This is a genomic window from Pseudomonas sp. UBA3149 (assembly GCF_002364655.1).
GTDB classification, from domain to species: Bacteria; Pseudomonadota; Gammaproteobacteria; order Pseudomonadales; family Pseudomonadaceae; genus Chryseomonas; species Chryseomonas luteola.
Window position 1 is genome coordinate 75,640 of record NZ_DEYV01000001.1, and the last position, 57,671, is coordinate 133,310.

General features: G+C 54.4%; 40 protein-coding genes. 19 read left to right on the forward strand and 21 right to left on the reverse strand.

Annotated elements, in window-relative coordinates; translation table 11 throughout:
• Positions 1–303: 303 nt before the first annotated feature.
• Genes glgX through B3729_RS00325 form a run of 4 tightly spaced genes read left to right on the forward strand, consistent with a single transcriptional unit; the run spans position 304 to position 5,541 of the window.
• Complete coding sequence (gene glgX / locus B3729_RS00310) at positions 304–2,502, forward strand: glycogen debranching protein GlgX (RefSeq protein ID WP_010798370.1); 2,199 nt, start codon at positions 304–306, stop codon at positions 2,500–2,502.
• Positions 2,499–3,260, forward strand: coding sequence for an endonuclease/exonuclease/phosphatase family protein (locus tag B3729_RS00315; protein ID WP_019365610.1), 762 nt, complete (start codon positions 2,499–2,501; stop codon positions 3,258–3,260). The genes glgX and B3729_RS00315 overlap by 4 nt, the downstream gene beginning before the upstream one ends.
• Complete coding sequence (gene clsB / locus B3729_RS00320; protein ID WP_286786704.1) at positions 3,257–4,501, forward strand: cardiolipin synthase ClsB; 1,245 nt, start codon at positions 3,257–3,259, stop codon at positions 4,499–4,501. The genes B3729_RS00315 and clsB overlap by 4 nt, the downstream gene beginning before the upstream one ends.
• A 32-nt stretch (positions 4,502–4,533) precedes the next feature.
• Positions 4,534–5,541, forward strand: coding sequence for a lysylphosphatidylglycerol synthase transmembrane domain-containing protein (locus B3729_RS00325; protein ID WP_019365608.1), 1,008 nt, complete (start codon positions 4,534–4,536; stop codon positions 5,539–5,541).
• A gap of 15 nt (positions 5,542–5,556) precedes the next feature.
• On the opposite strand, the gene B3729_RS00330 is transcribed toward B3729_RS00325, so the two are convergent.
• From B3729_RS00330 to B3729_RS00350, 5 genes are all read right to left on the reverse strand, one after another.
• A complete protein-coding gene (locus B3729_RS00330) occupies positions 5,557–6,282 on the reverse strand; it encodes a polysaccharide lyase family 7 protein (RefSeq protein WP_010798374.1) in 726 nt (241 codons plus the stop codon).
• 200 nt (positions 6,283–6,482) lie between these two features.
• A complete protein-coding gene (gene glgB, locus B3729_RS00335) occupies positions 6,483–8,714 on the reverse strand; it encodes a 1,4-alpha-glucan branching protein GlgB (protein ID WP_074826583.1) in 2,232 nt (743 codons plus the stop codon).
• Positions 8,711–12,043, reverse strand: coding sequence for a maltose alpha-D-glucosyltransferase (gene treS, locus B3729_RS00340; protein ID WP_286786705.1), 3,333 nt, complete (start codon positions 12,041–12,043; stop codon positions 8,711–8,713). The genes glgB and treS overlap by 4 nt, the downstream gene beginning before the upstream one ends.
• Before the next feature lie 18 nt (positions 12,044–12,061).
• A complete protein-coding gene (locus B3729_RS00345; RefSeq protein WP_286786706.1) occupies positions 12,062–14,065 on the reverse strand; it encodes an alpha-1,4-glucan--maltose-1-phosphate maltosyltransferase in 2,004 nt (667 codons plus the stop codon).
• Between the two features lie 280 nt (positions 14,066–14,345).
• On the reverse strand, positions 14,346–15,362 hold the full coding sequence (locus B3729_RS00350) for a zinc-dependent alcohol dehydrogenase family protein (protein WP_219652680.1): 1,017 nt from the start codon (positions 15,360–15,362) through the stop codon (positions 14,346–14,348).
• 179 nt (positions 15,363–15,541) lie between these two features.
• Here B3729_RS00350 and B3729_RS00355 point away from each other — a divergent pair, with 179 nt between their 5' ends.
• The 4 genes from B3729_RS00355 to B3729_RS00370 all read left to right on the forward strand — a co-directional run bounded on the left by B3729_RS00355 (position 15,542) and on the right by B3729_RS00370 (position 22,511).
• Positions 15,542–16,456 carry a LysR family transcriptional regulator gene (locus tag B3729_RS00355; protein ID WP_010798379.1) on the forward strand — a complete coding sequence of 305 codons (915 nt, stop codon included), beginning with the start codon at positions 15,542–15,544 and terminating at the stop codon, positions 16,454–16,456.
• 169 nt (positions 16,457–16,625) lie between these two features.
• The gene (mexE, locus tag B3729_RS00360) at positions 16,626–17,858 is read left to right on the forward strand and encodes a multidrug efflux RND transporter periplasmic adaptor subunit MexE (protein ID WP_286786707.1); all 1,233 of its coding nucleotides are present in this window, start codon (positions 16,626–16,628) and stop codon (positions 17,856–17,858) included.
• A 94-nt stretch (positions 17,859–17,952) separates the two neighbouring features.
• Positions 17,953–21,123, forward strand: coding sequence for an efflux RND transporter permease subunit (locus B3729_RS00365; protein WP_286786708.1), 3,171 nt, complete (start codon positions 17,953–17,955; stop codon positions 21,121–21,123).
• The gene (locus tag B3729_RS00370; protein ID WP_286786709.1) at positions 21,120–22,511 is read left to right on the forward strand and encodes an efflux transporter outer membrane subunit; all 1,392 of its coding nucleotides are present in this window, start codon (positions 21,120–21,122) and stop codon (positions 22,509–22,511) included. The genes B3729_RS00365 and B3729_RS00370 overlap by 4 nt, the downstream gene beginning before the upstream one ends.
• A gap of 74 nt (positions 22,512–22,585) precedes the next feature.
• On the opposite strand, the gene B3729_RS00375 is transcribed toward B3729_RS00370, so the two are convergent.
• From B3729_RS00375 to B3729_RS00405, 7 genes are all read right to left on the reverse strand, one after another.
• The gene (locus B3729_RS00375; protein ID WP_409438633.1) at positions 22,586–24,085 is read right to left on the reverse strand and encodes an efflux transporter outer membrane subunit; all 1,500 of its coding nucleotides are present in this window, start codon (positions 24,083–24,085) and stop codon (positions 22,586–22,588) included.
• Positions 24,082–27,210: a multidrug efflux RND transporter permease subunit gene (locus B3729_RS00380; RefSeq protein WP_286786710.1), complete on the reverse strand. Its 3,129-nt coding sequence runs from the start codon at positions 27,208–27,210 to the stop codon at positions 24,082–24,084. Before B3729_RS00380 ends, B3729_RS00375 begins: the two co-directional genes overlap by 4 nt.
• Complete coding sequence (locus B3729_RS00385) at positions 27,207–30,350, reverse strand: MdtB/MuxB family multidrug efflux RND transporter permease subunit (RefSeq protein WP_286786711.1); 3,144 nt, start codon at positions 30,348–30,350, stop codon at positions 27,207–27,209. Before B3729_RS00385 ends, B3729_RS00380 begins: the two co-directional genes overlap by 4 nt.
• The gene (locus B3729_RS00390; protein ID WP_286786712.1) at positions 30,347–31,627 is read right to left on the reverse strand and encodes an MdtA/MuxA family multidrug efflux RND transporter periplasmic adaptor subunit; all 1,281 of its coding nucleotides are present in this window, start codon (positions 31,625–31,627) and stop codon (positions 30,347–30,349) included. The genes B3729_RS00385 and B3729_RS00390 overlap by 4 nt, the downstream gene beginning before the upstream one ends.
• Positions 31,628–31,875: 248 nt before the next feature.
• Complete coding sequence (tpx, locus tag B3729_RS00395) at positions 31,876–32,376, reverse strand: thiol peroxidase (protein ID WP_010798387.1); 501 nt, start codon at positions 32,374–32,376, stop codon at positions 31,876–31,878.
• A 165-nt stretch (positions 32,377–32,541) separates the two neighbouring features.
• Positions 32,542–36,225 carry a translocation/assembly module TamB domain-containing protein gene (locus B3729_RS00400; RefSeq protein WP_286786713.1) on the reverse strand — a complete coding sequence of 1,228 codons (3,684 nt, stop codon included), beginning with the start codon at positions 36,223–36,225 and terminating at the stop codon, positions 32,542–32,544.
• Positions 36,225–37,958 carry an autotransporter assembly complex protein TamA gene (locus tag B3729_RS00405; RefSeq protein ID WP_286786714.1) on the reverse strand — a complete coding sequence of 578 codons (1,734 nt, stop codon included), beginning with the start codon at positions 37,956–37,958 and terminating at the stop codon, positions 36,225–36,227. Before B3729_RS00405 ends, B3729_RS00400 begins: the two co-directional genes overlap by 1 nt.
• A gap of 137 nt (positions 37,959–38,095) precedes the next feature.
• On the opposite strand from B3729_RS00405, the gene xthA reads away from it, so the two are divergent.
• The 3 genes from xthA to B3729_RS00420 all read left to right on the forward strand — a co-directional run bounded on the left by xthA (position 38,096) and on the right by B3729_RS00420 (position 41,573).
• Complete coding sequence (xthA, locus tag B3729_RS00410) at positions 38,096–38,908, forward strand: exodeoxyribonuclease III (RefSeq protein ID WP_219652771.1); 813 nt, start codon at positions 38,096–38,098, stop codon at positions 38,906–38,908.
• A gap of 130 nt (positions 38,909–39,038) precedes the next feature.
• Entirely contained in the window at positions 39,039–40,415 is a 1,377-nt protein-coding gene (locus tag B3729_RS00415) for a phosphate ABC transporter substrate-binding/OmpA family protein (protein WP_286786715.1), read from the forward strand.
• A 123-nt stretch (positions 40,416–40,538) separates the two neighbouring features.
• On the forward strand, positions 40,539–41,573 hold the full coding sequence (locus B3729_RS00420) for a TerC family protein (protein ID WP_286786716.1): 1,035 nt from the start codon (positions 40,539–40,541) through the stop codon (positions 41,571–41,573).
• Here the strand turns inward: B3729_RS00420 and B3729_RS00425 are convergent.
• The 5 genes from B3729_RS00425 to B3729_RS00445 are packed head-to-tail and all read right to left on the reverse strand — an operon-like array spanning position 41,564 to position 45,731.
• Positions 41,564–43,696 carry a hypothetical protein gene (locus B3729_RS00425; RefSeq protein ID WP_286786717.1) on the reverse strand — a complete coding sequence of 711 codons (2,133 nt, stop codon included), beginning with the start codon at positions 43,694–43,696 and terminating at the stop codon, positions 41,564–41,566. The genes B3729_RS00420 and B3729_RS00425 overlap by 10 nt on opposite strands.
• On the reverse strand, positions 43,693–44,415 hold the full coding sequence (locus tag B3729_RS00430) for a PilW family protein (protein ID WP_286786718.1): 723 nt from the start codon (positions 44,413–44,415) through the stop codon (positions 43,693–43,695). Before B3729_RS00430 ends, B3729_RS00425 begins: the two co-directional genes overlap by 4 nt.
• Positions 44,412–44,750 carry a hypothetical protein gene (locus B3729_RS00435; protein WP_139272271.1) on the reverse strand — a complete coding sequence of 113 codons (339 nt, stop codon included), beginning with the start codon at positions 44,748–44,750 and terminating at the stop codon, positions 44,412–44,414. Before B3729_RS00435 ends, B3729_RS00430 begins: the two co-directional genes overlap by 4 nt.
• A gap of 58 nt (positions 44,751–44,808) precedes the next feature.
• A complete protein-coding gene (locus tag B3729_RS00440; RefSeq protein ID WP_010798396.1) occupies positions 44,809–45,303 on the reverse strand; it encodes a pilus assembly FimT family protein in 495 nt (164 codons plus the stop codon).
• Positions 45,297–45,731: a type IV pilin protein gene (locus tag B3729_RS00445; RefSeq protein WP_286786719.1), complete on the reverse strand. Its 435-nt coding sequence runs from the start codon at positions 45,729–45,731 to the stop codon at positions 45,297–45,299. Before B3729_RS00445 ends, B3729_RS00440 begins: the two co-directional genes overlap by 7 nt.
• Before the next feature lie 606 nt (positions 45,732–46,337).
• Between B3729_RS00445 and B3729_RS00450 the strand changes: the two genes are divergently transcribed.
• The 4 genes from B3729_RS00450 to B3729_RS00465 all read left to right on the forward strand — a co-directional run bounded on the left by B3729_RS00450 (position 46,338) and on the right by B3729_RS00465 (position 51,282).
• On the forward strand, positions 46,338–47,528 hold the full coding sequence (locus B3729_RS00450; protein WP_286786720.1) for an MFS transporter: 1,191 nt from the start codon (positions 46,338–46,340) through the stop codon (positions 47,526–47,528).
• A 21-nt stretch (positions 47,529–47,549) separates the two neighbouring features.
• Entirely contained in the window at positions 47,550–48,761 is a 1,212-nt protein-coding gene (locus tag B3729_RS00455) for an MFS transporter (protein ID WP_286786721.1), read from the forward strand.
• 1,227 nt (positions 48,762–49,988) lie between these two features.
• Positions 49,989–50,468: a single-stranded DNA-binding protein gene (ssb, locus tag B3729_RS00460; RefSeq protein ID WP_286786722.1), complete on the forward strand. Its 480-nt coding sequence runs from the start codon at positions 49,989–49,991 to the stop codon at positions 50,466–50,468.
• Positions 50,469–51,057: 589 nt separating this feature from the next.
• The gene (locus B3729_RS00465) at positions 51,058–51,282 is read left to right on the forward strand and encodes a hypothetical protein (protein WP_074826650.1); all 225 of its coding nucleotides are present in this window, start codon (positions 51,058–51,060) and stop codon (positions 51,280–51,282) included.
• Positions 51,283–51,349: 67 nt separating this feature from the next.
• On the opposite strand, the gene B3729_RS00470 is transcribed toward B3729_RS00465, so the two are convergent.
• Complete coding sequence (locus tag B3729_RS00470; protein WP_286786723.1) at positions 51,350–51,694, reverse strand: hypothetical protein; 345 nt, start codon at positions 51,692–51,694, stop codon at positions 51,350–51,352.
• 142 nt (positions 51,695–51,836) lie between these two features.
• Positions 51,837–52,031, reverse strand: coding sequence for a hypothetical protein (locus B3729_RS00475; RefSeq protein WP_037030278.1), 195 nt, complete (start codon positions 52,029–52,031; stop codon positions 51,837–51,839).
• 638 nt (positions 52,032–52,669) lie between these two features.
• On the opposite strand from B3729_RS00475, the gene B3729_RS00480 reads away from it, so the two are divergent.
• Positions 52,670–52,873 carry a tripartite tricarboxylate transporter substrate-binding protein gene (locus B3729_RS00480; protein ID WP_286786724.1) on the forward strand — a complete coding sequence of 68 codons (204 nt, stop codon included), beginning with the start codon at positions 52,670–52,672 and terminating at the stop codon, positions 52,871–52,873.
• Positions 52,874–52,902: 29 nt separating this feature from the next.
• Positions 52,903–53,403 (forward strand): tripartite tricarboxylate transporter substrate-binding protein, encoded by a 501-nt coding sequence (locus B3729_RS00485; protein ID WP_286786725.1) that lies wholly within the window; start codon positions 52,903–52,905, stop codon positions 53,401–53,403.
• 335 nt (positions 53,404–53,738) lie between these two features.
• Here B3729_RS00485 and B3729_RS00490 read toward each other — a convergent pair whose 3' ends face one another.
• Positions 53,739–53,954 carry a hypothetical protein gene (locus B3729_RS00490; protein WP_125888442.1) on the reverse strand — a complete coding sequence of 72 codons (216 nt, stop codon included), beginning with the start codon at positions 53,952–53,954 and terminating at the stop codon, positions 53,739–53,741.
• Between the two features lie 162 nt (positions 53,955–54,116).
• On the opposite strand from B3729_RS00490, the gene B3729_RS00495 reads away from it, so the two are divergent.
• Positions 54,117–55,199: an IS630 family transposase gene (locus B3729_RS00495; protein WP_286786726.1), complete on the forward strand. Its 1,083-nt coding sequence runs from the start codon at positions 54,117–54,119 to the stop codon at positions 55,197–55,199.
• Between the two features lie 25 nt (positions 55,200–55,224).
• Here B3729_RS00495 and B3729_RS00500 read toward each other — a convergent pair whose 3' ends face one another.
• The gene (locus B3729_RS00500; protein WP_286786727.1) at positions 55,225–55,464 is read right to left on the reverse strand and encodes a hypothetical protein; all 240 of its coding nucleotides are present in this window, start codon (positions 55,462–55,464) and stop codon (positions 55,225–55,227) included.
• A gap of 338 nt (positions 55,465–55,802) precedes the next feature.
• Here B3729_RS00500 and B3729_RS00505 point away from each other — a divergent pair, with 338 nt between their 5' ends.
• Positions 55,803–57,461, forward strand: a complete 1,659-nt coding sequence (locus B3729_RS00505) for a glycoside hydrolase family 5 protein (RefSeq protein ID WP_286786728.1) — start codon at positions 55,803–55,805, stop codon at positions 57,459–57,461.
• Positions 57,462–57,671 lie beyond the last annotated feature (210 nt).

Below are 57,671 nucleotides of genomic sequence, written 5' to 3' on the forward strand. Positions count from 1 at the left end.
ATTCTTTTCCGCCTTTTTAATTCAATCTGAAATTTATAACTCGACAAATCTTATACACGAAACCTTATAAAAATAACTATTTATTTATTGAAACTTGCGCTGCTTCGCTCTAACCGGCATGACACACGTCCTTTCGGAACTGCCAGCATCCGGAAGCCTCTATACCTATGACGTACAAGAAGGTCCGGAAACATCACGTTACCGGATGGTTGAAAGTACCTCGCTCCAGACAGAGCCGGTACCGTTACCTCAATACAGGCAGCACCTGGTTGAGCTCTAAGACATAGACCTGAGTCGATTACTATGAGCGCTAACAAGCCTAGCGATAGTTCTGAGAAGACCCAAAACGCTTTCGTCAACCGCACGACATCCCGCATTCGCGAAGGACTGCCCTATCCCCTGGGAGCCACCTGGGACGGCTCCGGCGTCAACTTTGCCCTGTTTTCGGCTCATGCTACCAAGGTTGAGCTTTGCCTGTTTGACCAGGATACCCTTGAAGAGATCGAGCGCATCGAGCTGCCCGAGTACACCAATGAGATCTGGCACGGCTACTTGCCTGACGCACGTCCGGGGACGTTGTACGGTTATCGTGTACACGGCCCCTATGAACCAGAGGCAGGCCATCGCTTCAACCACAACAAGCTACTGATCGATCCCTATGCCAAGCAGATCGTAGGCGAGCTTGAGTGGAACGATGCGTTGTTTGGTTACACCATTGGCCATCCTGACGGTGATCTTTCGTTCGATGAACGCGACAGTGCACCTTATATGCCTCGCTGCCGCGTGATCGATCCGGCCTTTACCTGGGGTACTACAGAGAAGCCCAAGGTACCGTGGGACCGTACTGTCTTTTACGAGACCCATGTCCGTGGTTTCACCATGCAGCATCCTTCAGTGCCGGAAAACACCCGCGGCACATTCTCCGCGTTCCACGAAAGCGATGTTGTAGATTACATCCGTTCGCTGGGTGTGACGTCCGTCGAGCTGATGCCCATCCACTACTTCCTGGATGACAACCACCTGCTTGAGAAAGGGCTGCGTAATTTCTGGGGCTATAACACCCTGGCCTTTTTTGCCCCTCATGCCCGCTACATGGCCAGCCAATCCATCGGCGAGTTCAAGATCATGGTTGCGCGGATGCACAAGGCCGGCCTTGAAGTCATTCTCGACGTGGTCTACAACCATACAGCCGAAGGCAATGAGATGGGCCCGACCCTCTCGCTCAAGGGGATCGATAACGCCAGTTACTATCGTCTGATGCCGGATAACCCCCGGTATTACATCAACGATACCGGTACGGGTAATACACTCAACATGAGTCACCCTTGCGTATTGCAGATGGTGACTGACTCCTTGCGCTATTGGGCAACCGAGATGCGTGTGGATGGTTTCCGCTTTGACCTTGCTACCATCCTGGGCCGTGAACCCCATGGTTTCGACGAAGGCGGCGGTTTCCTCGATGCCTGCCGCCAAGACCCAGTCTTGAATCAGCTCAAGCTTGTTGCCGAACCTTGGGACTGCGGTCCAGGCGGCTATCAGGTGGGTAATTTCCCACCCGGCTGGATGGAGTGGAACGATAAATTCCGCGATACGGCACGGTCCTTCTGGAAAGGCGATGACGACAAACTTGGCGACTTTGCCAAGATTGTTCTCGGCTCGGGTGATCAATTCAACCAGCGTGGCCGCAAGCCGGCGTCGTCAGTCAACTTTGTCACTGCTCACGACGGCTTTACCCTCAACGATGTAGTGTCCTACAACGACAAGCACAACGAAGCCAATGGCGAGGGCAATAACGACGGCCATTCAAATAACCTGTCCTGGAATTGTGGCGTAGAAGGTGAAACGGACGATCCGGAAATCATCGACCTGCGCTACCGCCAGATGCGTAACTTCCTGGCAACCCTGTTCTTCTCCCAAGGCACACCGATGCTGTTGGCGGGTGATGAGTTCGCGCGGACGCAAGGCGGCAATAACAACGCCTATTGTCAGGACAGCGAAATCGGCTGGATAAACTGGGACATCAAGGAGCGCAGTGCTGAGCTTCAGGACTTCACGCGCCGACTCATCGAGCTTCGCATGAAGTATCCGTTACTACGTCGTAGCCGCTTCTTTACTGGCGTATACAACGAAGCGCTGGATATCAAGGACGTGACTTGGTTAATGCCCAGTGGTGAAGAAATGGGCATGGAACAGTGGCAGGACGGCAGCAATCGCTGCATGGGCATCCTGCTTGACGGTCGTGCGCAACCTACGGGGATTCGCCGTGCCGGCTCTGATACGTCGCTTCTGATGATCGTAAATGCCCATTACGACATGGTGGACTTCACACTGCCCCAAGTGCCTCAAGGTGAGCACTGGGTTTTGCAGGTTGATACTAATCAACCTGATTTGTTGGAAACCGGCGACACCTTTGCGTTTGGCGATGTCTATCAAGTAACAGGACGGTCATTTCTGTTGTTCGAATTGACCAAGCAAACCAAACGGAGGAAGCGTCAAGCATGACGAACGCAACAAAGGGTTTCTCGTTCAAGATCCTCACTATCAACACGCATAAGGGCTTTACGTCCTTCAACCGCAAGTTCATCTTGCCGGAGCTGCGTGACGCAGTGCGCACGACATCGGCTGATCTCGTGTTTCTGCAAGAAGTGTTGGGTACGCACGAGAAGCACCCGTTGCGCTTCGAGAACTGGCCAGCGGCGCCGCAGTATGAGTTTCTGGCTGATTCCATGTGGACCGATTTCGCCTACGGGCGAAATGCGGTCTACCCGGATGGCCACCATGGCAACGCCGTACTGTCCAAGTTTCCGATCGTGACGTACCAGAACCTTGACGTGTCCATTACCGGCCCGGAAAAGCGCGGCTTGCTGCATTGTGTGCTGCGCGTTCCGGATCATGACGTTGATATCCATGCGATCTGTTGCCATTTGGGGCTTAGGGAAAACCACCGTCTGCAACAGCTGAAACTGATGTGCAAGCTGATTGAAAATCTGCCGGAAGATGCGCCGCTGGTTGTTGCAGGCGACTTCAATGATTGGCGCCAACGCGCCAGTGATGTGCTCAAGGCAGGTGCAGGGCTTGAGGAAGCATTTCTGAACGCCAACGGGCAACACGCCAAGACATTCCCGGCGCGTATGCCCATGCTGCGTTTGGATCGGATCTACACACGCAACCTCACGGTGCGTACCCCTGAAGTCTTATCCAACCGCCCTTGGTCTCACCTGTCCGACCATGCCCCGCTGGCTGTGGAGTTGTGTGTATGAACCCGCAATGGCGAGACGGTAATCGAATTCAGCTACTGGAGAATGGTGAAGAATACTTTCCCCGGGTGTTTGAAGCCATCTCCCAGGCCAAGCGGGAAATCCTGCTGGAAACCTTCATTCTGTTTGAAGACAAGGTAGGCAATGAGCTACACCGTGTATTGATAGAAGCAGCCCGGCGTGGCGTACGCGTCGAGGTCACGGTGGATGGCTACGGTTCGGCGGAATTGACCAAGGACTTCCTTGATAAACTCGTGCTTGCCGGTGTTCGCTTCCGCTTTTACGATCCGCGCCCCCTCTTCATGGGGCGTAGGACCAACCTCTTCCGCCGTCTTCATCGCAAGATCGTTGTCATTGATGCTGAAATCGCTTTTGTTGGAGGCATCAATTTTTCCGCTGATCATCTGGATGACTTTGGTCCTACGGCCAAGCAGGACTACGCAGTAGAAGTTGAAGGACCCATCGTAGCCGATATTCATCGCTTTAGCCTTGAGGCGCTGGGCAACAGCGAAGAGCCTCGTCGCTGGTGGGGCCGACGGCGCAATGAACCTGCTCGCAACGATTTTCCCGGTGATGCACAGGCACTGTTCGTCTACCGAGACAACGAAGAGCATCGTACAGATATCGAGCAGCACTATATCGAAATGATGCGAAGCGCCAAGCGTGAAATCATCATTGCCAATGCCTATTTCTTTCCCGGTTACCGCCTGTTGCGTGAACTGCGAGACGCGGCTCGGCGTGGCGTGAAGGTCAGACTGATCGTCCAGGGCGAACCGGATATGCCGATCGTGAAGGTCGGTGCACGGATGCTTTACAACTACCTTGTACCTGAGGGCGTCGAAGTCTACGAATATTGCCGCCGCCCTCTGCATGGCAAGGTGGCGCTGATGGACGATTACTGGGCTACGGTAGGCTCCAGCAACCTGGACCCTTTAAGTCTTTCTCTTAACCTCGAATCCAATCTCATCTTCCATGACCGAGCCTTTAATCAGGTCTTGCGTGGTCGGCTCGAACAACTCATGGCGCAGCATTGTCAGCATGTGGACATGACCAAGGTGCCGCGCAAGACCATCTGGCACCTGGCCAAAACCATGCTGGTGTTTCACTTCCTTCGGCACTTCCCTGCTTGGGTAGGCTGGTTACCGGCACACACCCCTAAAATAGCGTTGGTCGAACCGCCCGCTCAATCGCATCTTGAACGATCCGATATAGCAGATCCGGAACGTGCGAGGACTCATACATGACCGCCACTCTAAGGCACTCTCAGGATGCCTCCGTGAAGTCGAAACCTTCTCCCAAAGGTAAAGTGTGGCCGATCGCCAAGAGGCTTCTGACCTACGCTTTTTTCATTGCCGTTACTGTTCTGCTCGTGATGTATGCCCGGCAGGTGAACTGGGTGCAGGTCTGGCATTCCATTCGCCAGTATGGCTGGACCGCTATCCTCATGGCCGTGGGCCTGGTTGTGGTCAGTTATATCATGTATGGCTTTTATGACCTGATCGGGCGAGCCTACTGCAGGCACAAGCTGGGCAAACGGCAGGTGATGATCGTGTCGTTTATCTGTTATGCCTTTACTCTTACGCTCAGCACATGGGTAGGCGGCATTGGCTTGCGGTACAGACTTTATTCTCGCCTGGGTCTGGAAAGCGGCACCATTACCCGTATCTTCAGCCTAAGCCTGGCGACTAACTGGCTGGGCTACATCCTGCTGGCAGGGATTATCTTTACAGCAGGGCTGGTGAAGATTCCGCCGCACTGGTACATCGGCAATATGACGCTACGGATGATAGGCATTGGCCTCGTCACCTTTATTGCTGTCTATCTGCTGTTCTGCCAGTTTTCCAAACGTCGCTCATGGACCATTAAAGGGCAGGACCTTAATCTGCCTTCCCTGCGCATGGCCTGTATTCAACTGGTCGTCTCCTCCATCAACTGGATGGCAATGGGTGCCATTATCTATGTGCTGCTCGGACAGAAGATGGATTATGTGTTTGTGCTGGGCGTCCTGCTCATCAGTAGTTTTGCTGGTGTCATCACGCATATTCCAGCCGGGATCGGAGTGCTGGAAGCAGTTTTCGTGGCCTTCATGGGGCATGAACTGGATCATTCCTACATTATTGCGGCGTTACTTGCCTACCGAGCCATTTATTTCATCGCTCCGCTGCTGATTGCCATTGTTGTGTATTTCTTCATGGAAAGTCGCGCTAAGAAAATCCGAGCACGAAATGAGGCCAAGATGGAAAAACAGGACGAACAGGCGCAGGCCAAAGGTCCGGCAGCCTGACCGGCTGCCGAATCCTTATCGGTTGTTGGGTTGATGCATGGTGACCAATCGGTTGAAGGTCACCTTACCCCCTTCGGTAGAAGGTCCCTCCTTGTCCTCCACATAAGCGCCCGCCTTAAAGTAAAGGTGGTAACTTGCCCAGCGCTGATCCAACTGTACAGACAGCTCCCCGTTTCCGCGCCCATGTGTAAAAAGCCTTACGCTCAGCACGCCGGTCCGACTCAAGCGCAATTCATAACTGAACGGACCGTCCAATGGAATATTGCGTAGCAGAATTTGTGGCGGAATCTTGAGGGTGTCCGGCTTGGTACGAATCAAGGCCTCAACCTGTCCAGTGACAGGCGTTTTCCCCTCCATGGTAGGGTCCAGACGATAACGCAGGCTGATCAATGCTGAGTCTGGTGTACCCTGACTATCTCCCACCGTACGGATCTGTCCGATAATCATCTTGCCACTGGAAGGCACTTGATTAACGCGCAGGTCAGCCTGCATCAGGCTGACGGAGTCTTCGTATTTCCAATTGTATTCACTGCCATCCGGGCGCGTTTCCCGAAGCTCAGTACTGGGATAGTTGAGTTCCGGCGTATAACGTCCTGTTACGGGAGCCCAGAGGGTCACGCTACCATCGGGAGTACGATAAAAGTAATCACTGCGGTAGTTGCGATTGAGTACGTTGGTCTCAATAACGACAGGACTGGATGGCTCGGGAATTGTCAGATTCCACTCTGCCAGATCTACCATGTGAGTCCTCCCTGATTACCTATAAAGACCCTGATCCGGTACTACTGCATTAGTAGAACCCATAGCGTGTCAATAAAACGTGAATGATGCAAACAGCCGCTTAACAACCTCGACAGCAGTAAAATATCAGCCTCTTTCACCAGTCAAAAAACGCAAGAAAAACGGCGCATTAAGCGCCGTTTTCTTTTGCTGTCTTCCGATCAATGCTCGGGCCGGGTGCCAGGTCTCAGGATAACAACACCCAATGGCGGCAACTTCAGATTCAAAGAGGCTGGCTGGCCATGGCTGGAGGTTTCGTCGGCCATGACGGCACCGCTATTGCCGAACCCACTCCCACCATAGATATCGCTGTCGCTATTGAAGAGCTCCAGCCACTGCCCCCCTTCGGGAACGCCTATCCGATAGTCGCTACGGGGAACGGGCGTGAAGTTTCCAACAACCAGCAGGGGCCGCTTCTGTGAGTCGAAACGCAGCCAGGCAAATACACTGTTGGCAGAATCATCACCTACCAGCCACTGGAAGCCTTCCGGTTCGCAGTCATGCTCGTGCAGCATGGGCTCTGCCCGGTATAACCGGTTCAGATCCGCTACCAGCTTTTGTACACCCTGATGGTTCTGATGCTGCAGCAGGAACCAGTCCAGTTCGCGGTCGTGGCTCCATTCACGCCATTGACCGATCTCGGACCCCATGAACAGGAGCTTCTTGCCCGGATGCGTCCACATGAAGGACAGGTACGCACGCAGGTTGGCAAACTTCTGCCAATTGTCACCGGGCATCTTGTTCAGCAAAGACCCTTTGCCATGCACGACTTCATCATGGGAAATGGGAAGAACAAAACGCTCGGAATAGGCGTATACCATACCGAAGGTCATGTTGTGATGGTCGTAACGGCGGTAGATCGGATCACGCTCGATGTAATGAAGCGTGTCATGCATCCAGCCCATGTTCCACTTGTAGGAGAACCCAAGACCGCCCTCGGAGGTAGGCTTGCTGACACCAGGCCATGCGGTGGACTCCTCTGCAATCATCAACGCACCGGGCGCTTCTTCATGCACCACATCGTTCAAATGTCGGAGAAAATCGATTGTCTCGAGGTTCTCGCGGCCGCCATATTTATTGGGAATCCACTCGCCCTGCTTGCGGGAATAATCGCGGTACAGCATGGATGCGACCGCATCCACACGCAGGCCGTCTATATGGAAATGCTTGAGCCAATGCAGCGCAGAGGACAGCATGAATCCGTGTACTTCATTGCGCCCAAGGTTATAGATGTAAGTGTTCCAATCCTGATGGAAACCTTCGAAAGGATGCTCGTACTCATAGAGTGCTGTACCGTCGAAACGCGCCAGTCCATGGGGATCCGTCGGGAAATGCGCGGGTACCCAGTCGAGAATTACACCGATGTGCGCCTGATGGCAGGCATCTACGAAGGCTGCAAAGTCAGCTGGCGTGCCATGACGAGAGGTTGGAGCGAACTGCGACAGTGGCTGATAGCCCCATGACCCGCTGAACGGGTGCTCCATCACAGGCAACAGCTCGATATGGGTAAAGCCCATCTCCTGAATATAAGGAATCAGCTGTTCAGCTAGCTCCCGCCAATTCAAGATACGACCATCGTCGCCACCGTCACGACGCCACGAGGTAGAGTGCAGCTCATATACCGAGAACGGCGCATGAACAGACTGGCGCTCCTTGCGCTGCGCCATCCAATCATCATCATGCCATTCGAACGGAGCCGGATCAGCCACTACCGAGGCGGTGCACGGGGGTAGCTCCGTTGCCAAGGCGACTGGGTCAGCTTTTAGGGGCAATAACCCATGCTGGCCAAGGATTTCGTACTTGTATGAGTCACCCGGCTTGATACGGGGGATAAACAATTCCCATACCCCTGCCCCGTGCCGTAGGCGCATTGGGTGACGGCGACCGTCCCAGGTGTTGAAGTTACCCACTACGGAAACCCGACGTGCATTGGGTGCCCACACAGCAAAGCGTACACCCTGAACACCATCGATCGTCATCGCTTGAGCACCCAGGCATTGGCCCAGCTGACGATGCTTACCCTCATTGATCAGGTAGATATCGACATCGCCCAACAGCGTACCAAAGCTGTAAGGGTCTTCTGTCTCCTGTACGCCACTGGGCCAGCGGATCCTGAAGAAATACGTTGCCTGATAGTCCAGGCGGGCATAAAACAGCCCGGGAATCTGCCCGGCTTCCATATGGGCCAAGTGGCGACCGCTCTCACGCTCGACCAGCTCGACACCCAGCGCATTGGGTAAAAAGGCACGAACCAGAAACCCGGTACCATCCGGGTGAGGCCCCAAGATGGCAAACGGGTTGCCATGCTCTCCGCGAGCCAGCGCGTCCGCCTCTGGAGCAGATAGCTGGGCGTAGTCTGGTTGGTGGTTCTGGGGTGCTACGGCTTGAGTCATCCTTTTGCTCCCGAAATGAGCGAATCCACAATGGCGGCTACGCCGCGCAGCGGTATGTTGATCCAGTTAGGCCGATTGGCCGCTTCATAACCAATTTCATAAACGGCTTTCTCTAGCGTATAGAGATCCAGCGCTGCCTGCTCACCACGCTCGCTCCATTCATGGGCGATACCGGCAGCAGCCTCACGATAAGCCTTGAGGAAGGCCGCGTAAGCCGTTGTGCGATAGGTCTCTGCTGCCTGTCGCCGTTGACGCATTGCCTCTTCCGACGTATCGGCACCACTGTTACTGCTCATGGTGATCATGGCCGCCGCATAGTCAAAGGATCGCAGCAGACCTGCCACGTCCTTGTGCGGACCATACTTGGCACGACGCTCGTCCAGCGAACGGGCAGGCTCACCTTCAAAGTCGATCAGGTAGGCATCGTCCTGAGACACCAGGACTTGCCCAAGGTGCAAATCTCCGTGAACACGGATGCGCAAGCCACCGGCTACGTCTTCGGCAAGGGCTTCGATACGCTCGCCAAGCTCCTTGCGCTGAGACACTAACTTGTCGAGGTGCTGGGTGCTGGCGCTATCCAGGGAGGCGCGTTTGTTCTCAAGCGTATCTAGCGCAGCGTCAACCTGCTCTCGTACACGGTGAGCAAACGTACGCGCGGAGTTTGCATCGATCTTCTCGGGTGCAAACGCAGCGTCATCGGTGTCCTGAGCAAGCAAGGTGTGCATTTCACCCAGGCGCTGCCCCAGAATGGCGGCAAAGTTTTCCAGATCGGACATGGCAGTGAACTCATTCTCCACCTCTGACAGACCTGCCTCCAACATGTCACGGGTTACCTGGTCCAGCTTGTCCAGCGTCCACTTCCAGGCATCCCCCTGGTTATGGATCTGAGGCTGCACCAGCATGAGCACATTGGGTGTGCCCTCTTCGTTGTAGCGTGTCACCTCACCCAGCAAGGGCGCCATGTTGGCAAAGCCTTTGTCCGTCAGGAACCGCCCCATTTCGACTTCAGGGTGAATACCTGTAGCTACCTTCCGGATCAGCTTGAGCATGTACTTGTCGCCTACAATGAGCGAACTGTTGGACTGCTCTACACCCATGTGCCGAATTTCAGTTTCATCGGTTGTAGTGAAGTTCTCGACATCCATGTACGGCTGAAAGCGGATTTCACCTGCAGGCGATTTCAGTACGGCCTGATCCTTGAAGGCCTTGAACACCCCATGCACAAAGCTGGTCAGCGTAAAGGCATCGGTAACCAGACCTACGTTGCGAACATGGCGAATGCGGGACATCGCCAACTGGGTAGCCAACGGACTGCAATGCTGGTCACTCTCGGCCAGGAAGCCCAACGGCAAGGCATAGTGCTCCTGCCCCTTGGCATTTTTCACGCAGACTTCCATGAACAGCACGGGGAATTTCGGCGTTGGAATTTCCACAGCGTACATGAGGGTGACCTGCTGGATCGCCTCGTCCTTGCTGCCGAACCAGCGGCGCTTGGGCAGATACAGCGGCAGGATTTCCTGCTCAAGAGCCTTGCGCGGCGTACCGCTGAGCAACTCTTGCAGATTCTTTTTAATGACGAGCGTTTGGAAGTCAGGCATGGTTTCTGGAGGCTCGGAGTGCCACGCAGGCATCTGTTCATTGCCTGCGAGGTAGAACCAATAAAATCCGTACGGCTGAAGTGTCAGCATGTAAGGCAATTGGCCAATGGGCGGAAAGGCACTGCCTCCCAGCATTTCCACGGGCACCTTGCCTGCCATGGATGACAGATCCAGTTCGACGGCCTGGGCAGCACGCGACACGTTGGCAACACAGAGAATGGTCTCGTGCTCGCCTTCGGGCGTAGTGTAGTCACGCAAATACGCCAGAATACGGCGGTTGGTTGGCCGGAGCATCTTCATGGTGCCGCGACCAAAGGCTTTCTGTTGCTTGCGCACGGCCAGCATGCGGCGCGTCCAGTTCAGGAGCGAATGAGGATCGCGCGCCTGTGACTCTACGTTGATCGACTGATAGCCATATAGCGGGTCCATTACCACCGGTAGCACGAGGCTGGCCGGATCGGCACGGGAGAAGCCACCATTGCGGTCGACCGACCATTGCATCGGCGTACGTACGCCGTCTCGGTCGCCCAAGTGAATATTGTCGCCCATGCCGATTTCATCGCCGTAGTACATCGTAGGCGTACCTGGCATGGAGAGAAGCAGGCTATTGAGCAGTTCGATCCGCCGGCGATCCCGCTCGAGCAGCGGTGCCAGGCGACGGCGAATCCCCAGATTGATGCGCGCGCGCCGGTCCGAGGCGTAAAAATTCCACAGATAATCCCGTTCCCGGTCAGTCACCATTTCAAGCGTCAGTTCGTCATGGTTGCGCAAAAAGATCGACCATTGACAGTTCGCTGGAATTTCAGGGGTCTGACGCAGGATATCGCTGATAGGAAAGCGGTCTTCCTGGGCAATAGCCATATACATGCGAGGCATCAGCGGAAAGTGGAACGCCATGTGGCACTCGTCACCTTCGCCAAAGTACTGCTGCGTATCTTCCGGCCACTGATTGGCTTCCGCCAGCAACATCCGGTCCGGGTAATTCGCATCGATCTCGGCACGAATCTGTTTGAGTACCGCATGGGTTTCGGGCAGGTTTTCGTTATTGGTGCCGTCACGCTCCACCAGATAGGGAATGGCATCCAGACGCAAGCCATCGACGCCCATGTCCAGCCAGTAGCGCATGATCGAGATCACCGCTTTCATGACCTGAGGGTTATCAAAGTTCAAGTCAGGCTGGTGCGAGTAGAATCGGTGCCAGTAATACTGCTCAGCGACGGGATCCCACGTCCAATTGGACTTTTCGGTATCCAAAAAGATGATCCGCGTACCGTCGTACTTCTTGTCATCATCTGACCAGACATAGAAGTTGCGCGCCGAAGACCCTTTCTTCGCCTTGCGTGCGCGCTGAAACCAGGGGTGATCGCTAGAGGTATGGTTGATTACCAGCTCAGTGATGACCCGCAATCCCCTTTTGTGCGCCTCGGCAATAAAGCGCCTGGCATCCGCCATGGTGCCGTAATCCGGATGCACTCCACGGTATTCGGAAATATCGTACCCGTCATCGCGGCGCGGCGACGGGTAGAACGGCAGTATCCAAATGGTGTTGACGCCCAGGCCAGCAATGTAGTCGAGCTTATCGATCAGGCCAGGGAAGTCACCGATTCCGTCGTTGTTGGAATCGTAAAACGACTTCACGTGAACCTGATAGATGACCGCATCCTTGTACCACAACGGGTCATTGATAAAGGCCGCCGGTTTGCGTGAGCGCGTTTTTTTTGGTTTCGCCATTTATAGTCTTCCTTTGGCCTAGATGGCCGGGCGGATACGCCATATGCCAAATGGCATGGAAGGATCGAGACGCGTCCATTGTGTTTTCCCGTGCCATGTCCAGCGGTGGCCGGTCATGAGGTCTTCGCCATGCATGGATGCATTGTCGTCGAGTCCGAATTCCCACAAGGGGAGTTCAAAGTGGCCTTCCTGGGCGTTATGGGGATCAAGATTGATTGCCACGAGTACGAAATTGCTGAGATCGGGCGTGTACTTGCCGAACAGGATGATGTTGTCATTGAACACGTTGTAGAACTTGATCCCCAGATGTGTCTGGAGAGCAGGGTTCTGCTTGCGGATCCGGTTGAGCTGTGCAACTTCCGCCATGATGTTGCCCGGCGCATACCAGTTGCGGGGGCGCAACTCGTACTTCTCGGAATCCAGATATTCTTCCTTGCCGGGCGTTAGCGGCGTGCCTTCACACAACTCAAAACCTGAATACATGCCCCACAGGCCCGACCCCATGGTGGCCAGCGCTGCGCGAATCAAAAACCCTGGACGCCCACTGGTCTGTAGGAAAACCGGATTGATGTCCGGCGTGTTGACGAAGAAGTTGGGCCGATAGCATTCGCGCCAGGGCGAACTATTGAGCTGTGTGAAATATTCCGTCAGCTCAGACTTTGTATTGCGCCAGGTAAAATAGGTATAGCTCTGCGAATATCCGACTTTGCCCAAACGCGCCATCATCGCTGGCTTGGTAAAGGCCTCGGCCAGGAACATGACTTCTGGGTCACGGCCACGGATATCCGCAATCAGCCATTCCCAGAACGGCAATGGCTTGGTATGGGGGTTATCGACCCGGAAAATCTTGACGCCCTGCTCCACCCAATGCCAGACCACGTCACGCAGCGCGAGCCAGAGGTCCGGGACGGAATCCTTGGCATAAAAATCGACGTTGACGATGTCCTGGTACTTTTTGGGCGGGTTTTCCGCGTAGCGCATGGAGCCATCAGGACGCCAGGAGAACCAGCCCGGATGCTCCTTGAGCCAGGGATGATCAGGTGAGCACTGGATGGCAAAGTCGAGTGCGATTTCAAGACCATGGTCAGCCGCTGCGGCAACCAGCGCACGGAAATCTTCAAGCGTTCCGAGTTGCGGATGTACGGCATCATGGCCACCATCGGGACTACCAATGGCATAAGGGCTGCCAGGCTGATCAGGGCCCGCACCCAGGGTATTGTTCTTGCCCTTGCGGTGGGCGAGACCGATCGGATGGATCGGTGGGAAGTACAGGACATCGAAGCCCATGTCACGTACACGAGGCAGCTCACCGATTACATCGCGAAAGGTGCCGTGACGCTGCGGGTCATTAGTGATCGAGCGGGGAAAAAGCTCATACCAGCTGGCGAATTGTGCCTTGAGGCGCTCAATGTCCAACGGGTACTCGACGCTGTGCGTCAGATGCGGATAGGCATCGGCGTCGCGCATGTTGCGCTCAGTTTCCGAGCTAAGCAACAAAGCCACCTTGTCACCTTCGGTAGCGCACTGATCAAACCGTGCCAGCAAGGATTCCAGACCGGGCCGCACCTCGTCATCCGCACGAGTCAGGGCCTGCTCCAGATGGATGCGTCCTTCCTGTAACTCAAGTCCGATCGGCACACCAGCGCCATATTTCTTTTCAAGCTCGTAGCGGTAACTGCCGTACACATCCCACCACGCTTGAACGACAAATTCATGTCGAGCCACCTGTACCGGCGTGAACTCGCACAGCCAGAGGTCATTGGTTTGAAGCTCCAGCGGTACTCGCTGCCAGTCTTCAGCACCCTCCACGCGCCACAGTACGCAGGCGGCCAGCTTGTCGTGCCCGTCTGCGAAAATGGTGGCCTTTACGGTAATGGGCTGGCCGGCGATGCCCTTGGCAGCGAATTGTCCGTTATCCACTGTCGGGCTGACCGACTCGATGGCAATTCTCGGTGTTTGCGACGCCGTTTCCGGGTCATAAGGTAGATACGCGAGTGAACCGGGGAGATCGGTATTCGACATCGAGCCTGACTCCTTAAAGTGCTGTTGGCTGGCTCATGCCCAGCTTCCGGCGATCGGAACATCCTTCGATGCCTTGTGGCGGGTGCGGCGGAGGGTCATAACCTCTACCGCGCTGAGCCCAATAGGTATGAAATACTGAGCCGACGCCTAAGGGAAAAGTTCAGGCTATTGATGGAGATAAGTTGCAAGCAGCCGAACGGTTGACTCGGCTGCAGCACAGACGGGGGGGGAAAGAATTCAGGCGTGTCGGGCAATGCACTGCAGGCGCACTGCCCGTCACTTACTCAACGGTCAAGACGACCCGCCCCTTGAGGCATTCGTTTTCTACGAGCCGATGGGCTTCCACAAACTGGTCAAACGGCAACGTATGCGCAACGACGGGCTTGAGCAGACCATCCCGGGTCATTTGATTAATCACCGTCAGCGCGCGCTGTACCGCCTCGGCATGGGGCTCCAGACCAAGCTCTGGATGGCCTGTAAAATCCAGGACGCTATGCCGAAAAATCTGCAGGTGTTTCTTGAACGCAGCGCAGGCCGGAAAGGACGCCTCGTTACCACCACCCATGCCGTAAATGATCAGCTTGCCCCGTGTCGCGGCAATATCACCCAGGCGGGACAGCTGTGGACCACATAGCGCATCCAGCACAACCTCAACGCCACGGCTCTCGGTAAAACGCTCTACTTCCAGCACCAAGTCCTGTTCGTCGGTCGATACGACCTTCACAGCACCCAACCCTTTAAGCATTGCGCGGTTTTCCGACTCGCTGGTAGCCGCGATCACCTGGGCGCCCAACGCGGCCGCCAGCTGAACCACCGCCGGGCCGACGCAGTTGCTGGCTTCGGTGACTAACACCTGCTGTCCGGCCTTGAGTTGAGCCAGATCCACCAGAGCAAAATAGGCCAGGAGCAGACCGGCATAATGCACCGCCGCTTCAGCCGGCGTCAGCGTGTCAGGGTATTCGGTCAATGCCTGCTGGGGCATCAGCACCATGTCACCACTGGCCGGATACTGGTTGATCGAGTGGGCAGGAAAGCTGGCCACTCGCATGCCTGGTTGGAAATGGCGGACGCCCTCGCCCACGGACACAACCTCACCCGCCAGCTCAGAACCAAACCCAGCCGGCAATGTGGCAGGCTCATCGGCTAGGTTCTGCCGCCAGAGCACGTCGCCCCAACATACGCCCAGCGCCTGTACACGCACCAGTACTTCCCCTGCACCAGGCTCAGGAGTGGGTTGGTTTTCGCAGCACAGGACATCAGCACTGCCGAACTGGTGAAAGCGAATCACACGGGACATCGCAAACCTCTTTGGTGGATTCCGTATGGCTACGGACTGTATCCAAGCTGGCGCCTCAACGCTACCCGCCCGTATCGATAGTTGTCATGAATGCCAGTGATGCAAGGCTTGACGCCGCCCTCGACTCACTACAGTCTCATGCGCTCGAACAAATGCATGGCCACGGTTAAGGGCATACCATGAATCGCAACGATCTTCGCCGAGTAGACCTCAACCTGTTGATTGTGTTCGAGACATTGATGCGGGAGCGGAGCGTAACCCGCGCTGCTGAAAAGCTCTTCCTGGGCCAGCCTGCCATCAGCGCCGCCCTTGCCCGTCTGCGCAGCCTGTTTGACGATCCATTGCTGGTCCGCACCGGCCGCACGATGGAACCTACGCCCCGTGCCATGGAGATCTTCGGCCTGCTTTCACCGGCCCTGGACTCAATCTCCTCGGCCATGAGCCGCGCACAGAATTTCGAACCGGCAAGCGCCGATCGCGTATTCAGAATAGGACTGTCGGACGACGTCGAGTTCGCCCTGCTGCCGCCCCTGCTCAGGCGCCTTCGCGCAGAGGCACCCGGAGTAGCCTTGGTCATACGCCGAACCAACTACCTGAACATTTCCAGCCAACTGGCCTCCGGCGAGATCACAGTAGGCGTTGCCTACACCTCGGAACTGCCCGCCAATGCCAAACGCAAGACCTTGCGGCGCTCGCGCTCAAAAGTGCTTCGGGCCGATTCCATTCCCGGCACGCTGACCTTGGACGACTTTTGTGCTCGCCCTCATGCGCTGGTATCGCCTGCCGGCGACCTGAGTGGGTTTATCGATGATGCGCTGTCGACGCTGGGCAAGCAGAGGCGCGTCGTGCTGGCAGTCCCCCAGTTCAACGGCCTGGGAACACTACTGACCAATACGGATCTGCTCGCCACCGTCCCGGACTACACCGCCCAGGTACTGGCTTCCAACGGCGGCTTGCGCATCGAAGATCCACCTCTGGAGGTGCAATCCTTTGAACTCTCCATGGCCTGGAGCGGTGTGCACGATAACGACCCTGCCGAACGCTGGTTACGCTCTCGTATACAAATGTTTGTGGGAGATCCAGACAGTTTATAATAATGGGCTGGTATTACATAGCTAAAGATAGTCTGCTATCGATATATTTGAAGGCTTTTATCATTTTGATCGATAGTTAAATTCAGAGTGTTCGATTCGATCGTGCCAGACCCTTGAGCCAGACTCCGCCGTACTTAAATTTTCCTCACTTTGTCCGGCGGAAACGAACATGGAACAGTCCTCCACTCTCTGGCGATCTTCTCTGGCATTAGCCAGCGTTCTATTGCTCAGTGCCTGCGACAACAAGCCTGATGCGTCGGCCACAGCACCAGCCAAGCCCAAGGTCAGCGCCGCTCAGGTCATCCAACAACCGATCACGGAATGGGATGAGGTTACCGGCCGCCTCGAAGCGCCCGAGTCTGTCATCATTCGTCCGCGCGTTTCGGGCTATATCGATCGGGTTGTCTTTCAGGAAGGCACCCTGGTCAAGAAAGGCGACCTGCTTTTCCAGATCGACCCCCGCCCCTTCCAGGCCGAAGTGAAGCGTCTGGAAGCGCAGCTGCAACAGGCCAAGGCTCATCTGGATCGGGCTCAGAATGAAGCGCAACGTGGCGAGCGCTTGCGCTCAAGCAATGCGATCTCTGCCGAAGTAGCGGATGCCCGCACCAGCGAAGCACTGGAAGCCAAAGCGACGCTTGCCGCTACGCAAGCCGAACTGGACGCAGCTCGTCTGAACCTGAGCTTTACTCAAGTTACCGCCCCCATTACAGGTCGCGTTGGCCGGGCCGAGGTCACCGCGGGTAACCTGGTAAATGCTGGGGAAAACCAGCTCACCACGCTGGTATCCACCGACAAGGTGTATGCCTATTTCGATGCTGATGAACGTGTTTTCCTCAAGTATTCCGACTTGAAACGCCAAGGTGTGCGGGGCGAAACCAGTCCGGTCTTTATGGGGCTTTCCAGCGAAACCGGCCACCCTCACCTAGGCAAGATGAACTTTCTTGATAACCAGGTTGATCCCCGTACAGGCACCATTCGTGGACGGGCCGTATTCGAAAACACCGATGGCCAGTTTACTCCCGGGCTCTATGCAAGGCTGAAGCTGGTTGGCAGCGGTACCTATAACGCGATGCTCATCAAGGATGAGGCTGTAGGTACTGATCTGGGCAAAAAATACGTGCTGGTAGTCAAAGACGACGGCACCGTGGATTACCGCTCGGTTGAACTGGGTCCGAAAATCGAAGGGCTGCGGATCGTCCGTACAGGTCTGGCCAGCAATGACAAGGTCATCATCAATGGCCTGCAACGCATCCGTCCGGGCTCCCAGGCAGACGCTCAGATCGTACCCATGGCTGACGAGGCCACCCTGGCTGCACTCAAGCATCAGCGCGAGCTGGTAGCGAAAAGCCTGCCTCTGCCGGACAAGCCGATTCAGCTTACTGCCAACGATACGCGTCGTTAACACCGTCTAACCCTGCCGCCAAGCCCATGCGCCTCGCTCTTCTACCAGAAGAGCGACGGTGCCCTGTTGCTCGCGTTTACAAAGGAATGGTCCGATGAACTTCTCACAGTTCTTCATCAAGCGTCCCATTTTCGCGGCCGTTCTCTCGCTGATTATCCTGATCGGCGGAGCCGTCTCGCTCTTTCAACTTCCTATCAGTGAATATCCGGAAGTCGTGCCGCCCACAGTAGTGGTTCGCGCCACCTTCCCGGGTGCCAACCCCAAGGTTATCGGCGAGACCGTGGCAGCCCCGCTGGAGCAAGCCATGAACGGCGTCGAGCACATGCTCTATATGTCGTCCCAGGCCACTGCCGACGGCAAGATGACCCTGACCATTACGTTTGCCTTGGGCACAGATCTGGATACGGCGCAGGTACAGGTGCAGAACCGTGTCACCCGTACCCTGCCCAAGCTGCCTGAAGAAGTGCAGCGTCTGGGTGTAACCGCTGACAAGGCCTCACCGGATCTGGCCATGGTGGTGCACCTTACCTCGCCCGATGAGCGCTACGACATGCTGTACCTGTCCAACTATGCGCTGATCAACATCAAGGACGAGCTGTCCCGCCTGGACGGTGTGGGTGATGTCCAGCTGTTCGGCATGGGCGAGTATTCCCTGCGTGTGTGGCTTGACCCGAACAAGGTGGCCTCCCGTGGCCTGACGGCAACAGATGTCGTCAACGCCATTCGTGAGCAGAACCGCCAGGTTGCGGCAGGTTCTCTGGGCGCCCCGCCCGCGCCCAACGCGAACAGCTTCCAACTGGCCATCAACACCCAAGGCCGCCTGGTCAATGAGGAAGAGTTCGAAAACATCATTGTTCGAGCCGGCGCAAATGGTGAAATCACCCGCGTGAGGGACATTGCGCGCGTTGAATTGGGCTCGAACCAGTACGCCTTGCGTTCACTGTTGAACAACAAACCAGCCGTCGCCATACCGATCTTCCAGCGTCCAGGCTCCAACGCAATCGACCTGTCCAATCAGGTACGGGCAAGAATGGCTGACCTGAAGAAGAGCTTCCCTCAGGGTATGGACTACTCCATCGTTTATGACCCTACGATCTTCGTCCGTGGCTCCATCGAAGCGGTTGTGCATACCCTTTTTGAAGCCATCGTGCTGGTTGTGCTGGTTGTGGTGCTGTTCCTGCAAACCTGGCGAGCCTCCATCATCCCGCTGGCAGCCGTTCCGGTTTCGTTGATCGGCACGTTCGCCTTGATGCACTTGTTCGGGTTTTCACTGAACGCACTATCCCTTTTCGGGCTGGTATTAGCTATTGGGATTGTGGTGGACGATGCCATCGTGGTCGTGGAAAACGTCGAACGGAACATTGGGCTGGGCCTCTCTCCGGTTGCCGCAACCCAGCGAGCGATGCGGGAAGTAACTGGTCCTATCATCGCTACCGCGCTAGTGCTGTGCGCTGTGTTTGTACCCACCGCCTTTATTTCCGGATTGACGGGACAGTTCTATCGACAGTTCGCCCTGACCATTGCTATTTCAACGGTCATCTCAGCCTTCAACTCGCTTACGCTCTCCCCTGCACTGGCAGCCGTCCTGCTCAAGGGACACGATGCTCCCAAGGACCGTTTTTCGCGCTTGCTGGATCGCCTGTTGGGCAGCTGGCTGTTCGCGCCATTCAACCGTATGTTCGAACGCGCCAGTCATGGCTATGTAGGCGTGGTTGCACGTGTGCTTCGCCGCGGCTCGATTGCGCTAGTGGTCTATGCCGGTCTGATGGCGCTGACGGTGTTTGGGCTGACGAACACGCCTACAGGTTTCGTGCCGCAGCAGGACAAGCAGTATCTGGTCGCCTTTGCGCAGCTGCCTGACGCTTCTACGCTGGATCGTACCGAAGACGTCATCAAGCGGATGTCCGATATCGCGCTCAAGTATCCAGGCGTGGAAAGCACCGTGGCGTTCCCGGGACTCTCCATTAATGGGTTTACCAACAGCCCCAACAGCGGCATTGTTTTCGTGACACTCAAGCCCTTCGAAGAACGTAAGGACCCGAGTCTGTCAGCCAACGCGATTGCAGGTGCACTCAACGGCAAGTTCAGTTCTATTCAGGATTCGATCATCGCGATCTTCCCGCCTCCGCCGGTTCAGGGCCTGGGTAGCATCGGCGGTTTCCGTGTGCAAATCGAGGATCGAGGCAACCTGGGCTACAACGAGCTGTTCGCCCAAACGCAGAACATCATTGCGAAAAGCCAGAGCGTGCCGGAACTGGCAGGCCTGTTCTCCAGTTACCAGGTAAACGTTCCGCAAATCGATGCCGATATTGATCGTGAGAAAGCCAAAACTCATGGCGTTGCGATCAGCGATATCTTCGATACGCTACAGGTCTACCTGGGCTCGCTGTATGCCAACGACTTCAACCGCTTTGGCCGTACCTTCCAGGTCAACGTACAAGCCGATCAGCAGTTCCGCCTTGAAGCCGACCAGATCGGCCAGCTGAAGGTACGTAACAACCTGGGCGAGATGGTGCCGCTGTCTACCTTCGTGAAGGTAAGCGATAGCGCAGGTCCCGACCGCGTGATGCACTACAACGGGTTTATCACAGCCGAAATCAACGGCGCCCCGGCACCCGGTTACAGCTCGGGCCAGGCACAGGCCGCGCTGGAAAAACTCATGAAGGAAGAGTTGCCCAATGGCATGACCTACGAGTGGACCGAGCTGACCTACCAGCAAATCCTGTCGGGCAACACGGCCTTCCTAGTCTTCCCGCTGTGCGTGCTGCTGGCCTTCCTGGTGCTTGCTGCCCAGTACGAAAGCTGGAGCCTGCCGCTTGCCGTTATTCTCATCGTACCAATGACGCTTCTGTGCGCTATCACAGGGGTCATTCTGTCCGGGAGTGATAACAACATCTTTACTCAGATCGGCCTGATCGTCTTGGTTGGCCTGGCCTGCAAAAACGCAATTCTGATCGTGGAATTCGCCAAGGATAAACAGGAAGAAGGCATGGACCGTGTGGCCGCCGTACTGGAAGCATGCCGGTTGCGTCTACGTCCGATCCTGATGACCAGCTTTGCCTTCATCATGGGCGTGGTGCCGCTGGTGACATCTACCGGTGCAGGTGCCGAGATGCGTCATGCCATGGGCGTTGCGGTGTTCTCCGGCATGCTGGGCGTGACCTTCTTCGGCCTGTTGCTGACCCCCTTGTTCTATGTACTGATCCGCGCGTTCGTCGAGCGTCGCGCTGAGCGTCGTGTCGCCGCACAGGAGGTGCTGTCATGAGAATCTTCGTTCCCAGTCTATTGGCCCTTGCCTTGAGTGCCTGTGCGGTCGGTCCGACCTATCAGGCACCGCAAACCGAACCGGCTCATCTGCAGACCGCGGCGGGCAATCAATATGATCACTCCCGTTTCGAGGCGCAGTGGTGGCAACAATTCGAGGACCCCACCCTTAATCAGCTGGTGGCGCGCTCGATTTCCGGCAACCGGGAGCTTCGTGTGGCCTACGCCCGGCTGCGCTCGGCTCGTGCCCTGCGTGATGACACGGCCAATGACCGCTTTCCTGTTGTGACCAGTCGCGCCAGCAGCGAGATCGGCAAGGCGCAGCAGCCGGGCTTCACCGATAAGCGTACAAACAATGAGCGTTATGATCTTGGATTAGACATGGCCTGGGAGATTGATCTCTTCGGCCGGATCCAGCATCAACTGGAAGCCAGCGATGCTCAGGCAGACGCCGCGCAGGCAGAACTCAATCAACTGCAGGTCAGCCTGATTGCAGAACTGGTAGACGCCTATGGCACGCTCCGCGGTGCCCAGCTGCGCGAGCATATTGCGCAGGAAAACCTGAAGAATCAGCGGGCCTCCCGGCAATTGACCCAAACCCTGGATGAAGCAGGCGTAGGCAGCCAGCTGGATGTCTTGCGGGCTGATGCACGCCTTGCGGCCACCGAGGCGACTCTGCCGCAACTCCAGGCAGAAGCGGCGCGGGCAAAGAATCGGATAGCGACTCTGATAGGCGAACGGCCTGATGCGATGAGCATTGACCTTTCACCCAAGCCATTGCCTGCAATTGCCAAGGCGCTTCCCATTGGTGACCCGGCCGAGCTGTTGCGCCGCCGCCCGGATATCCAGGCAGCCGAACGTCAGCTGGCAGCCGCAACCGCGAATGTCGGTGTAGCTACTGCAGATCTTTTCCCGCGAGTTAGCCTGAGCGGCTTTCTAGGGTTCACCGCGGGGCGGGGTTCCGAGATCGGCTCTTCGGCCGTCCGCGCATGGGGCCTGGGTCCTACCCTGAGCTGGCCAGCCTTTGACTTAGGTAGCGTTCGCGCACGCCTGCGTGGGGCCAAGGCAGATGCCGAAGGCGCCTTGGCCAACTATGAGCAGCAAGTGCTGCTTGCCCTTGAAGAAAGTGCCAATGCCTTTAGCGACTATGGTAAACGTCAGGAGCGCCTGGTTGCACTGATTCGCCAGTCCGAAGCCAGCCGCGCAGCAGCCGAGCAGGCAGCGATCCGCTACCGTGAAGGCGGGTCGGACTTCCTGGTATTGCTGGATGCAGAGCGCGAGCGACTGGCGGCGGAAGATGCCCAAGCCCAAGCGGAAGTTGAGCTCTACCAAGGCATTGTGGCGATCTATAAATCACTAGGCGGCGGTTGGGAGATCCCCAACGTCTGATCCTTCGGTTAGGGGCGACGATGTCGCCCTGGCCCGCGGCTTTCCCTGCTCCTTGGGCCGCGGGCTTTTTCTTGTTACGGCTCACTCCTGGCGAGCGGATCCTGCTGAAGCTCAACGGCATCCCAGCCACCACCCATTGCAGCAATCAACTGAACGCTGGTAACCAGACGACTACCCAACAACGTCAGGTTGGTGCGTTCGTTGTTTAATGCTGTGGTTTGCAGCGTTACTACGTCAAGATAATCGATCAGACCTGCACGGTACTGATTCTCTGCCAGACGCAGCGACTCCCGCGCCGAATCCAGTGCCTCCTGCCTTACACCGGACTCCTGATTAAGAACGTCCAGCTCAACCAGGTAATCTTCGACCTCCTTGAAACCGTTGAGTACCGCCTGACGATATTGAGCAACAGTCTGATCATAAGATGCTTCGGCCTGCTCGACCTGTGCACGGCGTGCACCGAAGTCAAACAATGTCAGATCGAATGCTGGCCCGATGGACCAATAACGGTTAGGGGTGCTGACCAGATTACCCCACTGGCTGTTTCGATAACCGCCCGAGGCTGTCAGGGAAAGCGTCGGGTAATATGCCGCCTTGGCAACACCGATCTGGGCATTGGCAGACATTACCTGCCGCTCAGCCTGAGCAATATCCGGACGACGCTGCAACAGCTCGGACGGCACGCTGGCAGGGATGCCGGGCACGGTCGGTACTGTCTCCACTGCCGCTAGACTGAACTCGGATGGCGGAACACCAATCAACACAGCAATCGCATTTTCCAGCTGCGCACGCTGGTACTTGAGGTCAATGGCATCCGCCTGGGTACTTTTGAGCTGGGTCGTAGCCTGGGCAACGTCTGAACGCGTAGTCATACCGGCGCGATACTGGTTTTCGGTGACCCGTAGTGACCGCTCATAGGCCTGCACCGTAGCATCCAGGAGCCGTTGCTGGGCATCCAGAACCCTCAATTGCAGATAGTTCTGGGCCAGCTCCGATTGCAGACTCAACTTGGTAGAGGCCAACTCGGCCACGCTGGCTTGCGCCGATCCTGTTTGGGATTCCACGCTGCGGCGAATGCTTCCCCACAGGTCAAGCTCCCAGCTGACACCAAGACTGGTGGTGTAGCTGTTGGAAGTAGTGGCGCTGCTGGTGCCTTGTGGCAATGTGACGGTCGTTCCTGTTGACGTCTGATACTGATAACTCGAACTGCTTCCACCGCCCTGCCCCGAGCGTGTTGCGCCAGCGCTTCCGGTTACCGCGGGAAGGAAGGAGGCGCGTGCTTCGCGTACCAGAGCGCGTGCCTGGCGATACTGGGCTTCATACTGGGCCAGTGTCTGGTTAGAGTTCTCCAGGCGTTGCATCAGACCATCAAGGGTGCTGTCTCCATACACCTCCCACCATTGCCCCCGCTTGGTGGCATCGCTGGGCTTGGCCATCTGCCAACCTTCAGCATGCTTGAATGCGATGGGCGTAGTGACCTGGGGTCGCTGGTAATCTGGTCCCACTGTGCAGCCACCCACGGCTAAGGCAAGGGCAAGTCCCAAGTAATGGGGACGAGCTGAAAACGACATCATGATGATTTCTCCATGGGCGCATGCGTGCGCGAGCCTGCTCGGCGTCCCGCCCAACGGCGGTTAAACCAGTGTCGCAGACGGTCCAGATACAGGTAGATAACGGGAGTGGTATATAACGTCAGCAACTGACTGCCAATCAAGCCACCAATGATGGTGATCCCCAGCGGCCGACGCAGCGGCGCATCACCGCCCATGCCCAGAAGCAAGGGCAAGGCGCCAAGCACTGCAGCCAGCGTGGTCATCATGATTGGTCGGAAACGTCTGACGCAGCCATCCAAAATCGCCTCGCGAGGCGCCAGCCCCAGACGCCGCTCGGCATCCAGCGCAGAGTCCACAATCATGATGGCATTCTTCTTGACGATCCCGATGAGGAGGATTACGCCAATAAGTGCGATCAAGGTGAACGGCGTATTGAAGAGCTGCAGCGCCAGCAAAGCTCCAACGCCCGCCGAAGGCAGCGTCGACAGAATCGTCAGTGGATGAATATAGCTTTCATACAACATACCCAGCACGATATACACCGCAACCAGGGCAGCCACAATAATCAGGGGCATAGCGCTCTGGGACTGCTGCGCCATGCTGGCATTTCCCGCAAACGCCGTCTGTAATCCAATCGGCAGCTTCAACGGCTTGATCGCGTCATGGATCGCATCCCTGGCCTGACTGATACTTACATCAGGCGCGAGATCGAAGGAAAACGTCGACGCGGCAAACTGACCGTCATGGGCAACCCGCAGCGGAGCGTTACTGAACCGATAACGAGTGAAGCTGGAAAGCGGGACACGATTACCCTCGCTGGTGACTACATACACCTGGCTCAAGACGTCCACACTCTGCCTGTACTGATCACCCACACCCAGCACAACGTGGTATTGGTTGCGGTCCTCGTACATGGTCGAGATTTGCCGCTGCGAGAACGAGTTATTCAAGACGGCATTGATCATCTCTATGTTGACGCCGTAACGGCTGGCCGTGTCGCGATCGATGTCCAGCGACAACTCAACCCCTTTGTCCTGCGAATCACTGTTCACGGAAATGATCTGCGAGACCTTTCGAAGAGCAGCCTCGATCCGTGGATTCCAGGTACGCAAAAGCTCCAGGTCGTCACTTTTGACCGTGAACTGATAGGCACCATTTCCTTCCCGCCCTCCGGCGCGAAAGTCTTGTGACGCCACCAGGAAGAGGTTGGCACCAGGCACCTGAGCTGCCGCGGCTTTGCGCAGCCGCATGGCGACGGTCTCGACTGGATCGCGCTGGGAGATATCCTTGAGCGTAATGAAAAACGACCCGCTATTGGTAGATGAGCCGCCGGGCCCTCGACCTCCGGTAAAGCCCAGCACATTGTCGACCGCCGGATCGGCCATGAGCACTTTCCGATAAGCCTCCATCTTGCTCTGCATCCCACTGAAGGAGATTCCCTGATCTGCCACAGCATAGCCACGCAGGCGGCCGGTATCCTGATCTGGCAGAAAACCCTTGGGTACTACGGCATACAGGTAGAAGTTGAGCGCAATCGTGGCGATCAGAATCAACAGCATGAGAAACGAGTGATCCAGCGCCCAGGCAAGGCTTGCCCGATAATACCGGGACATTGCCGCAACCAAACGACTTGTCTTTTGCTCTACAGGCGTTTCCTTGCGGGGCCTGTGCGCCCTGAGAAGCCTGGCGCACAGCATCGGCGTAAGCGTCAGCGATACGACCATCGACACCAGAACGGCAACCGATAGCGTCACTGCAAACTCGCGGAACAGGCGACCGATAATGCCCGTCAGCAACAGAATCGGCAGAAAGACTGCCACTAGCGACAGGCTCATGGAAAGAACCGTGAATCCTACCTCGCGCGCACCCAATAATGCGGCCTGATAGGGTTTCTCGCCCTCTTCGATCCGGCGGGCAATATACTCCACCACCACAATGGCATCGTCGACCACAAACCCAGTACAGACGATCAACGCCATGAGTGACAGGTTATTGAGCGAAAACCCGCACAGATACATCACCGCAAAGGTGCCCACCAGAGAAATTGGTACGGCAATGCTGGGGATTAACGTCGCACGTATGTCCCGCAGGAACAGGTACACCACCAGAATGACCAGGGCGATGGAAATGATCAGCGTAAACTCGGCCTCATGCAGCGAATCGCGAATGCCGGGGCTACGGTCATCCATGATGCTCAGCGTGACGTCCTTACCCAATGTCTCCTGTAGCGCTGGCAACTGCTCCCGGATACCGTCGATGGTTTCGATGATATTGGCGCCGGCCTGCCGTGAAATCAGAATGAGCACCGCCGGAGAATTATTGGAGAAACCAAGGTTGCGGGTGTCTTCGACTGAATCGGTAATAGTGGCTACATCGTCCAGTCGCGCCACTTGCCCATTACGGGTACGAATGATGAGCGGTTGATAGTCACTCGCCTTGTTCAACCGGGAATTGGCGTCAATTTGCCAATGCAGATCGCCGTACTCAAATGCGCCTTTGGGCGAATTGGAATTGGCCGCATTGATTGCGGTACGAACATCGTCTAGAGACAGGCCGTAATGGTTGAGCGCATCCGGGTTCAGATCAATCCGCACGGCAGGCGACGAACTGCCGCCTACGCTGACCTGACCGACCCCTTTGGCCGAGGCCAATTTAAGGGCGACCGTATTGGATGCCAGATCATAAAGCTTGCCCTTGTCCAGCTTATCCGACGTGAGCGCCAATACCATGATGGGCATATCGGCCGGATTGATCTTGCGGTAGGTCGGATTGCTGGGCATTCCCGTGGGCAACGAAGGCACCGCCGCATTGATGGCAGCCTGAACCTCACGCGCGGCACCGTCGATGTTCTTATCCAGATCGAACTGGATGATGATGGTGGTACTGCCCTGAGAGCTGGTGGACGTCATTTCAGTAATGCCCGAAATACGTCCCAATGAGCGTTCCAGAGGTGTAGCCACTGAAGAGGCCATGGTCTCGGGACTGGCTCCTGCCAGAGTGCCGCTGACAACGATAGTAGGGAAATCGACCTGAGGCAGCGGCGCAACTGGCAGCAAACCGAAAGACAGCCAACCGGATAGCACGATAGCCAGCGTCAACAACAAAGTCGCAACCGGTCGCCGAATGAACAGTGCCGAAAAATTCATCGGATTTCCCCGGAGAAATCCAGGTTATGCCGATAGCGCCAGCGGTTGAATCGTGTGGCTAACCGGCCAAACGCCAGGTAAATGACCGGAGTGGTAAACAAGGTCAGCAGCTGGCTAACCAGAAGACCGCCTACCATCGCAATACCCAGCGGCTGGCGCAGCTCGGCGCCTGCACCACTGGCCAACATCAATGGCAAGGCGCCCAGCAAGGCAGCCATGGTAGTCATCAGGATCGGCCGGAAGCGCAGCAGACAGGCCTGGTAGATAGCCTCCTCCGGTGTTTTACCCTCTTCCCGCTCGGCTTCAAGGGCAAAGTCGATCATCATGATGGCGTTTTTCTTGACGATACCGATCAGGAGAATGATGCCGATGATGGCCACCATGCCGATGTCCTGCCCGGCAATCCAGAGCGCTAGCAACGCTCCTACCCCGGCCGAAGGCAGCGTCGATAGAATCGTGACGGGATGGATAAAGCTCTCATAAAGAATTCCCAGCACAATGTACATGGTGACCACTGCGGCCAGAATCAGCAGTAGCGTACTCGACAGGGAAGACTCGAACGCCAGCGCTGCACCCTGGAAATGGGTATCAACAGTTGCCGGCATCTTGAGATCCTGCTCCGCCTGACGGATCGCTTCCACAGCCTCACCCAGCGATACACCTTTGGCCAAGTTGAAGGAAACTGTCGCGGCGGGTAGCTGCCCGGCATGGTTGATCGCTAGAAGGGTATTGCGTTCCTCTACATGGGCGATGGCCGATAGCGGCACCTGCCCACTGGTTGTAGTGGTCGTGCCGTTGGTAGTGGTCGTCGTGGAGCTTGGCACGTAGATCTGCGTCAGCGCTTGCGGTCCCAGCTGGAACTGCGGCCCCACTTCCAGTACGACCCGGTACTGGTTGGACTGAGTAAAGATGGTTGAAACCAGGCGCTGACCAAACGCATTGTACAATGCGCTGTCAACATCGCTCAGGCTGACGCCCAGCCGAGACGCGTTATCCCGATCAACGCTGATATAGGCCTGCAGGCCGCGCGGTTGCAAGTCACTGGCGACTTCCGTCAGCTGCGGTAGCGTCTGCAAATGCTCGACCAGCTTTGGAACCCAAGTCTTGAGCGTTTCCAGGCTCGAGTCGACCAGACGGAACTGGTATTGCGTACGACTAACCTGATCTTCCACCGTTAGATCCTGTACCGGCTGCAGATAAAGCTTCATGTCAGGCAGATCGGCCATCTGGTCCTGAAGGCGTGTAATGATCTCCGAGGCAGATACATCTCGGGAATCATGAGGCTTTAAGTTGATCAACATGCGCCCGGTATTGAGGGTCGGATTATCACCATCAACTCCGATAAATGATGACAGACTGTCGACCGCAGGGTCCTGCATGATGATCGAAGCCAGCGCCTGTTGCCGCTTGGCCATCCCTTCAAAGGACATGCTTTGCGGGCCTTCGGAAATTCCCTGAATCAGGCCTGTGTCCTGAAGCGGGAAAAACCCCTTCGGCATGAAGAGATAAAGCACCGCGGTCAGCACCAGCGTACCGATGGCAACCATCAGTGTTAGCGGTTGATGCCGAAGAACCCAGCGCAAACCTGTAGCGTATCGATGGATCATCCCGTCGATAACGGCTCCGGCCTTGCGCGAGAATGCGCTCTGCTTGTCTTCCGGCACATGGCGCAACAGTTTCGCGCTGAGCATCGGCGTAAGGGTCAGCGAAACCACGCAGGAAATCAGAATGGAGACAGCCAGCGTAATGGCAAACTCACGGAACAGCCGCCCGGCAATGTCACTCATGAACAGAAGCGGGATCAGTACGGCGATCAGCGAGAAGGTCAGCGAGATGATCGTGAAACCTACCTGCTTTGAGCCTTTGAGTGCAGCCTCAAGTGGCGATTCTCCCTCCTCCAGATAGCGGGCAATGTTTTCGACCATGACAATGGCATCGTCAATGACGAAGCCGGTAGCGATCGTCAGCGCCATCAACGACAGGTTGTTGATGGAAAAGCCAGCCAGGTACATGACTCCAAACGTACCAACCAACGACAACGGCACAGCGACGCTGGGAATCAGCGTCGCCGAGACGTTGCGCAGAAACAGGAAAGTCACCATGACCACCAGTCCTATGGCCAGCACCAGTTCGAACTGAACATCACGGACCGATGCCCGGATAGTGGTTGTGCGATCCGTCAGCACCATCACATCCAGGTTTTCCGGCAAGGTCTCCTGCAGGGTTGGCAGTAGCCGCTTGATCTGATCCACAACCTGAATGACATTGGCGCCGGGCTGCCGCTGAACGTTCAGAATGACTGCAGGAGTGTCGTTGGCCCAGGCAGCCAGCTTGTTGTTCTCAGCCCCATCGATTGCCAACGCAACGTCTTTCAGCCGTACAGGCGCACCGTTCTGATAGGCAATGACGAGGTTTTTGTACTCCTCGGCTGATTGCAGCTGATCATTCGCGTCCAGTGTCGAGGAGCGTGTCGGTCCGTCAAAGCTTCCCTTCGGCCCGTTCTGGTTGTTGTTAGCGATGGCGGTCCGCAGGTTTTCCAGACTCAAACCATAGGCCGCCAATGCAGTAGGATTGGCCTGAATCCGAACAGCAGGACGCTGCCCGCCGGATAGGCTAACCATACCAACGCCACTGACCTGAGCGATCTTCTGCGCCAGGCGGGTTTCCACCAAGTCCTGAATCTTGGGCAAGGGCAGGCTGCTGCTGGTGACTGCCAACGTCAGAATCGGGGTGTCGGCCGGATTGACTTTGCTAAAGATCGGCGGCTGCGGCAGGTCGTTGGGCAGCAGGTTATTGGCGGAGTTGATCGCCGCCTGTACTTCCTGCTCCGCCACATCCAGATTACTGTCCAGACTGAACCGCAGCGTTATGACAGAGGCGCCTCCAGAGCTGGTGGAAGACATCTCCTCCAACCCAGGAATCTCCCCTAACTCTGACTCCAACGGCGCGGTCACGCCTGAGTTCATGATTTCAGGGCTGGCTCCCGGATAAAGGGTCTTGACCTGAATGGTGGGATAATCAACTTCTGGCAGCGAGGCTACAGGCAACAACCGGTAAGCAATAATACCGGCCAGCAGAACAGCGACCATCAATAAGGTGGTCGCTACCGGCCGAAGGATAAAAAGACGAGACGGGTTCATTCACCGGCTCCGCCGCCTAACGTGGCCTCATTGGCGTCCGGATCTGACTTGGGCGCAGTTTCCGTAATAGGCTGAGTAACCTTGACTGTCTGGCCGTCACGCAGGCGGTCGAGTCCTTCTGTCACAACAGTTTCACCGGCATTCAGGCCTGAGCGGACCTCTACTTGCTCGCCCTGTATCTCGCCCAGGCTGACTTTGCGCGTTGCAACCTTATTGCCTTCGCCAACTACGAAGACGTAAGGCCCTTCGTCGTTACGTTGAATGGCCGAGATCGGAATGACAATGACATCGCTCAGCTCCAGCGCATGCAAGCGGACATTAACGAACTGATTGGGAAACAGCGACTCATCCTGATTATCGAAGCGAGCCTTGAACTTGACCGTGCCCGTGCTGGTATCGATCTGGTTGTCCACCGTTACCAGCGTACCCGTTGCCAGAACCCTGTTTCGCCCGCGGTCCCATGCCTCTACGGCCAGCGGCTTTCCGGTCGCCATCTGGCGACGCACCGTGCTGAGCTGATCCTCAGGCAGGCTGAATGTCAGGGCAATAGGCTTGGTTTGGGTAATGGTTACGATCGGCGTAGTGTCACCGCTAGCCACCAGATTACCCACGTCCACCTGACGCAGACCCAACCGGCCGCTGATGGGAGCCCGTACTTCGGTAAAGGTCAGGTTCAGTCTGGCATCGGCTACCTGCGCTTCGCTGTTCTTGACGGTTCCCTGATACTGAGCAACCAGCGCCTGCTGTGTATCCAGTGTCTGCTTGGCTACTGAGTCTTCCTTGAAGAGCTGGCGATAACGCTCCAGATCGATCTGTGCATTCTTCAGCTGAGCCTGATTCTCCTGCAAGGTGCCCTGGGCTTGTGCCAGCGCCGCCTGATAAGGCCGCTGATCGACGACAGCCAGTACGTCCCCGGCCTTCACCTCCTGCCCTTCAGTAAACAGTACCTTGGCCAACTGACCGTCGACACGGGCATGAACTTCAACCGTGTTGTAGGCCGTTACCGTGCCCAATGCATTGAGGTAAACCGAAAGCGTCGTTTTTTCGGCCTTTCCAGTGCTCACGATCATGTCTGTTGACGCCATGGAACCACGGCGTCCGGCTCCAGCCGGCCCTTTCTGCTCAGTTTGAGCAGCGTTACGACCAGTAGGCCCCGCCTGTTCAGGGGATTTACCCAGAAAATGCCATGCAGCTACAGCGCCAACCGCCACCACCACAACAGCAATCAACAAAGGAAATTTGGAGCGAGAAGGTTTGGAATTGAGGGAATCGCTCATGAACGCCACAGCAATAAGTTTCGGAAAGATAACGGTAAGCCGCAGCCTTCATCAGGCCAAGCGGATTTACGTGTTGTTTACATACAGGATTGAATGGTGCGGAGCAGCAAGCAATACACTGCCGCCAGAATGTCATAAGAGTATGACGGAACGTTGGATTCTGCCTTGCCTTGTTACATCTCGAAGCGCATCGACTTCATGCATCAGCACCCGGGCCTTGATCGAGGACCGGGTGCTTTTCTTCTACCTTATTTCAGCGCTGCGATGGCCGCTTCGTAGTTGGGCTCCTGCCCAATTTCGGGTACCAGTTCGCTATAAAGCACCTTGTTGTTTTCATCCAGAATTACTACCGCACGTGCGGCAAGACCCGCCAAGGGGCCGGACGCGATGGCAACACCGTAGTCTTTCAGAAACTCGCGACCACGCAGCGTGGATAGGTTAATTACATTTTCGATGCCTTCCGCACCGCAGAAACGCTTCTGGGCAAACGGCAAGTCAGCTGACACGCACAGGATCACGGTGTTTTCCAGCTTGGCGGCTTCGGTATTGAACTTGCGAACCGACATGGCACAGGTCGGGGTATCCACACTGGGGAAAATGTTCAGCACCTTGCGCTTGCCGGCAAAGCTTTCCAGCGTGGTATCGGCCAGATCGCCATTGACCAGGCTGAATGCCGGTGCGGACTGACCCGCCTGAGGCAGAGTACCTTCAATCTGAACCGGATTACCGCGAAGAGTGACTTCTGTCATGACCTGTTTCCTACAATTGAATGGAACATCAAGTAAACACGCTTCGCCTCAGGCTTTAAAGCCTGAAGACCTGTTTATTGCAAATCATCCCTACCGTGCACTAACGGGTCACTACCCAAGCGTTACCCTGTCGCCCGACCAATACGATCGGGCAATCCTGGCGGGTTAGAAGTCTCGCTTGTAGAAGAAATCCAATGAGCTGGCAATACCACTGGCTGCTTCAAGATACAGCTGCTTGGTAAGCTGATAACGCAAGGCGACCGTATTGGCCGGCTCGAAGACGCCTACACCGTATCGAAGCGCCAAGCGGTCGGTAATATTGCCTGACGCAACGACACTGGTCTTGTCGCCTGTCCCTTCGGTATCCAGCTGAAAGTTCTGTACACCCAAACGCTGCGCCAGCTCACCCGCCGTGGATGATCCCCCGGCAAGGCCCAGCGCAAGTGCGGCCTGCCCCAACATGTTGTTCTCGCCTTCGTCGTTGTTGCTCAGCGGGCGCCCTAGAACAATATAGGCCAAGGCTTGCTCCTGGCCCATAGTAGGGTCAGAAAACACCTCGACGCGTGGCTGATCGGCCAGACCTGACAAACGTAACCCTGCGGTTACGTCATCCACGACACGTACCGCTTCCACATCCAAGAACGGCTGAGCGATCGGACCCTGAAAGAATATACGCGCCCGCCGAATCGTCAGTCGCTGACCGTAAGCACGGTAGCGACCATCCATTAAACGAACTTCACCGCGCGTATCCAGGTTGTCACCAATATGCACGTTCCCTTCAAGGTTGGCAGTCAGACCGAACCCTGAAAACGTGAGCTTGTCCTGGCCCACCAGTACATTTACATCCATGGACAGCTGGATCTCCTGCTTGGGCACAGGCGCTTCCTGTCCAACGATTACCGCATCATTGGAAACCTTGACGGTAGACGGTGGCAACTCCCGAACCGTAATGGCACCGCTCGGCACGCGAACCGTACCCTTGAGCGCCAGACTACCGTTCTGCATGACAATATTCAGGTCAGGCGCCACGATAAGGTTAGCATAGGGCTCAACCACAACAGGAAGACGATCGCCACGTACGGCGACATTCATGTCCAATCCATCCGCCCAGGATATCGCTCCACTCACATTACCCTGGCCGCGCTCGCCGCTGCGCCATCCACCGCTCACGTTCGCTTGGTTCCCGGCAATCAGAGCAGTCAGCCGAAGATCTTGAAGACGGGTTGGAACGATACCGCCCCCGATCTGACCATTGCTCAAATCGATCCGACCATTGATCGAAGGTTGAAGCAGCGTACCGCTTACCTGACCACTACCGTCGATTCTTCCGTCCAGTTGCTCAATACCTGAAACAAAACCTTTGGCAATGGCTACATTCAACCCGCGCAGATCGAAGCGCCCTGAGACAGGCTTGTCATCAGGGCGTGGATCAATCTGTGCATTCAGGGTGAGGTTGCCAAGCTGCGGGCCGCTAAAATCCAGAGAGGCGCGCACATCATCGGGGCGCAACGTACTATTGAGCTTGAGCGTGTCATAGGCAAAGTCTGCCCACTGGCCGTCGGCGTTACGTGCTCTTAGCGTCCCTGTGCCTGCGTCGACTGTAACCGTGCCGTCTGGCCCGCTCTCAGGAAGATCAAGACGGATATCAGCATTAAGCGCACCTTGCCAGCCGAAATCCTCGGGCAGGAAAGGTGCCAGTCCGGTAAGGTCAAAGTTGCGCAGATGGTAGCGTAGCCGTGGTTCCGGCATCAGGCGCTGGTCCTCTCCACAAAGCGAGGCTTTACCTGATAGCCAGCAGTGCTGGCCAAGCGTCAGTTGCCCGTTTGCCAGACGCTCAAGGCTTGCAGGGTTTTGCAGGCGCCAGTCCTGGGGACCACTCTGGACAGCACCTCGAGTAAGCCGCCCTCGCCAGTTCATCGCATCATCGAGCGTACCCTCCAGGGCAAGCGCCAGATTTGCCAGCGGCCCTTTTACATCAAGCGTGACTGCCTGCTGATGACGGTTACCCTGTCCATCGAGCGTCACACGTCCAATGTCGCTAGTGCCTGCACGCACACCGGAGGTTAATAGCTGGATTCGTCCCTGCTGACGCGCATCAAGCGTACCTTTAAGGCTCAAGGCCGCCAGCCGGTTGGTTTGATAGGCAACCTCTCGCCCATTCAACACCAGCTCCCCTTGCGGCGCCTGCTGAGTTCCGCGCAAATCCACTTTTCCATTAATGGCGCCAGCCAGACCAGGCCATAACTGGCCGAGACGAGGCAAGTCGATATCCAGGTGCCCTTTCCATTGCTCGGCCAGCTGACCGCTTCCCTGAATGCGATTACTGCCCAGACGGACAGTCAGGTTATCAAGATCCCATTGCTTATCCTGACCACGCGCCTGTGCTGCCAGCTGAGCAGGTTGACCTCTCAGCTGTCCCTGCAGTCCCAGATCAGCCGTTACACGCAGCTGCTCACCCTTGATTTCTCCTTCACTGCGTAGCGGTCCGCCCAGATTGCCAGGCAGCTGGGCGACCCAGAATGCAGGATTAAACTGGCTGAGGTTCAGGTTCGCCTTCCAACCAATGCCATCAGCAAACCGGACATTCACCTGCCCCTCGGCACGTCCTTGCCCGGCATGCAGATCCAGCGACGGCAAATTGATCTGTGTGAGATCACCTGTAAACGGCGTCACTAGCGTGAAATCACCGGCAGGCCCCGTTAGTGCAGCGTCCACATTTCCGATATAGCGCTCATCGGTGTACTGAACTTCACCTTTCAGTCGACGCAGCGCTACGGGCGGCTCCTCAATCTCCGGGTACAGCCGACGCCATGGGAACTCATTCCAGTTGATAGTGGCATTCGCATTGAGTCCTTCCGACCAGCCTGCTTTGCCGCTCAAGACGACTTTACGCTGCTGCCCCGCATCGAGCGTCAGTCCTTTAAGGTCTGCACCTTCTGCCGTAACGGTGCCATCAAGCTTCAGGGCGACCTCACCTCCTTCACCCGGCAATACAGACGTGCCTACCAACTTATATCCATCTGTAAGAGTGCCGTTTGCAGTCAGGTCGAGCGCATTGAACGTCAGGGTCTTTGGCAGATCCTGTGTTGGCTTGAAACCGTTGGCCGTCAGATGCAGCGAAGCTGGCACACCCTCTGCCAAAGGCTGCACGTCGCCTGTCAACCGGCCCGGCAGGTAACCGCTGCTGTCGGCCTGAAGAGTCAAGCTTCCCTGCAGATCACCTTCCACATGTAAGGTCAGTGGCCACTCCTGCTGGTCAGGCGCAGGCAGACGGGCATTGGCGTCCGCCGTCAAAGGCCATTTTCCAGAAGGCTGCAACGTCCCGGTAAGGCTGAGCATCATGTCGTCGCGGTGTGCATCCAGCTGCTCAATGACCAGGCTGCCACCTTCAGAATGAGCGCGTAGCGTGGCGTTTGCGAACTGCTCATTGCCATCGAGCGTAAACCGTCCTATGCGTACATCACCCAGCTGAACGTCTATCGGTAGCTTGAGGTCGGGTAACGTAACCGGCCCCTCATCGGGCGTCTGTTCCTCAGTGGGCGCCAGATCGAGATTGATCTCGCTGGCTACGAGCGTATCGATGCACAGTGTTCGCTTGAACAGGCAACCAGGCGACCAAGCGAACTCAGGAGACACCAGCCTAACCTGCGTACCGGCCTGAGCCCAGGTCAGCGTGTCGGCCTTCCAGTGCCCTCCCAGTCGACCCGTATAGCCTTCCACTGCAAGCCCGGGAATCCGGCCCAACACCCAACGGCTTCCAGACTCGGTTCCCAATAAAATGGTCACGCCCAATACAAGAACAACGACAACCGTCAGCAGCGTGGCGCCAACAATCTTGAGCGCACGCATCATAATTCCGGCCCCATCGAGAAATGCAAACGAAAGCCACCTTCTTCATCAAGGCCATGAGCCAGATCGACACGTATGGGCCCCACTGGCGAAACCCAACGGATACCAAGGCCGATACTGGTCTTGATATCCGGATTATCGAGCGCATTGAACGCTCCCCCCTGGTCGACAAAGGTCGCCAGTCGCCATTTATCCTTGAGCGGATACTGGTACTCAACGCTGCCGGTGACCATGTATCGTCCACCGATTCTATCTCCGTCGGAGTTCGTGGGCGATAGCGTCTGGTAGTCATAGCCCCTGACGCTCTGATCACCACCGGCAAAGAAGCGCAGCGATGGCGGAATCTGCTTGTACCCATTGGTGGCGTTGCCGCCGACCTGAACCCGCCCTAGCAGCCGGTGCCCACCGGCAAAAGTAGTCAGGCCACGCGCCAGCGCCGTCACATGCACCATGTTGGCGTCGGACACGATGCCCTCTTTGGCAGCCGAGACACCAAACTGCAGTCGGTAACCATGGCTGGGATCGATCCGGTTATCGCTGCGCAGGTAGGAATAATCGACACCCGGCATGAGCAGTGTCGATAGACCCGAATCGTCTCCCAGACGGTATTCCTCTCGCTGGAGTTTCAGGGAGAGCACCCGTGTCCAGCCGCTGGGCAATTTGCGATGCCATTCGGGCCCGACGGTGAGCAGGCGACTCAGCGAATCGTCATCGGCGATTTCTTCATACTGATATCCCCCCGCCAAACGGAATTTATCGTTGATGGGGTCGCGCCCGGGAATGTCATACCAGGCGCCGATGTTCTGACGTGGCGCGGAAAGCTCCATCTCCGCGCCCAAGCTATGCCCCTGCGCATTGAGCCAATGTCGATCCCAGGTTGCGCGAACACGCGGGCCGACGTCGGTAGAGTAGCCAAGCCCCAACCCCAGCGTGCGTGGCTTGCGAGTAGTCAGATTCACCATGACCGGAATCGTCTGGTCTTTGGCATCTGCCGGAATAGCGTTGACGCGCACGCTGTCGAAATAACCGCTTCGGAGCAGCGTCTGCTGAAGCTCAGCAAGGGTTTCCGAATCATAGGGCTCGTCTGGCTTGAACGGTACCATGCGATTGAGCAGGTCTTGATCGAATGGAAAATCCCCTTCGTATTCAACGTTACCCAACCGGTAGCGAGGCCCGCTTTCGTAAACCAGTGCAATGTCTGCGTAGCCAGCCTGCGGATCGATGATCAATTTCTGCTGGGTGAAGTGCCCACTGAAGAAGCCATAACGTGCAGCCTGATTCTGGATCAGTGTCTTGGCATCTTCATAGAAGCCATGATTGAGCTGAGCGCCAGACTTCAGATTGGCACCATCAGGCGCCTTGAATGACCTGAGTTCCCGCGCCGGGCCTTCCACGCGGATATCTACCTGGCGCAGTCGAACGGGCTCTCCAGTCTGGATATCCAGGACCAACCGAGGCGTCTGCCCCGGCTCGACCCGGCTATCAATCTGCGCATGGTAGTAGCCCAGTGCCTGGGCAGCCTGCTCCGCCTGGCCTTCAGCCGTACGCCGCAGCCGTTGCAAGGCAACCGCATCCCGATCGGCAAGGCTGCCAATATACGCAGCAATGTTATCCCGCAGCGCACGATTATCAGGCGTAACGTGCACGGTGAGTTCGGCCGCTTGGGCCATGGCGACGCCGCTCATTAAAAGCAGGCCGGCAATACTGAGTCGGAGTCGTAGATGAAAAGTCATGACGCGATGCTACCGGGCGAGTGGTCGTGAGACAAACGCAGCGTCGTGGCGTTCATCGGCTATACCAGCGAAGCAGGCTCGTCATGAAGCCGTTCTATACGCTAGGATGGCCATTTTACCGAGAGTCTTCTTCGCCCATGAAGATTGTTTGCTTTAATATCAATGGTTTGCGAGCACGTCCTCATCAGCTGGCTGCCTTGATCGAACGTCACGCACCCGATGTTATCGGGCTTCAGGAAACCAAGGTCTCGGATGACCAGTTCCCGCTGGCTGATATCGAGGCGTTGGGCTATCACGTTCACTATCACGGGCAGAAAGGTCACTATGGCGTAGCACTGCTTTCACGCCAGGCACCGCTGGAGATCCACAAGGGCTTCCCCAACGACGGCGAAGAGTCCCAGAAACGTTTCATCTATGGCGTTTATGCCGACCATAACAACCAGCCGGTCGTCATTATGAACGGCTATTTTCCGCAGGGCGAAAGCCGGGACCATCCTGTCAAGTTTCCCGCCAAGACCAAGTTCTATGCAGACCTGCAGCAGCTTCTCGAACAGCGCTACTCCACCAATACACCGCTGCTGCTAATGGGCGATTTCAATATCTCACCTGAAGACTGCGATATTGGCATTGGTACGGATAATGCCAAGCGCTGGTTACGTACCGGCAAGTGCAGCTTTCTACCCGAGGAGCGCGAGTGGCTGGCCAAGCTCAAGAACTGGGGGCTGGTTGATAGTTTCCGCCACCTCAACCCTATTGTTGCGGATCGTTTCAGCTGGTTTGATTACCGTAGCAAAGGATTTGAAGCGGAGCCCAAGCGGGGTCTTCGCATCGATCTGATCCTGGCCTCGCAAGGTGCCCAGCCTCGCCTCAAAGACGCCGGTATTGACTATGACATCCGTGCCATGGAAAAGCCCTCTGACCATGCCCCTATCTGGGTTGAGCTGACCTGACGCGATACAGTGGTCTGCTCAAGCAGGCCACCTCACAACGCAATAGTGGCAAAAAGCTGCCGTTGTAATGTTTTCGTCATTTTTCCCTTTTATGCTGCCCGCGTCTCATTTCCAGGGTAGCTGTAGGAATATGAATTCCGCCCGTCAGGATTCCACCCGTTGGAGCCGTCTTCTTGCCGGCGCGCTTCTCGGCATCGTTTGCACCGTCTCATCATGGTCGACCGCGGCGCAGCCATTACCGCTTCGCACAGATGGCAAACCGGTATTGAGTATCCATGGCTCCAACACCATCGGCGCTCAGCTTTCCCCGCTCATGGTCGAAGGCTTTCTCAAAACACATGGGTTCGAGACCATAAACAGCCGGACTGGCAGTCATGAAAACGAACGTATCATTATTGGCAGACGCGCCAACGGTGATCAGGTTCGCATCGATATGGCGGCGCATGGATCGAGTACCGGCTTTGCCGATCTTATTCATGGCGATACCGATATCGCTGCTGCCTCACGTCCTATCAAGGACAGCGAGGCACTCGAACTCAAGCGCTTGGGTAATGCACGAGATGCCAGATCCGAGCATGTCATCGGTATTGATGGCATCGCTATCATCCTGAACGCGGCGAACCCATTGACCACGCTCTCAACCGATGAGTTGGCCCGACTCTTTTCAGGCGATGTGAAGAATTGGAAAGACATTGGGGGCTCACTAGGTCCTGTTCACTTGTATGCGAGAGATGACCAATCAGGCACCTTTGATACCTTCAAGGAACTGGTCATGTCCTCTCATGGCAAAAGCCTTTCGCCTACAGCTACGCGTTTCGAATCCAATGACGAGCTATCCGACGCTATCAGCCAGGATCCATATGGAATCGGCTTTGTCGGACTGGCTGCTGTAGGCAAGGCAAAAGCCGTATCGATCTCTGACGGATCGGCGCTAGCTCTCCCCCCAACGGTTACCACCGTTGCTACGGAAGACTATCCCCTCTCACGTCGTCTGTTCCTCTATAACAAACCCGACGAGAAAAATCCGTGGGTAAATGCCTTCATCCGCTACGCTCAAAGTTCGGAGGGGCAAAGATGGGTCAGCAAGAGCGGATTCGTGGCTCAAGAAGTACTGGCGGTCCAGCCCGTCGTGCCGGCAGATGCGCCAGCGTTTTATCGTCAGCTTGCCGACCATGCGCAGCGCCTTTCGGTCAATTTTCGCTTCGCTGAGGGTAGCGCCACGCTGGACAACAAGGCCAACCTCGATATCGAACGTCTGATGACCTACCTCAGAGAAAATGACAAGCTCGACAAGAAGGTAGCACTGATTGGCTTTAGCGATACAAAGGAAGACTTGAAGCGAGCCGAACTGCTCTCCAAGCTACGCGCCATGGCCGTACGGCGGGAGCTGAACAAGGGTGGCGTGATGTTCCATGACATCGTAGGGCTGGGCGATGCCTTGCCTGTAGCAGCCAATAGTGATGAAGGCCGGATGAAGAACCGGCGCGTAGAAGTGTGGGTCTATTGACATGACGAAGCCAACCGCTTTGTTAGATTCAACCCTACCTCTATGGAGGTGTGACGCCGGGCCCCTCTGACGATCACCCGATCGCCATGTCGGAGTCACCTAACGACATCGACAGGATCGATCATGCCCGACGCATTTGATTTCCTGACTACGCCCTTCATGGGCGCCGCCGCTTGGCTGTGGCTGAGCTTTCTTATCATCGTACTCTTGCTTCTGATCTTCGATCTGGGTGTCCTGCAGCGCAATCATCACGAAATAGGCATCAAGGAGAGCCTGGTGATGTCGGCAGGCTACATCTCGTTCGGGATCGCCTTTGGTGGATGGATCTGGTACGAATTTGGTGCCACTCGCGCCCTTGAATATTACACAGGCTATCTGGTCGAACAGTCGCTTTCGATGGATAACGTCTTTGTCATGGCGCTGATCTTCAGCTTTTTTCAAATTCCGCGTAAATACCAGCATGAAGTCCTGTTCTGGGGTGTACTCGGCGCCATTGTCATGCGTGCCATCATGATTGGCGTTGGCGCTGCGCTGGTACAACGCTTCGATTGGATCCTTTATGTATTTGGCGCGTTCCTATTGATCTCAGGAATCAAAATGCTCTTCAGCCGCCACGACGACCAGCCCGACCTGGCCCAAAATCCCATGCTGCGCTTCTTGCGCAAGCATATCCGCGTGACGGACCAGCTTCATGGTGATCGCTTTCTGATACGCAAGGAAAAGGAAGGCTTCAGCAAGCCCCTGGTCTACGCCACTCCGCTTCTCTTGGCGTTGATACTCATCGAAATGGCGGACCTGGTTTTTGCGGTGGATAGCGTTCCGGCCATCTTCTCGATCACCCAGGAGCCTTTTATCGTTTACACATCAAACATTTGTGCCATTTTGGGCCTTCGAGCGCTCTACTTTGCCTTGGCTGCCATGATCAGCCGATTCGCCTATTTAAAATATGCGTTGGCGTTGGTGCTCATTTTCATCGGGGCCAAGATCTTTGCACACTCCTTCATTGGCTCAATCCCGGCACCGCTATCACTGGGTGTAACCTTTGGTCTGCTGGTTGGTGGTATTGTGTTGTCGTTGTTCAAGACACGCGGACACGCCGAGCACTTAAAGACAGGCACCTCTAAAAACAACTCCGGCCCTTGGGGGGATCATAAATAACGGGTCCAAAGAATCTGGACCGTAGGCTGAGCCCGACCAATATCATACATAGCGCCACTGTTTGTCGTACCAGAGCCTTCCGGCGCATTACCGGGGGCCTGCTCGGGAGAAAAGGTGGAAGGCCACGCTGTGGTATCAATCGTGGTTGAGCCTCCAAGTTGTTGAATGCCTCCGCCTTGAGCGGCAGACGTAATCGTACCGTGGACCCGTGTGTTCCCGGTTGTCACAACGTTATTACCCGCCACTACGCTGCCATAAACATCGTTACTGGCTCCCAAAGTGACCGTCCCCCCAGAGAAAGTGCCGTTGAGGTAACCCCCCGCTAGCAGCGCCACGTTTCCTACAGCAGAGGGCTTATAAAGACCTTTTGCTATATCACAAAGATTCAAAGGATAGAGTCCAGCCAAATCCAGGCTGGCCGGAACGTTGTCTTCTGCGCGTCGCGTATTTCTACAAATCGGATCAAAGCCAGCATAATTGACAGCGATAGTTTTATTTTTGGCGGTAGTTGCTATGTTGCCCGTCGCAATAATGCTGTTGTAATAAACACCGCTCCCAGCTTGAACATCCCCTTGAAACCATAGGACACCTGGCGCAAGGCTCCAGCCAGAAAGCGACCACAATCCATCTCTGTAAGTTATGCAGCCATTAAATGTAGTTGCGCCCTGACATATCGTCTTATTAGGCTGAAGCGGAGCGGTACACATACCCTGAGCATTAACTTCGTTACAAAGAAAATCACGGTAACCTCTTCCGCCAGCATCCGGGTAATTTCCCAGGAGATAAACACCATTAGCAATACCACTGACACCTTGGACAGTTACCTGTCGCTGCCCAGTGGATGAGAGTTGAAATACATAATTGGCGTTGGAACGAAGTTGATAAGCGTCTACCTTACTCGTCTGCACTACTGTTTCTTTCACAGTTTGAACAGTAACGCGCGGTACATTGACCTGATAATTAATAGTCCGTACTACGTTTACCTTGGAATTTTTATCTACCGTGAGCGCACCGCCAACTGTTCCGCTTGCAACAAGACCAGTACTTGCGGTCAAAGCGCCTTGTCCATCGAGGCGGCTAGTTATCTCTCCTCGATTTATTATTGTATTACCCTGGGTTTTAACCGTCTGGACCGCGCCGTCATCAATTCGTATATCGCCAATAGCCGCTACAGCCGTACTGTTATTGGAACCGAAATAAGTAACCTTACCATTGGTATTGATTTCTCTAGCTGAATCCTTACTTGTCCAAAAAACGTCTGCTTGACTATTAAGTGTCGTGATAGCGCCACTGCTTATATTGACATTCCCGGTTACGTTCGCTGTCGAAATCTGACGCCCAGCCATATTAAGCGTGCCATTGGCGGTAACCGTTCCCGCGCTAGCATTTCCGGTTAGGGTTACGTTCTTGATAGCTGAGACAGTTAGTGCCGAAGCGTTTCCTTCCAGCGTCACGTTGCCGTTTGTCGTCAATGAACTGACAGAAACCGAGCTGCCGACCGTAATATCATCCGTTGAACTGATTGCATCCAGACCCGTGACATTACCAGAAAGATTGACCTTTCCTTTGACACTTATATTGGCCTGTTGCGGCCCTTCGAAGCTGACAGACCCATTTAGGTTGAGATCTGTACTAATTCGGATGAGAGGCGGTACTGATGCAGGACTTGAGGGACCGGTTGCACCTGAAGCAGCTCCAGTCGTCGGGCCTGTACCCGTTGAGGTGTAGTCCAGCGGATTGACCTCAAAAATCGCTTGTACGATAGCAGTTGAGTCGGCTGCTCTACCCGTAACATTAGCTACTATGCGGTACTGATCGCTTTTGGGCTTAGTCTTGGACAATAGCTCTACCCGTAATCCTTCAGTTCCACCCACAGCAATTTCACCCGCTGCAAGCGCCTCCAGATCGTTTGTAGATCGGTTTGTCAAAAATTGCCTCAGCAGCTCCACGCCTGTCCAGGCCTTCAACTGGGCTGGCGTTGTTGCATGAACCGCCAGCTGCCGCTCCTGCGTGCCTTGCACCATGTACATCATGCCTAGCGCTGCAATGGTCAGCGTCATTCCAGTCAGCAGAATGACCATCAGTGAGGCGATACCTTTTTGGCGAGCCGGAAAGCTAATCATGGCGCGAAATTCGACAGGCACGTGGTAAAACTAATCGTCAGCGGCTCAGGCTGCGGTTCCAGATCCAATACGGGAAAACGCACCTGTACCGCATGAACCCCTTCATTTGTACTAAAAGGCCAACATGTCGCTTCGACCACCTGCATATAGGCGCCCTGTGTATCGCTGCCCATCTCGTTGATCAGGTCAGCCGTGATCCAATCCAGCGATGCCCACATCTTCGCACTTGTGCACTTCATGGGTTTGAGCAGTACAAGCCCTGAGGAAGTCGAGACCAGACCGCTGCATTGATAGGCATCCGCGATCGGAGCAGCCGTAATAGTGCTGGCATTGAAGCCCCAGATAATCGCGTTTCCCAACGACCCTTTAATCGGGTCCGCTTTGGTAAAATCGATTACCGTTCCACCCGATAATTTGCGCACATTGTTTTCGTCTGCCTTGGACAGCACTGCATCACGGATGAAGACCAGATCCGTACCTAGTTGAGGTCGCTTGGTACCAGTTACCGGCAAACCAAACCCTGCCTGTTGCAAAGCGATCTGTGCTGTCAAAAGTCCCGAGGCTTTCTGCCCCTCCACCTTAGCCAGGCTTGCCGACTCTACACTTACACCTACCAGGGTCCGGTATAGCGACAACATCGCCAGTATGGTAATCAGCGAAATGACCATGCCTATCATGAGGCTGATCAGGTTGAATCCCCTCTGACGACTGTCTGTCACAGATCGCCCACCTGAATGGGCAGACCAAATACCTCCTGATCCATGGCACGGGTCTGTAGCATAACGTGTTGAGGAGACGCATCTACCGTGCGTCCACCCAGCGAAATAGCACCCGACGTCGTCGTGCATTCCACATCCAGTGGAAATGGGGAACCATCAATGGGTGAATAGACAATGGCTTTGCTATTGGCGCTATTACCTGGACAGAGCGTTGTTCCATAGACATGCAGCAGGTTGCGCATTTGCACCACGATATAGTTCTGGATATGCAGGTCTGTTTGCGTCTGCTGAATACGCGTGGCGATATGAATCATGCCGATGCCTATGATTGACATCAGCAAGACACCCACCAGGGCCTCGATCAGCGTATCGCCGCGCTGGCAAGACCTGCCATTAAATGATGGTGATCGGAAGCGCATCTTCTCGACCCGCCTTCACTGCCAGATCCACCGTGGCGCAATCAAGTCCCGACGGGCTACTTTGGAAAGGTAGCGCTCGGTTATCCAATGCGACGCACTGGAAGGACTTGTTGTCGGACTCGATGGTAACTTGTTTGGGTAGCGCACTGCTCCATACAACCTGGGCATTACCCACCTGCCCGCAGTTAAAGGCGCTTTGCCCGGCAACTGGCTGGGCCAGCACCAAGGAAGTATCGTTCAAACAGAGCAAGGCAGCAGGTTTATCCGCTCCGACGACGCCCGCCGGGTTCCTCAATGCCATCGCCTTGGCCCGCGCAATTCCCTGTTGAAGAACACTGGCAGCATCACGCTGATGAGCACTGTTCAACCATCCCTGAGTCAAGGGAACGCCTGCCATCAAAAGAATACTCATCACAGCCAACGTGACCATCAGTTCGATCAGGGTGAAACCCTTGGCCTGTTTTACCATGATGTCACTCCTGGGCACCCGGTCGCGGTACGTTCGTTCTTGCTTGTCAATGTAAGTGTACAGGTGCTCAACTTGGCACTCTTGCCACGGGCAGATAGCGTATAGGCCGTATCGGTGACTTGAGTGATCATGTATTCGAAATCCGCACCCTGAGCAGGCTGCCATTTGCCATTGAACAGCGCCTGTGTGGCAGCTGTGGTCGTTGTAACCGGCGCAGAGGAATATTTCAGGGTACGCTGCCGCACGTTCTCCATATTAAGTCCAAGCGCCACAAGGTCGCCCTGCGCTGTCTTGATCTGGCTGCGAGTGACATACGAGCTGTAGGACGGAACCGCGATAGCCGCCAGGATGCCGACTATGGCGACCACAATCAGAATTTCGATAAGTGTAAAACCGCCGCTGCGGCGAGTATCGATATGCTTATGCATGTGTTTGAACCTACGTCTCTTTAACGTCCATGCACGATAATTCCGAACAGTGTTCGGACTTTCCCTGAACCATTGATCGTTATACAGCCAACTACCAATACCTATTCAAATGCTGTGCCAGCTAAGCAAACTGTTGTTCTGCTTCAGGCTGGACACAGCATCAATAAAGGGCCAGAGCACTTTCAAACTTTATGCATATACGATAAGAGAAGCTGGTAAAGCGCCATGATGCAAGTCGTTGATGACAATATTCTGGCGCAAGGCTAGCGAAGCGGAAGACGCTGCCAGAAAACAGTCTAGCCAGAAGGGCCCTTTCCTCAATCAAATACTTACTTTCAGCTTTAACTTTATTCATTAAGTAGCTGATTAATCTATATAAATCAAATAATCCTGGAAATTACTTTAACTTTTTAATCTGTGTTCTGAAATGAGGTATAGCTTGCTAGGCCTCTCATCTGATAACGCTTTAATACGGCAAATACCTCATGCAGTAGCTTACGTAACGAAACCCTGCTCAGCAGCGTCTACACGGTAATATCGCTTTATTGGATGCTTAGCTAATGATCCAATAAACAGTTCAAACATTCAGGAACGCTTTTGTTGTCCATGTCGAACACCGAGTCCCAATCACAGCGACCTTTTGCAATTACGCTTGTAGTCGTTTCAACTGTCCTCTTTACTTTCCTTGCTTATCTGACCATCGGGATTCCACTTGCGGTCCTGCCCAAATATGTGCACGACCAGTTGGGGTTCAACTCGGTCGTCGCCGGACTCGTCATTAGCAGTCAATACCTCGCTACGCTTCTCTCACGATCCCATGCTGGTAAAGTCATCGATACCATAGGCGCCAAGCAAGCTGTCATTTATGGCATGGCTGGATGTGGCGTAAGTGGGACGCTCATGCTGGCATCGACGCTTTTACAGAACGCACCCTCAATCAGCTTAGGGTGTTTGCTGGCAGGACGCCTTATCCTGGGCTGCTCGGAAAGTCTTGTAGGCACGGGAGCCATCAGTTGGGCGATTGGTCGTACCGGGGCGGCGCATACGGCCAAGGTGATTTCCTGGAATGGCATCGCCAGCTATGGGGCCTTGGCCGTTGGCGCACCCTTGGGCGTCATGCTGGTCAATGGTCTGGGCCTATGGAGCATGGGTGTCAGCATTCTTTTGCTTGCCCTGCTAGGCTTCTACCTGGCCAGACCTAAACCTGCCATTGCAATTGTGCCTGGTAAACGCATGCCCTTTCTCAATGTGCTGGGGCGGGTTGCGCCGTATGGCATGGGCCTTGCGCTAGGCGGAATCGGCTTTGGAACCATCGCAACCTTCATCACACTCTTCTACAGCAGCCGTCATTGGGACAACGCGGCCTTTTGCCTGAGTGTATTCGGCTTTTTCTTCATCTGTGCACGCCTCTTGTTTGCCAATGCCATCAATCGACTAGGCGGATTTCGGGTAGCGATTGTCTGCCTGACCGTCGAGACGTTCGGATTACTGATGCTCTGGCAGGCCTCGGCACCTTTCCTTGCGCTTGCAGGCGCAGCTCTGACCGGGTTTGGCTTTTCCCTGGTATTTCCTGCACTGGGTGTCGAGGCCGTCCGGCTGGTGCCAGCCGCGAACCGAGGCTCGGCGCTGGGCGCCTACTCAGTTTTCATTGATCTCTCATTAGGTATCACGGGTCCATTGATTGGGGCCATTGCAGCGAACTTTGGCTATCCCATTATGTTCCTAAGCGCAGCCCTGGCGTCGTTAATGGGCTTGGCATTGAGTATCACGCTGCTAAAACGGAATCCTAACGTCTGAGCCGGGAGGCCTTACCTACTGATGAACGCTTCAGAATCCGTTGCCATTACCTTGCGTATCGCCTCAATCGTCGTTTTCAGCTTTTTGACGTTTCTGGCCATTGGTCTACCGCTTGCCATCCTGCCCGGATATGTCCATGACACCCTGGGCTTTGGGTCGGTCATGGCAGGCCTGACCATTAGCATCCAATACATCGCCACCCTGTTTACGCGCCCGATTGCAGGCAAGATTGCTGATAGCATCGGCCCCAAGAAAGGCGTAATCGCAGGGCTGTTTGGCTGCGGCATCTGTGGCATCCTGACTTTCATCTCAACTCTGCTACAGGACTTTCAGGTTGCAAGCCTGGTGCTGCTTATCATAGGGCGAGTCTTTCTAGGATGCGCCCAGGCACTGATTGGTACAGGCTCGCTGAGCTGGGGCATGGGCAGTGTTGGGATGCAGCACGTCAGCAAGGTAATTTCCTGGAACGGGATCGCAGCCTACGGCGCCTTGGCCATTGGTGCTCCGCTAGGCGTCGCCATGGTAAGCAGCCTGGGGCTCTGGAGCCTGGGTGTAAGCATTGTTTTACTGGCCGCCATCGGCCTGGCCCTGGCCTGGAATAAAGAGCCTGCTCCTGTCATTCCTGGCGAGCGCCTCCCCTTTCTTCGTGTCTTCTGGCGCATCAGTCCTTATGGATTGGGCCTACTGTTAAGCTCGATTGGCTTTGGCACCATCGCGACGTTCATTACGCTGTACTACGGCAGCCATGGCTGGCCAAACGCTGCCTATAGCCTGACCGCATTTGGTGCTGCGTTCATCTGCGCCCGTCTTTTATTTGCAGGAACAGTCAACCGCTTCGGCGGATACTCCGTCGCCATTGCCTGCTTTATCGTAGAAACACTAGGTCTGCTGCTTCTGTGGCTAGCCGTTTCACCCGGCATGGCCATGGCAGGAGCCGCGTTAGCAGGCTTTGGCCTCTCGCTTGTTTATCCCGCCCTGGGTGTAGAGGCCATTGTAAAGGTCCCCGCCACTAACAGAAGCGCTGCGCTAGGTGCCTACTCACTGTGCCTAGACATGTCGCTCGGAATTACCGGCCCCGTAGCCGGCAGCATTGCCAATGCGTTTGGCTTCAACTCCATTTATCTCTTTGCTGCAATAATGTCTCTAGCCGGCCTTCTGCTGTGTCTTTATCTTTTCAAACAGGCGCAGCGTGCTATGGAAACACCTAACGCCAGGCAGGATCGGCCAAGCTAGGCTTACAGATGAAATTAGCCAGCTGATACGCATGTCAGCTGGATACTTTCGTTCAGCACACACTAACAACCTATGGCGTAAAAGCTTCGGGCCAAGTTAGCAAGATATTATCAATAATGCCTCGCATTACACATCAAGCACTTACTGTAGAACCCGTGCTCATCATCATGATGGCTTAACAAGCCCTCACAATGGATACACCCTCCATGCAGCCTTCCTTTTTTCCAGCGCAGCAGTTTTTGGAGGCGTGTTAACAGCCACGACAGACCTATCGACAAACTTACCAACCACATCATCAAGCTAATCAGCTTGGCAGTAATCGCTAGATCCAAAAGCACTAGCGCTTCAACGTTACCCGCCCAAACGAAAAGAACGATCGAAACAGCCTGGCCTACCAACAGCACCAATACAGGCATGGCAAAAAGTCTAAAACCCATAGAGCCCAACACGAATAAAAGACAATTAATGACTCCTTTGAAGATGCCTGCCCATACAAACAACCGGGACAATCTTATCGGGTAAGCCGAAACGTTGACTCAATGTCAATTTAACGGCCTCCTATCCCAAAGCTGAAATGAATATCAGACTCAAAGCATTCAACGCTACGTCGATCCAAGAGAGCCCATTATACAATTACCATACGCCATCAAATGGCCACTAGTCTAAAAACTTTGCCGCTGGTGCCATAAGGAGCCAACAGAGCATGGCTCCCATATCCAAGTGATTAATAACAACTCTTTCCGTACCTAAGTCATTACCAAAGCTTGCGCCTAGGCTGCTTGTCTTGAAAAAGCCCCTACATCAGGCACCCGCTTAATGCTCATGTTTTTTAGAAATGGAATTTTCTATATAAATTCATATCAGGGATTCGTAATTTCATTAATGACCTGCAAAACGCCAGCTTATATTTCTTACTCTACGATCCAAACACTTGAAAAAGCGACAAGCGGTCCATACAACCCAAACAATTGATATTGTTTTTAACCCTCTCGCCCCCATATCTGTAAAGCACGACCTAGAACTTCGAAAATTTAAAACGAGCGCGCAATTTACTTATAAAGCACGCTTCTGACCGTTTAGATGTCAGCTTACTGAGCAACTCTCAACTTCAGTTTTCAGGAATGATTGAACGTATCGATGGGCAAACTAAAATAGTCGGCTTATACGTATGGACATCAGTAATGTATACAAAAGACCGCAGCCCTAGTGCTGACTGTGAGGTTTCGAATGGCTAGAGGTATCAACAAGGTTATTCTCATTGGTAATGTAGGTGCCGATCCCGAAATCCGCTATACGCCCAATGGTAACCCCATCACCAATATCACCCTTGCAACCAGTGAAAGCTGGAAGGACAAGCAGAGTGGTCAGTTGCAAGAACGAACCGAGTGGCATCGGGTCGTTTTTTTTGGCCGGCTGGCCGAGATAGCCGCCGAATACCTTCGCAAAGGGTCACAGGTTTACATAGAGGGTACGTTACGCACACGAAAGTGGCAGGGCCAAGACGGGCAAGACCGCTACACGACTGAAGTTATCGTCGACATAAGCGGTACCATGCAACTGCTTGGCGGCCGAGGGGATAACGAACCATCGAGTAACCAACAATCCGGCAAACAATCCTCTGGGCAAGCCCGTAGGCCTACACAGCCGCAGCCCTCAACCCAGCCGGCTCCAGACTACGACAGCTTCGATGATGATATTCCCTTTTAAAGGCGCTTAGGCGCCTTTTCTTCTGCCATGTGATGGCTGGCTCTCAGTTCTTCAGGGCATACGCACATCGCTTCTCAGGCGGTGAATGATGTTTCATTCACCTTTTGAGCTAATTTTTTTCGCCCGCTGTGCAGCGCTTTTAAATTTTTATGGTCATAGCTGGCAGATCAGCTTCATCACTTCGTTTTGTCGCCCAGCTGACTCACGCTTCCGCTCTATCTCTACTCAGCAAGGAATGCTTTATGACCCGCATACAACTTCGCCGTCGACTCATCTGGACAAGTTTTGCTTACGCACTGCTTTTTTATGCAGGGGTTATTTCTGTATTAGGCCTGGCTGATTTTGTATCCAGTTAGTGATAGTTAAGAGTTAACATTAGTCACACCTAGAGCCCCTTCTTCTTTCGTGCAATCTATTAGGCAAAGCACTTATGAGAAGTTAGCTACGCAACTAACTTAAGCTGTTCCACATATTTTTAAAAGACGCTGTTAATTGTCAAACAAGCACTAGCCAACTTCAAACGTTAAGAGTAAAAAGAGAGCGGCGCCAAAATGCCATCATCCTTAGCGTATTCATGGAGCGAAACGTTATGAACGAGTCGTCAAAAGTAGAGACCGGTAATTTGCTGAGCTGGCTATTTCTTGCCGCTTTCAGTATGACAGTATGGTGGGCGTATGATGGAGACTCCTGTCTTGAGCAGTGTAGGCCATCGGCTGACATGTCATTAGCGGCCAATGTCAACGACCAGCGCAGTGTTGACATGAGCCTGACGGCGAAAACAGATTTCGATGTTTCTCATCGTCGTTATCGCTAACCGTAAAACAAAGCTCCACTGCATGTGGAGCTTTGTTTTTAAAAGGCTTAATGATCGCTATCGCTATTTACAAGCAGCCTGATACGGTGCTTCTGATTCCAGCAAAAGGAAAGGGATTATTCGCCTTGCCGTCTCGCAGGACGACTTTAGTCCCATGCGAAGTCTTGTCAGCAATAACCAGTGCCGGAGCTGGCGAGGCCAACCCTTGAGGAACCAGGGCCTTGATACTACTTCCCTTCCTCTCAATAATAACTTTTGACTGATTGACAGACAGGTCTGCCATCAGGCACTCCATAAAGGCATCTGGATCTTTATTTGATCTTCCCGCTAGAGAAGGCTGTACCTTTTCAATATCGCCAACCCCAGCGCAACCTGTTAAAGCAAGGCTGATAACTACTACTAAACGCTTCATGCCTACCCCGGCTAAACCGCTCCATTGATTAAATACGAATCCAGAACCTCTGGAGCCGTCTCGATCAATTAACGTCAAGAAAGATGTTCGAATGAAAGCTGCATCAACAGTATTGGTGCGGCCGCGTCAGATTGGCTAAGTGTCACGGTAGTTCTTCAGGATCTTTGTCTGGCATCAGTCGATGCCAATCAACACCCAACCCTAGACACAACGGGACCAGCATCCACAGCCAGTAACTGTGCCTGAATCCAAAGAAAATACAGCCAAACGCCAATAGAAACGCCCACCCCTCTATCTGGAGATTGCGCTTCAGGTTGATCCATTTTCCCATATACACTCAGCCGCTCCAGACTATTCCGTACAGAGCGAACTACAACGTTAAACGTGTAAGGATACTCAAGATTTGAGTGATCGAAAACACAACCCGACACTCAGTACCGATTTCAAGATCGCTGGTTATCGATCAGGATAGCGCGCGTTTCTTTCGATACTCTCTATTTTACACCAAATAAAGTACTGCTTAACCGACTATTGCGGCAGAGTTGTCGATGTGCAGGAAAGGCTTTGTATATCCCACCATCAAAGTTACGCATCGGCGCTTCAGAAATACAAATAATTCTTATTTATAATACAGACTAAATGCATAATTACGTCTGAAAGTAATTTAAGAGTATTTTAACGCGCTACCAATTAGCGTATTCAATAGCTCGAACTACCCTGAAATACCAGCAGCCCTAGCGCTTGCCTCTAAGTATTCATCGGTCAGTACAAGAGCCACGTCATCATCAGTCAAAGACATTTTTTGTATGGATCTGGGTCGCCCTTCTAGATGCTTCATTAACTTCCTTGGAAGCCCAGAAGTCCAGCAATGTAAAACTGGTCAGCCAAAAGAAGCATTCAGTACCGAAATGGCTGAGCGCTTATAGCCTGTTTTCTCCAAACAAGCTCCATTTGAGTACTGCTTGCAGATCATCAGTGAGCAGAACACACGTTTGGCTAGTCGCACTAGCCAAGCAGGCAACACCAGACGGCACAACTATTCTCCAAGCCGTTTCAGCCTCAATGAGCCTACTTCCCAATGTTTATGACTCGATCGAATATGACCCGATCGAATATGACCCGATCAACGACTTTACGCCCCTCGCCTTGTTAGGGACTACACTTATGCTCTTGCTGTAGGGCCAGCAGTTCCGCAGTCTATCCAGAGCGTGGGTGCCTATGTCGACTGGGTTAGCAAAAAACCACACTTCCGATATGTAGGTATAGCTCTGTATGGGTCTCAAAGTCATCTGGCAGGCTTGATGTTGGGCTGCGAAGAAGAAATTGCTCTGCGCATGCAAACATACAGTCACACCACAGCTATTGTCGGCGACCTACTCGACGGAGGATTGGCCGCCACGATATTTGTATGCGGACAGGTTAACAGCCGTAGAGCAGAAGGAAAGGTACACGCTCTTACTGTAACCAGCAAAGATCGCCTTCCTAACTGGCCGGCCGTCAAAACCTTCACTGAGCAAGATATGCCGATGGATATAAATGGCTGGATTGGATGGTTCGTGTCAGCTAATACACCAGACCCAACGATTTCCGACCTATTTAATAAAGTAGCCCGTATGCAGCAGACCCAGGACTATCAGGAATTGCAAAAGCGTTATCTGCTTACTCAGGCTTCTCTTTCACCCGAGCAAACTCAAACAACGCATCACTGATGAAAATGGTTATTCCGGTAAGCTCATAACAGAATTAGGTATAAGCAAGCTAAGCAATAGCGCCTAAGCGCCACAACGGATAGATTCTGAACTTAACCAGCACCGCTTCGGCAGCCTGTTTAAGGGCCTATCTGCACAATCAGCAGGCACATAAGCTTAGACAACGTGAAGACCAGCTTGATACGAAAGCGAAACCCGACTCATCGGCCGGGTTTCAACAAGCTGAATCAGCACTTATGAATACTCTCCTCAAAAGCAGGCCATAGCACTGCGTGCTTCGTACCAGTGTATAAGGAGCTGCTTTCAAACATTATTTCTCTTGTGACGGAATAAACTCAGCGACTGCCTGATCCGCCGCCCGAGCCGGATGAAGATCCGCCCGCCCCGCCAGTGCCGCCCATACCGCTGCCCGCACCTCCAGGTCCACCTGCCGCACCACCTTGCTCCTGCGGACTGACATCTCCGCCCCCTTGATCTTTGCCCCACGGTACACAGCCAGTCGCCAACAATGCCCCGAATAAGATACTTGTCACCCATGCTGCTCGTTTCATTTTGGATTCTCCTGTCTAGACTAAGTGGGACCTTCAACATGGCCAATAAGTGCAAGACGAGAGGCTTTACGGCGTTTCTTTCCTAGTGTGGTGAATCACAACTACCAAGCACAAATATGGTCTGCAGAGTGAATGCTCAAAGCTGAGTCAAGAAGGCATGCGATGAGAACAGGCCGTCCCGCTGTACAGATCACACTAACCAGGCAAGAACATGCCGAGCTCAGCCGTCGTAGGGCTCAGCGTAAAGGTCCTGCGGATTCAAAACTACGCGCTGAAATCATCCTTTCTTGCGCTAGCGGTGAACCTGGCTCATCGATTGCCAGGCGCCTGGGTATTACCGCTCAGACCGTATCGCGGTGGCGTCTTCGCTTCTCACAGTGGGGACTTGAGGGGCTTAATGATGAGCCCAGATCTGGGCGACCCCGCAGTATCAGTGACGAGAAGGTTCAGGAGGTTGTTGATCGGGTCCGGCAAACCAAGCCTGAGGATGCCAGCCACTGGAGTTCGCGCCGCATGAGCAAGGCTACCGATATTTCCATGGCCAGTGTGCAACGTATCTGGCGAGCCTTTGGCCTTAAGCCTCACCTTGAGCAGACGTTCAAACCCTCAACCGATCCGGCCTTCGTTGATAAAGTTCATGACATCGTTGGGCTATACCTGAACCCACCGGATAAGGCTCTGGTGCTGTGTATCGATGAGAAAAGCCAGATCCAGGCCCTGGATCGAACCCAGCCAGGTCTGCCTTTGACATCAGGCCATCCGGTAATTCGAGCACATGATTATCAGCGCTTTGGCACAACGTCCTTGTTTGCTGCGCTGGATGTTGCCACAGGCGAAGTGATCGGGCGTCTCAAGCGTCGTCATCGTAGCGCTGAGTTTGTGGAGTTCTTGAAGGCTATTGATGAAGAGATCTGTACGGACCTACCGGTTCACTTGATCATGGACAACTATGCGGTGCATAAGACCGATCAGGTAAAGGCCTGGCTAGCCGCACACCCTCGTTATCAGGTGCATTTCACCCCAACCTCGGCTTCCTGGCTAAACCTGGTAGAACGCTTTTTCTCGACCCTTAGCCAGAGATGGATCAAGCGGCAATCACATACCAGCGTAAGCGATCTTGAGCAGTCTATTAACCATTACCTGGCTACTTACAACCAGAACCCGAGGCCCGTCCGCTGGAGTAGGAGCGCTGGTGAAATCCTGGCTTCGGTAGGTCGGGCAGCACGAGCTTTTCGTAGGAACTAATTAAACGTACTTGTGATTCACCACACTAAGAGTCATTCTGGTGCTTGTCCTGGGCACTATCCATAAGCGTCAGAAGAGCTTCACTAATGAAATCAGCATTTGCTGCAAGCTCTTCAAGATGCTCCATGGCACGACCTGACACATCGGTTAACCCGCGCTGATCAATCCAAATTGCAAGCTCCTCAACCGCTGCGCCGAGCGCTAATTGGTTCCGGTTCAAACGGGACAGTAACGCCACCATGATTTGTTGATTACCGTAAAGCATACCGGGCAGACTCCTGAGCTTAGGAATGAAACTACACATCACTTGAACGTTATACCTAACCTACTCATACGCCGATATGATCAAAAGATCATGATTCGTTAAAGCATGGCAAGACAAGCTCATCACCAGGCTAGCAACCGCACAAAAGGCAGCGATGCCGTCTTCGTACCCTTTCGTCAGCAAACATAGACGTACTCTGGAGCTTGGCCTGAGTATTGCTAAAACGCTGAGGCACTATACATCCAGCTCTATTCTGTCAAAAAACCATCAAATTAAACTTTCGGCCGTTTTTGACGATAAGCAGTCGTGCGCTCCGTTGTCCATATTAGGTGTGAGCAATGAATATACTTTTTTATCTGTCCGGCTTTACCAGAAAAGCGCCGCTTTTCCTGTCATTTTTTGTTTTATTGACCGTCCAAACCGAAACTGCTAAGGCATCTGTAGACTTGATAGGTCTGAATATGTCTGGAGCAGGGTTTGCAGGACAAGTGCTGCCTGGCGTAAACGGCCGTAATTATATCTTTCCTACAGAGCCTTACTTTCAGCAATGGAGCGCCAAAGGCATACGGCTGATTCGCTTTCCTATTCTTTGGGAACGCCTTCAGCCTACCCTAGGTGGGCCGCTGGATCCGACTTACACTGCCTTGATAGATGGTACGTTTAATCTTGCCAATAAATATGGCATGAAGGTAATTCTGGACCTGCATAACTACATGCGTTATCGGGGACAGATTATTGGTACAAGTGGTGTGCCTTATCAAAGATATCAGGACATCATGGCCAAGATTGCACAGCGCTGGAGCACCCAACCATCGTTGTATGCTTACGACATCATGAACGAGCCCCATGATGCCCTAGCCTATTGGCCAACGGCTGCTCAATATGGGATTAATGGTATTCGCAGTATAGATAATGTTCGCCCCATCATGATCGAAGGTAACGGATGGGCTGAGGCCACCCGCTGGGCATACTGGAATGATCCACTGCTCAAACTGCAGGATCCTGCAAATAATATTATTTTCGAAGCACATACCTACTTTGATGAGGGAGCTGGCGGCACATACGACGCTGTCGACGTTAGCACCCTAAGCCCAACATATGGTGTTGAACGTGTTAAGCCCTTTATAGAATGGCTGAAGAAAAACGGCAGGCGAGGCTTTATTGGAGAATTCGGTGTTCCAGATAACGACCCCCGCTGGCTCACTATTATGGACAACATGCTGGCCTACCTAAGACAGAACTGTATTCCAGCAACTTACTGGGCGGCAGGTCCTGGCTGGGGAACATATAACCTGTCAGTAGAACCCGTTGGCGGACAAGACCGCCCTCAGTGGCCAACACTGAAAAAATATATCGACAATACAAGCTGCTCTTCCTATGGACCTGCAGTAACACCTGTTACAGCTCTGCCATCAGGAGCAGGAGTCATTACCCCGTCGACACCTAATACAGCTATACCAACAGCCACACCTACAAATACGGCTCCTGTTTCAAATATTCCTGTGTCACTATCCGGGTTTGATGCACTAAACTATATAGCATCGTATCCTGACTTAGCGGCTGCTTTTGGTACAGACGTTCAAGCTGCAACGCAGCACTATATCAATACTGGATACAAGGAAGGACGGGTAATATCATTTAACCCTTTAAGCTATATAGCTTCATACCCTGACCTAACTACAGCCTTTGGTACAGATACTAATGCTGCGACCAGACATTATATCCTTTATGGATATAGGGAAGGCAGAACGGTATCCTTTAATGCTCTATCTTATATCGCAAGCTATCCTGATCTTATAAAAGCGTTTGGCACTGACATCAATGCAGCAGCCAAACACTACATACTAAATGGATATAAAGAAGGTAGAAAAATTTCTTTCAGCCCAGATAGATACTTGGCAAAATATGCAGACCTTCGCGCTGCGTTTGGGTCTGATAGATATCAAGCAACATTGCACTATATTGTCAGTGGCTATAAGGAAGGACGCACACCCTGACGCTCATATAGATTTCGAATCGCACGAAACTATCCGCTTGACGATTCGAAATCCAAAAAAATCTTTATAGATATTTCAAAGCAGTTTCTGGTCAGCCACGACCTTCAACAATTTATTGCTAACCAAGCCAGCCACTTATTTCAGCTGTAATTCACTAGGTTTTAACTCTCACTGATCAGCATCATTGAAAAGCGGGCAAAACTAGCGGCA

Excerpts from the sequence above, each read along its gene's own strand:
- B3729_RS00350 (WP_219652680.1), bottom strand. The coding sequence starts at position 15,362 with ATGTCCCGTGTGATTCGCTTTCACCAGTTCGGCAGTGCTGATGTCCTG.
- B3729_RS00390 (WP_286786712.1), bottom strand. The coding sequence starts at position 31,627 with ATGAGCGATTCCCTCAATTCCAAACCTTCTCGCTCCAAATTTCCTTTG.
- B3729_RS00370 (WP_286786709.1), top strand. The coding sequence starts at position 21,120 with ATGAGAATCTTCGTTCCCAGTCTATTGGCCCTTGCCTTGAGTGCCTGT.
- ssb (WP_286786722.1), top strand. The coding sequence starts at position 49,989 with ATGGCTAGAGGTATCAACAAGGTTATTCTCATTGGTAATGTAGGTGCC.
- B3729_RS00435 (WP_139272271.1), bottom strand. The coding sequence starts at position 44,750 with ATGTCAATCATAGGCATCGGCATGATTCATATCGCCACGCGTATTCAG.
- xthA (WP_219652771.1), top strand. The coding sequence starts at position 38,096 with ATGAAGATTGTTTGCTTTAATATCAATGGTTTGCGAGCACGTCCTCAT.
- B3729_RS00345 (WP_286786706.1), bottom strand. The coding sequence starts at position 14,065 with ATGTCGAATACCGATCTCCCCGGTTCACTCGCGTATCTACCTTATGAC.
- B3729_RS00450 (WP_286786720.1), top strand. The coding sequence starts at position 46,338 with ATGTCGAACACCGAGTCCCAATCACAGCGACCTTTTGCAATTACGCTT.
- B3729_RS00500 (WP_286786727.1), bottom strand. The coding sequence starts at position 55,464 with ATGCTTTACGGTAATCAACAAATCATGGTGGCGTTACTGTCCCGTTTG.
- glgX (WP_010798370.1), top strand. The coding sequence starts at position 304 with ATGAGCGCTAACAAGCCTAGCGATAGTTCTGAGAAGACCCAAAACGCT.
- B3729_RS00415 (WP_286786715.1), top strand. The coding sequence starts at position 39,039 with ATGAATTCCGCCCGTCAGGATTCCACCCGTTGGAGCCGTCTTCTTGCC.
- mexE (WP_286786707.1), top strand. The coding sequence starts at position 16,626 with ATGGAACAGTCCTCCACTCTCTGGCGATCTTCTCTGGCATTAGCCAGC.
- glgB (WP_074826583.1), bottom strand. The coding sequence starts at position 8,714 with ATGACTCAAGCCGTAGCACCCCAGAACCACCAACCAGACTACGCCCAG.
- B3729_RS00380 (WP_286786710.1), bottom strand. The coding sequence starts at position 27,210 with ATGAATTTTTCGGCACTGTTCATTCGGCGACCGGTTGCGACTTTGTTG.
- B3729_RS00425 (WP_286786717.1), bottom strand. The coding sequence starts at position 43,696 with ATGATTAGCTTTCCGGCTCGCCAAAAAGGTATCGCCTCACTGATGGTC.
- B3729_RS00490 (WP_125888442.1), bottom strand. The coding sequence starts at position 53,954 with ATGAAACGAGCAGCATGGGTGACAAGTATCTTATTCGGGGCATTGTTG.
- B3729_RS00330 (WP_010798374.1), bottom strand. The coding sequence starts at position 6,282 with ATGGTAGATCTGGCAGAGTGGAATCTGACAATTCCCGAGCCATCCAGT.
- B3729_RS00505 (WP_286786728.1), top strand. The coding sequence starts at position 55,803 with ATGAATATACTTTTTTATCTGTCCGGCTTTACCAGAAAAGCGCCGCTT.
- B3729_RS00375 (WP_409438633.1), bottom strand. The coding sequence starts at position 24,085 with ATGATGTCGTTTTCAGCTCGTCCCCATTACTTGGGACTTGCCCTTGCC.
- B3729_RS00385 (WP_286786711.1), bottom strand. The coding sequence starts at position 30,350 with ATGAACCCGTCTCGTCTTTTTATCCTTCGGCCGGTAGCGACCACCTTA.
- B3729_RS00365 (WP_286786708.1), top strand. The coding sequence starts at position 17,953 with ATGAACTTCTCACAGTTCTTCATCAAGCGTCCCATTTTCGCGGCCGTT.
- B3729_RS00495 (WP_286786726.1), top strand. The coding sequence starts at position 54,117 with ATGAGAACAGGCCGTCCCGCTGTACAGATCACACTAACCAGGCAAGAA.
- B3729_RS00440 (WP_010798396.1), bottom strand. The coding sequence starts at position 45,303 with ATGGTAAAACAGGCCAAGGGTTTCACCCTGATCGAACTGATGGTCACG.
- treS (WP_286786705.1), bottom strand. The coding sequence starts at position 12,043 with ATGGCGAAACCAAAAAAAACGCGCTCACGCAAACCGGCGGCCTTTATC.
- clsB (WP_286786704.1), top strand. The coding sequence starts at position 3,257 with ATGAACCCGCAATGGCGAGACGGTAATCGAATTCAGCTACTGGAGAAT.
- B3729_RS00470 (WP_286786723.1), bottom strand. The coding sequence starts at position 51,694 with ATGAAGCGTTTAGTAGTAGTTATCAGCCTTGCTTTAACAGGTTGCGCT.
- B3729_RS00455 (WP_286786721.1), top strand. The coding sequence starts at position 47,550 with ATGAACGCTTCAGAATCCGTTGCCATTACCTTGCGTATCGCCTCAATC.
- B3729_RS00315 (WP_019365610.1), top strand. The coding sequence starts at position 2,499 with ATGACGAACGCAACAAAGGGTTTCTCGTTCAAGATCCTCACTATCAAC.
- B3729_RS00355 (WP_010798379.1), top strand. The coding sequence starts at position 15,542 with ATGAATCGCAACGATCTTCGCCGAGTAGACCTCAACCTGTTGATTGTG.
- B3729_RS00445 (WP_286786719.1), bottom strand. The coding sequence starts at position 45,731 with ATGCATAAGCATATCGATACTCGCCGCAGCGGCGGTTTTACACTTATC.
- B3729_RS00400 (WP_286786713.1), bottom strand. The coding sequence starts at position 36,225 with ATGCGTGCGCTCAAGATTGTTGGCGCCACGCTGCTGACGGTTGTCGTT.
- B3729_RS00405 (WP_286786714.1), bottom strand. The coding sequence starts at position 37,958 with ATGACTTTTCATCTACGACTCCGACTCAGTATTGCCGGCCTGCTTTTA.
- B3729_RS00465 (WP_074826650.1), top strand. The coding sequence starts at position 51,058 with ATGAACGAGTCGTCAAAAGTAGAGACCGGTAATTTGCTGAGCTGGCTA.
- B3729_RS00420 (WP_286786716.1), top strand. The coding sequence starts at position 40,539 with ATGCCCGACGCATTTGATTTCCTGACTACGCCCTTCATGGGCGCCGCC.
- tpx (WP_010798387.1), bottom strand. The coding sequence starts at position 32,376 with ATGACAGAAGTCACTCTTCGCGGTAATCCGGTTCAGATTGAAGGTACT.